Origin of the sequence: Filibacter tadaridae, from assembly GCF_900609045.1 — a bacterium.
GTDB classification, from domain to species: domain Bacteria; phylum Bacillota; class Bacilli; order Bacillales_A; family Planococcaceae; genus Sporosarcina; species Sporosarcina tadaridae.
Map to the genome: position 1 here is coordinate 115,344 of NZ_UXAV01000044.1, position 57,671 is coordinate 173,014.

Consider the following 57,671-nt stretch of genomic DNA (forward strand, 5'->3'; position numbering starts at 1 on the left):
CTCTTTATAATTCCCACATTGTTATTTTTTATTAAACTACATGTCGTATGTTTTGTAATTAAGGTAAAAAGTTAGACGATGTTCCAATTTACTATGCGATAAATGGACATCTCTTCATCCGTCCCATTACAACTCTTCCAAAGTAATCTAAAATATAGTTATTCATTTCGTATTACTATTTTTGAAAAAAACGGCGTATAAAAGTTAACCATAAACCTTATTCCACTTTCCAATAATCAAATTTACAGAAATCATTGATTTTATTGAATTTAACCCGTAAGATTTAATTTATAGACATAATTCAACCTCAATACGGTTGTTTTTTAAAATCTTTTTGGTATTTATTATGAATTCATAAAGGACGGTAATTTTAGGGGGAGGAGCTTTAAGCAAGTCTACTAAATCGTCTATTTTCAATACTTTGTCACTGTTTTACAGTGTATCCTGATTGTCTTCTGTACTAAATCACGGACGGGAATATCATCTATTAGAATCCTTTCCAAGAAAGGTGTTTTTGTAGAAATCTTCTACTCAACTGTTTTGATGAGTATCCAAAACATGTTTAGGATATTCTGTGAGTCTATGAATAAGTGAAATCCATAGTTCTTTTCATCCATGCTTAAACATAATAAAACCTTCAAACCTTATCTGTCATTTCCAATTTACAGCTTTTCAGTTTCGGTTTGGAGACAATTAAGTCGATTTTGGTTTTCCGGGTGTGAATTATCGGTATTTTTCATTTTACTTGGAAGCGCTTTCACAAATAACGACAGGGGGAATATGAATGGAACAACGGGAACAGTTAAAGAGGACGTTAAAACCACATTGGGTTTGGGCAATTGCTTTCGGTTCGGCGGTTGGATGGGGTGCGTTTGTTTTACCAGTTGATTGGATGGGAATGGCGGGACCACTCGGGGTTATTATTGGTTTCTTAATTGGAGCGCTTTTAATGATAATCATCGGGATTAGCTACGGTTTCCTAGTTGAAAAGTTACCCATTTCTGGAGGTGAGTTTACCTATGCATATTACGGCTTAGGTAGATATCATGCGTTTATATGCGGGTGGTTTTTAACGCTTGGCTATATGTCAATTGTAGCTTTAAATGCATCTGCTGTAGCACTTCTAGGGCGATTTGTCTTACCATCAATTTTCGAACAAGGTTATATGTATAACATTGCCGGCTGGGAGGTTTATGCAGGTGAGGTTGCCATTGCCTGTATCGCATTAGTGGTTTTTGCTTTCTTAAATATACGAGGAGCGGACTTATCCGGATTTTCTCAATTTATATTCTGTATCGCATTAATTGCTGGCCTATCTTTACTAACGATTGGTATGGTTCTACACCCAAGCAGCTCTTTTTCGAACATGCAACCCCTATTTAACCCCGGGGTAGGTGCCATGTCATCAATTATCGCCATTGTAGCCATTGCGCCTTGGGCATATGTTGGTTTTAGTAATATACCCCAGGCAGCTGAAGAATTTGACTTTTCTCCTAAAAAGTCATTTAAATTAATTGTTATCGCTTTACTTTGTGCGGGCTTTGCCTATAGTTTAGCCATCATAGCTACTGGTATAGGACAACCTTGGACAAACGCTGTTGAAACTGGATCTATTTGGGGAACAGGAACTATTGTTGAAAACGCATATGGGACATGGGGTGTTATTTTACTATCCTTTGCCCTCATGATGGGAATCTTCACCGGACTTAATGGTTTTTACGCATCAACTAGTCGATTGCTGTTTGCCATGGGAAGGGCTAAAGTACTTCCAGCGGCTTTCGGTAAATTACATCCTAAATATAAAACGCCACATATTGGTATTTTATTCACTCTGGCTGTAACCGTTTTTGCTCCATTGTTTGGACGACAAGCATTATTATGGGTAGTTGATATGTCGGCTCTTGGAGTAACAATCGCCTACTTCTATACTTGTTTTATAGCTTACCGTTTACTTAAATGGTCAGAAGCTTCCTCGAAGAATCCTAGAGAGATTTCCATTGTTGCACCAGTACGTAAGTTTTTGTCTTTGCTAGGTGTTATCAGTAGTGTAGGGTTTTTCCTTTTACTTGTCGTACCAGGTTCACCCGGATTCCTTGGTGGACCATCATGGATCGCATTATCTGTTTGGATAGGACTTGGAGGCATCTTCTTTATTGCCAGATTTAAAAAGTATAGTGCTATTCCAAAAAATACAATGGATCATTATGTTTTAGGGGATTATGTTGATAAAAAAGTAGAAGATGTACCAGCTGTCTCACCTCCTGTGGCAGGTACAGATATTGAAGATCCAAAAGATGAAATGGATCATAACGTTTTAGGAGATTATGTTGATGAAAAGGCAGAGGAAGAACCAGCTGCCTTAACTACTGCTGGTGCGAGTGCAAGTAACATAGAAATCAAATAATCATCTCTGATATACACTAAAAAGGTACGGACGACTCTGTCCGTACCTTTTACTTTGGCGCCTGTTTTGAGTTTTGAGGATTTGGATACCTGTATCGGTTCCTCCAAAAGCGGTTTCTCTTATAAACCTCAGTTAGCCCTACTTACACACACTTTGGCCAATCAGAAGAAGATGCTGGACGTTTGAATACTCTTCCAATGTAAAAAATCTAATTTACGATTGGCTAATAAAGCGAAACTTCAATCAGTGGGGGTTTTTCGACGCACAGGACGTGCTAGTGCAGACGTTGCGACAGGACGTCGCGCATTTAGTCTGCCTCATCCCCCACTGATTGTTAGTTGAGCCATTCGGGCTTTTACGGGCAGTTGATCCCCCACTTATTCTTCTTGCTTCCGCGAAGACTTGAAGTTGGGGGGTCTTACTGCCCGTTAATGCGGGATAAATTTCAATGCCAACCTTACGATATATTGACTCCACGTACGACCTTCGTCTTCATGCCTCACATAATGACGCTAAATCCATTTACTCTCGTGAGTAGGAAGATTCTAATACCAGTGGTTAACTCTTTTACGTGTGTTGCGGTGAGCTTGAGACTATTCACTTTACTGAATACACAATGACTATTTTGAATTTATAGCCCCCCTGTTGGCAAAAGACTCCCTTTGTATAGACGAACAAACTCTTAATTCTTCCACAATAACCGTTACTTTATTCTGATCCAGTCCGATAATTAAGCCTCGCTCAGCCATTTTATTCTGTATTATCCCGATTAATAGAGGGGGCAGGCAGTAACCCCCACTGATTTAGTTTAACTTTCTATCATTGCTGAAAGTTTATTTCTTATGCCTGAATGTTGAGTGCATTATTGATATACCCTTTCTTGTTCTTGCAAAAAAAACATCTCCGTACTAGCCCTGGGCCAGTACGGAGATGTTTGTGATTGCTTACCTATTTATTTTTATTTTTTCCATTCATCATGATCTAAGTGTTTATACTTTTCTAAAAACCGTGTCGGCATTTTTAATGCGTCTTTTCTAAATGGTGGTGCTAGCTGCGTACCATCAACGAAAATGTTTAGGACTGCCGGCTTTCGTTTCTCCAAAACCTCTTTGACTACCTTTGCAATATCTTCTGGTTTATCAATCGTATAGCCAAGTGCTCCCATTGATATAGCTACTTCAGCAAAATCTGGCGCATCAATATCGGCACCGACGAAGCGGTTATCATAAAAATCGATTTGATTCTTTTTCTCTGCCGCCCATGATTTGTTGTTAAACACACAAGCGATAACAGGAAGATTTTGTTCAACAGCCGTACTTACCTCATGCAAACTCATTCCCCATGCACCATCACCAATGATAGCTACCACTGGTGAATCAGGCTCAGCCAACTGTGCCCCAAGTGCTGCTGGATAGGCAAAACCAGTATTACCAAATGTTAATGCTGCGATATGACGTCTAGTTTGATTGAACTTCAGGTAAGCATTAGCAGTCGATGATACGTTTCCAATATCAGACGAGATAATCGTGTTTTCAGGTAATGCTTTTGTTAATTCTAATAATGCACGACGTGGGTTAATTGGACTACCTTCTTCCATTGCCAAGTCGATTAGTTCTTGTTCCCATTCTTCCTTTACTTTACTTAGCTCTTCCAAACGATCCTGTTTTTTCACTGAGGATGGTGAGGCAGATAGTAATTGTTTATAAATTTCGTCGCTCGCTGCTTTTGCATCGCCGATAATTCCAACCTCTACTGGATGTGTTCGCGCGATTTGTCGTGGATTAATATCGACTTGAATTATTTTAGCGTTTTTCGGGAAATAATCAATATCGTAACAAGGTAATGTTCCGAATACCGATAGACGTGTTCCAATTGCGAGAACGACATCCGCTTTCTTTAGCGTATGCATTGCAGCTTTTGATCCCATATAACCAATCGGTCCAACCGCAAGTGGATGATCTGCCGGGAATGCATCATTGTGCATATATGTTACTGCAACAGGTGCTGTTAAATGCTCTGCTATTTGGGCAACTGCATCTACTCCATCTGCATCTACCGCGCCGCGTCCCGAAATAATAACAGGGTATTTTGCATCTTTTAATAGTTCCACAGCTTTCTTAATCGACGCTGGATCACCACTACCTCTGGAGTCAACACGATACTGATGCGGCTGAAGAATTTGTTCTTCCAGTTCTCCATAAAATAGATCACGAGGAATATCGAACAATACCGGTCCACGCTCAGCATACGCAATTCGGAAAGCAGTACGCAAACAATCAGCTACACGGCTCGTATGTGTTACGCGTACTGTTTCTTTCGTAATGTCTTTAAAAATTGATACCTGGTCAGCTTCTTGGAATCCATCCCAACCAATTGTAGGCGTCCCTGCTGAAGGGGAGATAATAACCATTGGCGTATGTGCTTGGTTCGCGGCCGCAACCGATGTTACCATATTGGTAATCCCTGGTCCATTCTGCCCAACAATAACCCCTGCCACACCAGTAACACGTGTATACGCATCTGCCATATGCCCAGCACTTTGTTCATGACGAACCGGTAAGAAACGTATACCAGCTGCCGGGAATAAATCTAGCATATCCATAAAGGCCGAGCCTACAATACCGTAAATTTCTTTAACACCTTCCGCTACAAGTGTTTCGACGATTGCCTCACTTGGCGTCATTTTAACCTTTTGATTCGTTGCTGTTTTCACCTTTGTTTGTTGTTGTACCATTTTTAAATTCCTCCTCCAAGTATAATTACTTTCTTTCTATTAATCTAAGTCCTTTAGCCATTGCTTGTTTGTAGGTGGATTAGAGTACCTACCTCTTTTTCTTGGTTGCGATTTCGCAAATCATTCAAAAATAATTCAGTTGATGATTTTAAAACACTATCTTTACGAAATGCGATGTAAAAGTAACGATAAAAAGATATATTTTTTATTGAATATGTTTTTAACAGTTTTAACTTTAATTCTTTCTTTATCGCACTTTTTGAAATAAACGACACGCCTAAGCCAGATTCAACAGCCGTTTTTATCGCCTCAGTACTTCCTAATTCCATAACAATAGTTAAGTCATTTACTGAGAGTCCGGCTTTTTTTAAATAATTATCCATGACAGCACGTGTACCAGATCCTTTTTCCCTAACAATAAGTGGCGTCTCTTTTAATTGGTTCAATGAAACTTTTGGCTCATTGGTAGAAAAATAGTCTGGTGCAGCTATCAAAATAAGTTCATCTTCAAAGATTGGTTCCAGAATAATTTGCGGATCTTCTATTAATGTTTCAATGATTCCAACATCAATTAATTGATCCTTAAGATTTTCCACGATGGCATTTGAATTTGCAATCTTAACACTCATCTGAATAAGCGGGTACGAATCTATAAAGCGTTTTAAAAACGTTGGAAGTATATACTCACCTATCGTAAGACTACATCCCACACTTAAATCACCATTTATAGTATTCTCCATTTGCAAGATTTCCTTTTTAGCTGAATCACTTAAACGGACAATCTCCTTGGCATAGTTCAATAAAACATGTGCGGATTGGGTCATCGCTACTTTTTTCGTTGTTCGCTCAAATAGTTTTGTATTTAGTTCTTCCTCCAACGCCTTCACTTGCGATGTAATTGTTGGTTGAGTAACATATAATATTTTTGCTGCTTCAGAAAAGCTTTTCTTCTCAGCTACCGCGATAAACGTTTTTAATCTTTCGTAATTCATCTATATTACCTTCCCATCCGCCCCCACTTTACCTCTAATTAGCAATATGTGAGTCAGGTTTTATCTAGAGACTACGAATAACGGAATTTACTGTTTCAATGATGAAATCCAAATCCTCTTCCGTACTTGATAATGGTGGTGCAATGATGATGACATTATTTTGGCCTGGGACTGTGTCACCATTTTTGCCAATAATCAATCCCTTTTGTTTGCACTTGCCAACGATTTCGCCCATTTTTGAATCGTCAAGAGGAGTTTTTGATTGTTTATCGGTTACCATTTCTAACCCAAGTAGAAAGCCAACCCGTCTAACTTCCCCGACATTTTTATGATCGATTAGTTGATCAAGTTTACCTAACTTTGTTTCACCTAATTCATGTACACGATCTACGATTTTTTCATTCTCAATAATTTCAATATTTTTAAGTGCAACCGCACATGCAGCTGGATGACCACCATAAGTGGAGACATGTCGGAAATGATTATCTTTTCCTTCTTGATTAAACACATCATAGATCTCCGATTTAACAGCTGTAGCTCCAAGCGGTAAATAACCACTTGTTAAACCTTTTGCCATTGTCACAATGTCAGGTTGAACGCCTTCCGCATGCATGAAGCCGAACATTTTGCCCGTTCGACCATAACCGGAAACAACTTCATCCATAATCAGTAATACATTATACTTCTTACAAATTTCTGAAACACGTTGAATATATTTATTGGACGGAATAATGACGCCTCCACCGGAAATGAATGGTTCCATAATGAAAGCTGCTACAGTCTCTTCTCCCTCCCAGATGATCATTTCTTCAAGCATTTGGGCAGCCTTTAAATCAGACTCTTCGGGATCCTCACCAAAAATTGAACGATAACTATAAGGTGGATATACATGTAAAAACCCTGGTACACCTGGATCGTATTTGACACGGCGGTTTGCTTGTGCGGTTGCACTTAGTGCTCCTAGTGTCGATCCATGGTAAGCGCGATAACGCGAAATGAATTTATATTTACCCGGATTTCCTGTTTGATTGTGGTATTGGCGCACTATTTTAAAAGCTGTTTCATTTGCCTCAGAACCGCTATTAGAAAAGAAGGTTTGATAACTGGCGCCCAACAATTCACTAATTTTCCCCGCCAACTCGACTGCAGGTTGGTGATTCATTGTTAAAGGAAAATAAGATAGCTTTTTCATTTGTTCCGCGGCTGCATCCGCTATTTCCTGACGCCCATAACCAAGATTCAAACACCACAACCCTGATACACCATCAAGATATTTATTTCCTTCTTCATCTGTGAACCATGATCCTTCACCTGACACTGCCACCGTTGGCTGTGCGTCTGGATTGTAGCGGTGCATTGCATTCCATAAACGGGAAGTTGTTTTTTCTACCACTTTACTCTTTTCGATTGCTGTCCCCATTAGTCTTTCCCCCATTCCATTATAGTTTTCACTTTGCAGTTAGGCTTAATAAGAAGAAACTGGATCATTCGCTAGAATAGTAGACAATGATTTATAAGGCATGTTGTGTGTTTTGGCAACACTTTCGTATGTTACAAATCCATCATGTGTATTAACACCTTTGGCGAATGCCTCGTTTGTTTCTACCGCATTCTTTAATCCCTTGTTAGCGAGTAAAACACCATACTGACTAGTATTGTTCGTCAACGATAATGTTGATGTTCTCGCTACGGCACCAGGCATGTTTGCTACTGCATAATGCAAAACGCCATGTTTCAGATAAATCGGGTCATCATGTGTTGTAATACGGTCAATTGTTTCAATCGATCCGCCTTGGTCAACTGCAACATCAACAATGACAGATCCTTTGGACATTTGTTTTACCATATCTTCAGAAACTAATTGTGGAGCTTTGGCACCCGGTATCAGTACTGCGCCAATTAATAGATCTGCATGCTTGACTGCCTCTTGAATGTTTAGTGGATTTGACATTAAGGTTGTGATCGTTCCACCAAACATATCATCCAATTCACGGAGACGATTTGCACTGATATCAACAATTGTCACATTAGCTCTTAGACCAATTGCCATTTTCGCTGCATTTGTTCCAACTGCGCCCCCACCAATGATGACAACGTTAGCAGGTTTAACTCCTGGTACACCGCCAAGCAGAATACCCTTTCCGCCCTTAGACTTTTCAAGAAACTGTGCCCCAATTTGTACCGACATCCGCCCAGCGACCTCACTCATTGGAGCTAAAAGTGGTAAAGAACCATTACTATTCTGTATTGTTTCATAGGCGATAGCAGTTACCTTTTTCTCAACAAGTTGCTTGGTTAGACTTTCCTCAGCAGCTAAGTGTAGGTACGTAAATAGAATTAGGCCTTCCCTTAAATATGAATATTCTTCTGGTTGCGGCTCTTTGACCTTCATCACCATCTCTGCAGCCCAAGCCTCGCCCGCTGTAGCTACAATTTCAGCACCTGTTGCCTTATATTCTTCATCCAGGAAACCGCTTTCATAACCTGACATACTTTCCACCAACACACGATGTCCTGCATGTACAAAGGCCGTAACACCAGATGGAGTAAGTGCAACTCGATTTTCATTGTTCTTAACTTCACGTGGAACCCCAATAATCATAAAACCACCCCGTTCCTTCTAAGAATAACCAGCACAACATTTATATGATAGGTCGTGACGTCCGTACCAGTTGTAGTAGGTTTAAATATAGTATAAGCCAGAACGGTACCAATTTTCAATGTTTTTATTCAATTCAAACATTTAAAAATCTAATAGGTGTTATTACAAAACAGAATAAATGAGTAAAACATTCAAACTACCCAAACTTTCTCGATAAATTAATTTTAAAAGAGTATAAATCACCCCGATAAAATGCCTCTTCAAATTCAACAATAGTATCAGTTTGATCTTTTATAATACGCTCTGCAATTAGAACATTTGTATCATCTGGAATATCCAGATACCCCTTATCCTCCTCCAATAAATGCCCACTTGAAATCGTTTGATCAGCTTCTGCAAACTGTATACCCAGTTCGTTTTCCACTAAATCGTAAAGTGTAGCATTGTCTAAATCATATTTAATTAATTCTTCCCCTATTTCGATTGGATAATAATGTCGTTCCACGCCAATCGGAATATCATCTGCATAACGCACTCTTTTTATAAAGTAGGCTTCCGAAAACCCGGTTCGCTCCTGAATATAAGTCGATGGTGTAGTTTTGTAATGCGTGATTAGTTTTGCTCCGGGCTTCATTTTCATGTTACGGATGGTTTCCGTCGTACTACTTAAATTCCCGAGCCAATCATGAATTGGTTTTAACGAAATAAATGTACCTTTTCCATGCCTTTTTTCAAGAATCCCTTCTCGTACTAAAAGATTGATAGCTTCACGCACAGTACTGCGGCTGATGTTATATTCCTCCATTAACTGTCTTTCACTCGTAATTTGATCAGAAAGAATTCCTTCTGCTACTTGTTTTTCAATGATATTTTTTAATTGAATATGTAATGGCATCCAACTAGTTTGATCAAGTTTCATTTCGGATTCCCCCTTTTCTTATTGTTTATTACAGGATAGCAAAAATCGATGGAATGTAAAGATGGGGCATGTTTTTTCAACGTGGCTCGGGATAGTATGATTTTGGTCACAGTTGGATCAACTTAAGCTATACTCATAATATTTTGGTATCTTTATAAAGTAGTGAACATTTTATTCGACCGCGGTAGATCAATAAAAACTTCCAAAAGGGCTTTGAGTAAATGGCTAGTACTTTCTCAATGGGAATCCCACCCGTTATATAGTACGACCTTGGCTTGGTCTCTCTGATAGGAACCTAAAACAAGCTGCTAGATTAGTAGCAATAATTCCCGCACTAACTCTAACAGCCTTGATAACTTCAACACATTATTCAAACAAAGTGCTAAAAAATGAGAATATAGTAAGGGCCAGGATAAAAGGCTAAGACGTCACAAGTGTTTGTTGTCCATACACAGGCTTACCATTAATAAATGTAGCATTTATCGATATATCCTTAATTTCCATTGGGTTAACCGTTGTAGGGTCTGTTTCTAGCACTGTGAAATCTGCTTGTTTTCCCACCTCGATACTTCCTGAGCAATCTTCATCAAAATTTAGTTTTGCTCCGTAAATTGTCATAGATTTAAGAGCGGTTTCCACGTCAATACACTGCTCAGCACCCAGAATACGACCTTCTCTTGTTATGCGATTAACAGCAGCCCACACAGAAAATAATGGTGAAATCGGTGTAACAGGACAGTCGGAATGTAAGGTAAACAATAAATTGTGTTGAACAGCTTCAGCTAGCGGACTAATGCGTCTAGCCCGTTCCGGCCCCAAAAATATGCGTTCATGTCTGTCTCCCCAATAGTAAACATGATTAATAAAAAAGGAGCCGGCCACACCTAGTTTCTCCATTCTTGTCAAGTCCTCTGGAATAGCGGTTTGAACATGTTCAATTCGATGTCGATGATTAATACGCGGACTTTTTTCCAAGGCATAGTTGTATGCATCCAGTATGGATCCTATGGCGCGATCACCATTTCCATGGGTCGTTATGCGAAACCCTCGTTTATGCAAATCCAAAACCTCATTTTGAAATGATTCCTGTTCGTGAATTAAACCTCCATAAACGTCTGAGTTATTATAATATGGTTCCCTTAAAGCTCCAGTTAAACCTTGAATGGATCCATCCTGGAACATCTTGGCGCTATCCAGTTTAGCAAGTCCATTCGATCGTTCCCTTATTTCCTTGTCTAACATAGCGGGGGAATATCCACTGAAAATCTCGCCATTCCGCAATAGATGATGCATAATCATTAACTGCGTACGCATTGGGTTTATTTTTTTCTCGGCTGCTTTGAGATGGACTTCCAATTCTTCTGGACCCGAAAACATACCTACCGCAGCATCTGTGTTGGTAGTAATACCTTGTGCTACATATTCTTTAGCTGCTTCGCCTAATGCTTGAATCATTTCCCCTACTGTTTGCTTGGGGAGTTGATCGAGTACCGATCGCATAGCGGCTGGTTCATATATAACGCCGTTAAGATGCCCCTTGTTATCTCTACCAAAATGCCCGCCTTGAGGGTCAGAAACATCATCATCAAGCCCAGCATAACGTAATGCAAGGGAGTTGACTGTTAACAAATGCCCCGAGATGTGTCTAATAACAACGGGATTGTTGGGTGATACCTGATCTAGATCACTCCGTGTCGGATGGCGTTTTTCGTACAATAGGGTGTCGTCGTATCCATACCCCTGTACCCACTCCCCATCCGGGACTTCTTTTGCTTTTAAACCGATAGACTCTATGATGTCTACGATTGTTTGATTTGGAGGTGTGCTACAATTTACTTGATTACGCATTTGGGCATACATTAATATATGATTGTGTGTATCAATAAATCCTGGTAACAATGTAGCACCTTGCAAATCGACTACATTTGTTTGTTCTGTAACAGAAATGACATCCTTTGGTGGTTCAGGTGTTTTCCAGATACCTGTTATCTTGCCATTTGAAACAGCTACAGAACCCCCACGACTGTTTTTACTATCCAATGTCAATACATTAGCATTTTTCAGTAACAGGTCAACCTTAATCATAACAAAACCCCTTTTCATCGATTGATTTTACAACAGCGTATTTAAGTCTATTCATCCGTTTTATCTATTTGGCCCTCCGTTAGAATTTGAGCAGGATCTTTAACCTTTTTCATGGCATAATAATAATTTATAACCTCTTCATCTGGTGAATGTTCTGTAAATAAGCTCACTATTACAAGTAGAATGAAAGATACAGCAAGACCTGGTATAATCTCATGTAGACCGAATGGATTTCCTACAAAGTTCCAAACCAAAGCGGCAATCAACGACCCTATGATACTTACAATAACGCCTAATTTAGTAGCCCTTTTCCAGAACATTGCGGCCATCACCGGCATTACCATGGTTACCGCTGAAAGTGACAGTGCATAAGTGTATATGACAATGATGTCTTTTATAAGCAAAGCTACTCCTAACCCTAATAATGCCATGCCGGCAACTGACAGTCGCGAGACATTTAATACTTGCTTGTCACTTGCGTTCGGTGCTATCCACCCCTGATAGATGTCCTTTGAAATATTAGTCGCTCCACTCAGCAAAAATGATGTGGCTCCTGTTAATACAGCCGCAAAAAGTGAAACCATAAACAACCCACCAATAGCAGGATGAAATACCGCTGTCAAAAATTCAGTATAAACTAGATCGGGATCCGTCCCCATCGGTAATACTTGGCGTGCAATAATCCCAATACCAACCGCGAAAAAACCAACCAAACCTGTAATAATATATCCAGTAGTAACTGCCCTCACGGCAATCTTTTCAGTCTTCGCTGCAGCGATTCTTTGCCACGTGGTTTGCCAGACCAAATAAAAAGGTCCGAAAATTATCATATAGTTAATCATTTCTGTCGAACCTATTCCAAAAAAGTTAAGTAAATCTTTCGGTGTATTGTCTATGACTACATCCATTCCGCCAACATAATTGAGTCCTACGATAAACATAATTACAAGCCCCACAAGAATTAAAACTGCTTGTACAGCATCGGTCCAAGCAACACTTGACAATCCACCCATCAAGGTGAATGCTACACATACAATAAATCCGAGCAGCATTGCCCAAATAAAGGATATATCAATAATTGTAGTTAGAACCGAACCCATTGCAACAATCTGCATACCAAATGTCGGAGTCATATAAAGGATGCCGATAACCAGGGCGGGTATGAGACCTGCAGCTTTACCGAACCGACGTACAAACAGGTGGGGAATCGTATATAATTTAAGTTTACGTATCGTTGCACCTAAGACTAAAGTTAACAATACAGAAAAAACAATTACCGGAGAAGTTGCAATAACCCATGACATACCCATTGTAAAACCTTTACCCGAGGCGCCAATTACGGCAGCAGCCCCTAATGCAGTTGCAATAATACTTCCGCAAATGGGGAAAAACCCTAAGGAAAAATTCGCCATTACGAAGTCGTCGGCTGTCTTTATTTTTTGTGAGTAGTACAGTCCGACTCCCAATAATGAGAATATAAATACTACTAACCAAACAATGTACCAGACCATAATTCGCACTCCCATCTCTTTGTGGAAATATACTAACCTTCATCTATTAATGATGATTGATAGCAGTTGTCCAGTTGAAAAAAAGATAACGAAACGACATCATCTTCCTATATGAAATGCCTTATTAAATGGTGCTCTCAAATCCCCCTTTCCCAGAAGAGTTTTTACACTTTTTAACTTTATATGGTGTTTCATTAAACATCACCTATTAATCGTAAGAATTGCTAATTCAAAAGTGATAGATCTCCATTTCATACTTTTTATTAAATCAGTTTGCTAGGTAGTAGTCTATGGTATTTTGAGTATTTATAACAATCAAAAAGGTTAATCACCTTTATTATAAGTCTCAATGAATGTTCCTTTCATTACGGAAAAATGACAAAACCTACACTTAAGATTAGGTTCCATAGGCTTTTCAGCAAAATGACCTTATATAAGCGCTTCTTCCAATGACTCAGATTTGGGTGCCTGTGTTAAGATAGTATTCGGGAAGCGCAATACAATTACATAAATATACAATGTGGGTCGGGCATTCTTGATGCGGAAAATTTTATACGAAAGCTAAGGGCGAAGGAAAATGCACTGTTTCCCCTCGCTTATTTCTTTTTTTCTGATGTTAGGTAGATCTATAGAATATCTCCAGAACAGGCCACACTGCTGTGTAAAAGCAACGCCCGCGGAAAGGAGCTTTCTGGTGCCTTTCAACTTTTCGGACACACCCTGTTCTACCCTACTCCACATAAGTTCTCGTTGAATATTCAATGCCTTCCTCGCTTACGAATTTCCTAGGTGCCACTTTATTCAAGGTAAACGTGAACCCATGCGGTAAATCCTCTTTTCTCCAATTCCTTTTTAAATGCAGCCAGTGCCCGCGACAGATTCATTTTCACCTTCCCTTCTGAACAATGTAAGAATTAACCTAACTTCATCTTAATACCCCCCTTATATATGGAGAACTTTTTGCGTTTTATATCCATTTCATTACACCCCTTCTACTGAATCCAATTTAGCAGACCTAATTTCCGTGGAAAAATGCAAAAATTGAATGTACTTCAACCTTCATTTTCTGCAAGTCACCTCCAGATTGTCGCCAGTCACTGGAATGGCGAAGACAGCAAGGTCCATCCGACGTACACTTTGGATACAAAGAACTTTCAGACGGAGGGATTGCAATGAACATTATCGACGTTAACAACCTTACAAAAGCTTACGGAACAAACGCTGTTTTAAAAGGAATAGATTTTCAAGCACAGGAAGGAGAAATAATTGGGGTCATCGGGAAAAATGGCGCAGGAAAATCAACGTTTCTTGAAATACTTATGACGATAAAGCAATACGATACAGGGACTGTTTTCGTTTTCGATGAAGATCTTAACTCGCTCCCTATGAATCGGTTGGAGAAAATCCGGAGACAAATTTCCGTCGTCCTGCAACCTACACAATTTTATCAGACACTAAAGGTAGAAGAGTTACTTCGATTATTTAAAGCCTATTACAAATCACCAATAGACATCAAAACAATCATCACCGATTTCAAATTGCAACCATATCGCAAAAAATACTTCGATAAACTTTCTGGTGGTTGGAAGCAAATCGTAAGTTTGGCGATCGCCTTTTTATCACAACCGAAACTTCTTATCCTAGACGAACCGACAACTGGCCTCGATCCGCATATGCGCAATATACTTTGGACGTACATTACGGATTACAATGAAAAAACAGGCGGTACTGTCATTCTGACGACACATAATATGGATGAAATTGAACTGTACTGCGACAAAGTGCTGCTTATAAATAATGGTGTGAATGAAATCTTCGATTCAACGGAAGGCATTTTGGCATCTGGCTATACATCCATCAATGCATTTTATCTTGAGAAAGTATCCATTTAAGGGGGAGAAAATATGTTAGCAACACAGTTAAAATACGACTTACTTATGTTTTCAAGGGAATTGTTTTACCTAGTTTTCACGATTATCGTACCACCAGTGACGTACATTTTCATGGGGCAATTGTTCGGGGATCAGACTTACGCGGGTAATTTAAGTTATGCACAAACGTATACGCCTTCGTATATTTTACTTATCACATTCACCACTGTATTTTTCGCGTTTGGATTCGACCAAGTGACACATCGTACTACGGGTGTCGAGAAGAGGATCAAACTTTCACCTGTTTCCAAAAACACACTACTGCTTTCAAGTATTATCCGCTCAGTCATCATAACAAGTTTCGGTTACATGTTCGTTTATGCGATTGGCATGGTTATGTATGATTTGCAGTTTCATGTACTGAACTTTATGATTTCCTATGGTTTTTTCATCCTGCTTAATGCAGTCCTGCTTGTCATCGCTTCTGCTATCTACTCATTTTTCAATGAGATGAAAAGTGCATTGGTGTTCTCTATTGTCATTTTTCAAGTCGTTATCTTTACAGGCGGTTTTGCATTCCCTATTAGTATGATGCCGAAATTCATACAAGTCATTGCCAACTTCAATCCACTTTTTCATATGAACAATTTGTTCATTTTCGTTTGGAACGACCAGCTTGTATTTGATAAGAGCATATTCATTTCCATTGGTTATATTTCTTGTTTAGTGATTGCAGCATTCCTCATTCTTCATTTTTCAAATAAAAGACGCATTTAATAAACTACTTGCAGACAATGTTAGCCTAAACGTTTAAACTTATTGTCGAGAGGGGTGTCTTGAAGTGAAAGTATCGCTAACCATTGATGATGATTACCTAGAAACAAAGGTGACGATTGAAAGCCCGGAATTGGACGATTCTGTACAAGGAATCCTTGATTTCATCAAAGGACAGGATACAGAGTTCCTTGTCGGAAAAGACGACGATATGCAACATATTTTAAAGCCGGTGGATATCCACTACTTTCATACAGAAAAAGATGGCGTTGTCGCCGTGACTGCTTCCGGTTCATTTAAGCTAAAAGAGAAGTTATACGAACTTGAGGGAATTCTTCCCTCGAATAAATTCATCCGGCTTTCCAAATCCGTAATCGCTAATCTGCATGAAATGAGTCGCTTTGAAGCATCATTTAACGGGACACTTTGTGTGTATTTCAAATCGGGCGCAAAGGAATATGTCTCCCGCACATACGTCAATTCGATTAAGGAATCTTTGAAAATGAACAGGAGGAAAAGTGAATGAAAACCTTATTATATAGAAGTTTCATCGGTATTTTCTTTGGTGCATTTATCGCCGTAATCCTGACAAATTCCGTCGTACTATTTAGCGGTAGAGAAATGCTGGACGGACAGCTATTCCTGAAAAACTCCCTCGGATCCATCTTCTGCGGCTGGTTTTTCACAGTCACACCACTCTTTTTTGAAAATGTGAATTTGCGGTTATCCCAACAGACCGCGTTGCACTTCTTTACAGTGGTGATCCTTTATTTCATTTTAGCGTTCGGAATCGGATGGGTTCCGTTTACAGTGAAAAGTTTTTTACTTACATTAGGATTATTCATTGTTTCCTATTCTGTGTTTTGGACTTCTTTCTACTTTTATTTCAAAAAGCAGGCGGAGAGGTTGAATGCAGAACTTCAAGGGCTTTGAAATGTGTCCCTGCATAATAAACAATCATGATTGTTTAAACTTTCACGATAGTTTCCTTCCTGGTACCCTCCACTAAAATAGAAGTTTATTAAAAAAGCGTATTGGCTCCCCAATACGCTTTAACGGGCTATATTCTTTTTTCCATTCGTAGAATCCAGCTCGACAATAGCGGAAAATACGACTTTATATTCGAATGTATTTTAATCGCTACTTCTTCGTTATATGTGTGTACAGTTAGATTCCTGTCGTTTACCATTTGCAGTGCAAGAATGGTTTCATTATCCTCAAATATATTTGTTTCTCGGCAACTTCTAATGACGCCTTTTGGTGAACCAATATCTATTCCTTCTATCTCATACAAATACTGTTTAGCAGCTTTCCAGCATGCCTCAAATGTAAATTCAAACCGTTGAATTGATGCATCTCGTTCCACATCGTTTGGTTGGTCAATAACAACAAGTTGCTGCAAGGATGCTAATGCTTTTTTTGCAGATGTTATTCGTTCTTGGAGTCTATCCATATTACTCCCTCCCTTTTCACATTTTGAATTAAGGCAGAGCTTGCATTTTCTAAATTCACTATATCTACATTGTATGGAATGATTGACTCCTCAATATTTTCATGTAACTCAAGCCACTTCGAAGGGGGAAGTTGACTACAGGATTCCACTGCAATATCGATATCTGAGCTTTGTTTCTCCTCATTTCGTGCCCATGAACCGAATAAGTATACTTTTACATCTAAATCGGAAAGCGTTGTATTTATAATACTTCTTAACTCGCTCAAAATCTGCTCACGTAACTCTGTATGAGTAGTCATTCTTTTCCCTCCCCTTTCATTTATCATATCATAGCATTCCTTTAGAACAGTCAGAACGCAGTTAAAAGTCAGAAATCCATTGCACTATATACCTAGCACCGAAAAGAAACGACCCTAATAAGCAATTGAAAAAAAGTGAAGTTGAGTCTTCTTTTTTTGGGAAGCACATCCTCTTTTTTTTTCGGAGAAACGCAAATATAACAGTATTGAACTTATTGTTCATATTGGATTCTACAAACTCTAGTGGCTATCGTTCACGGGTTCCTACTAGTGTTGCATGTATCCGTATAACTATGCAACACAAACAACGTAGTCAGTAAAGACTTAGGCTAGTCAATCAAATATTTTAATACTTTGTGTATGAAAGTGTTCAGTAGATACACTACAGTTGCATGAGTATTCAAGGAATGACTTTCTTACTGAACTAACTTAGTTTGTATATACATTCTGAGCCCATCCACATGATCAATTTCGCGCTTTGGCAAAATATAGGCACTCACCGAGCTATTGTATAAATAGAAATAGCTGTCGTCTTCTTTGAATCTGGTTATCCCAGACCAAGACACTTTTGTTTCTTTATGCGAAGACGTATCGACTAATCCTTCTTCCGTTATTTTCAGGTGATGATTGCCCAATAACCCGTCATTCTTCCCTTCTTTTATCATTTTCTTCGTATTACGGGCAATAAGGCTGTAAAAATACTTCGGATAAAAAAGAATCCATAGAATGCTCATGACTAAAAAAGTGATAAACAGCGGAAGAAAAGGAATACCACTCATTATGGAGTAGATATAGGCAATGACGATAAAAAATAGGGGCGATAAAAACCTTTGCAATTTCAAAGCCCGATTCCCCGTCTTCGAATTTTTGACGTGGTACAAATTAAAATTTATATAATCTTCTTCCGTTAAATTATAGTATACTTCCATTTCAATCACCCCTTTACAATTCATCTTTGATATTGATGTTACGCCTTCTATCTTAAACAGTTATTTTTTTAAAAAAATACTTTTCATTTCATCCCATCGCATCCTTGGCTTCATTTTATTATACCCTTTTATGTTTTCTAGACTTAATTTTGTATGGCAGGCTGGCTACAGGTATTTTCTTCGTACGAAGGAATAAGTGAAAATAAGTAATCCAGTGATTATCCCCAATCCCATGATCACTAAGGAAACAAATCCGTATGCCATTCCAGCCCAACGACCAATGAAGAAAATACTAATAACCAAAAGCGTAATGCCGAGTTGAAAGATAAGATACGGAACAAAATATCGTTTATCCCGCATTAACGGGCAGTAAGACCCCCAACTTCAAGTAGTCGAGAAAACAAGAAGAATAAGTGGGGGATCAACTGCCCGTAAAAGCCCGAATGGCTCAACTAACAATCAGTGGGGGATGAGGAACCCCCCCACTGATTGAAGTTTCGCTTTACGTTTCACATAAAAGGATCTAAAATAAGCCCATCCGAAAATACACAAAGCGATACTGCCAATCCAAATGACATACTCCAGCCCCATGTTAATTCCCCCTTTATAAGAATCGTCAAAATCACCTGTACAGTTACCTTAATTGGACATTCCGGTCCAATTATAATATAAAAATTGTAATTCCCTGTTGCATATGGAAAACACTTCATCAGATGTGCCTACATGTTCAAAATCATTTTTCAATAAGACCCTTTGGGATGCAATGTTATTGCTTGTTGTTTTTGCTTTAATTTGTTTAATTCTTCCTTCGTCTTTAACTTTTACTACTAATAGATTCAATGCTCTATTTGCAATTCCTTTTCCAGTATGTATTTGCCCCACTCGGTAACCAAGATGACCAATACCATGAATTTCATCAATATCTACTAAATTCATTCTACCGAGAATTAAGGAATTCTTATCCTTAATTAAATAGAAACGGGAACTTCCTTTGGCTTGTTCATTAAGTAAGGATTCATGTCTTCGTTGAAAAGTTTCAAAGTTATAGTATTCATCTCCTCTAGTAGGTACCATTTCTTCAAAAAAAGTTCTGTTGTTACGTTCAAAGGTAAACAATTCTTCAGCATCTGCACTATGCAATTTTTCGAGATAGATGTCCATAGCAATCTACCACCTCCTATTTTACAAAGTCGACTCGACAAAGACTTTAAATTTTTCTTCTTCTTCAACAAAAGGATTATGATTGCTCATTTCAAAAGTTGTCAGAGTCGCGTTGGGTATTAAATCCGCAATCTCAACACCAAATTTGTAGGGACACTGTGCATCATGTTTACCTGCGTAAATAAAGCTTGGAACGGTAACATGTGTTAAAGCTTCTCTTAAGTCATATGTTTTGCACTCAATTTTTCTGAAGTAGTCCAAACGGTCGCCCACTGTTTTTCCGCTGTTCGGAATTTCCAAAGCTTTTTCCAGTTGTTCTTCAGAATAATAGGACATCAAAGCCCATTCGCGCCCCAATTGACGACGTGTCTTCAAAGGTGTCGATGCATCATTCAGCCGATCCATAATATCAATAATACGATTGAAATTGGCATTCTCCGGACAATAAATACTGTCGGGATCAGCACCATATTCTGTGCCTGCAGCTGCCCCTCCCGCAACGATTTTCGCAAGTGAAGCTGGCGCTTGTATAGCATATGCAAGTGCTAGCATGCCGCCTGTAGAATGCCCCGCAAAACCCCACTTCTCAATGCCAAGCGCTAGACGAACGGCTTCCAAGTCTTTTACGGATTCGGTCATACTATATTGAGATTCTTCTTCAGCCCCAACAGAATTCCCACAACCGCGCAAGTTAATTAAATATACGTGATGAGCTTCTGTAAAAGGATTTGCAAATGTATTTCCACGATCATCATAAGCACTATACAAATGTGTGACGCACAGCGGCTCCCCTTTACCCTTTTCAAACAGTTCGAATTTCCCTCTACTTGTGTCAATCAATTTTTTCTGCCACATGCATTTGTCCCCCAGTTATTTTTGCAAAATAAAAACATTTCCCGTACGGATACCTGCATAATCAAAGTATACCTTTTTGAACATACTAAAGAAACTGTATAAACGATTAACAAGGTTTGGTAGAATACATATAACTTCTGCTTTCGAGTATTCTGCCATCCGCTAGACGCATCCTAATCATATTTAGGTAATAAGAGCAACGTTCTAAGGAGAAAGCAGTAAGTTGAGGAAATTGGGTAGTAAGGCTACCGAACACTGAAACTTATCACATAGAAAGAACTAAACTGAGATTGCCAAAAACAGATCCTCGAAGACAATATACAACTAAGATAGGAACATTTCATTTGTTGAAGTTTTTCAACTATCGCGAATTAATGAGGAGAATGATGTATTGAATAGTAAATTCACTTTTGCTCTTTTAGTCATTATTACGACGAGTCTGATGGGATCTTCCTTTGCCGTCGGTAAGTTCGGTTTATCATATATTTCACCGCTGCTGTTAGTTGGTTTGCGTTTTACCCTTGCTGGCATTTTGATGATGACTTTTGTCTTGTTATTTAAAAGATCACATCCTAATAGGGTATCAGATTGGGCTCGCATTTTATTGATAGGGTTCTTCCAGACGGCCGGGGTAATGGGTTCCATCTTTTTAAGTTTGCGCACGATATCCGCTGGAGAATCAGCTATTTTAACATTTATGAATCCTCTACTTGTCGTCATTTTCGGCACCCTCACAATGGGTATCAACTACCGTTTAATTCAGTGGGGAGGAGTTTTTCTTGGATTTATAGGGGTATTTGTTACTATTGGCGGTCAGCTACAATTGGAAATTGGCACTCTTTTAGGATTCGCCAGTGCAATATCTTGGGCTATTGCCACGCTATTGATAAAAAAGTGGGGACAACAATTTGATACCTGGGTATTGACAGCTTATCAAATGTTATTTGGGGGATTGCTTTTACTATTGGGAAGTGCACTGTTGGAGAATGCACGGCTGGTTATCAACCCGACATCAGTATTCATTATTTTATGGCTTGCCATCCCGGCTTCCATCATCCAATTTTCCATCTGGTTTTTTCTGTTGCAGAAAGGGCATCCCGGGAAAGTGAGTGCGTTCCTGTTTCTCGCACCATTCTTTGGCGTCATTTCCGGCTGGTTGTTGCTCGATGAAAAAATTGGATTGTCACTTCTTATAGGAGGAGCCATGATATTTGTGGGAATCTTCCTTGTGAACTGGCCTGATAAAGTGAAACTCAATCAGTTTTAAAAAAAGGTCCTCACGATTAGGTACCCGCGTACGGATTTATTCGGAAAATACACTACAATTACATGAACCGTGCCTATGGATTTAGACCTTACCCACCAATATCAGTAACGCCTAGCGATTTAACTCCCTCTGTTTTAAATAGCAAGTCATAGGGCAAATTAACTTCATATAGCAAGCATCAATCGTAACTTCAACAGAAGGTATTTCATAAAACTTTAAGTATTCGTCACCACTCATTTTTTTCATTTAGCTCCGAGGTATTTAATCCATTGAAACAGCCAACTAGAAATAGATGACTGATGACGACTAGGAACTTTTACGATAACCCTTATTAGCCAAATGCCAATGAAATATATTGTAGAAAAGCGAGATGTTTTGTAAGTGCAATCAAAATTAAAAACTTCACTTGTGATTCCCGTCCTTCTAATAACCTTCATCGGATTTGGTCTACTTGCTTTCCTGGTCAGTGGAAACCAAATTGTTCAATTCGACAAGGTGATCATCTCTTTTATTCAAGGCTTAGAGTCTGAACCTTTGACAACAACAATGAATTTTTTCTCTTTTATAGGGTCGGGTTCGTCAATTAAAGTATTAGGACTGATTACAGTGATTTGCCTTTTCTTCTTATTAAAACATCGATCGGATCTCATATTATTTATTGTAGTTTTAATTGGTTCTCACTATGTTTTTCGAACGTTAAAACAACTATTTCATAGGGCTCGTCCGGATTTACATCGTCTTATTGAAATTGGAGGATACAGTTTTCCAAGTGGACATGCGACAAATGCCATAACTTTCTATGGCATACTTTCATTCCTTCTATGGCGTCACATTCCCACTTATTGGGGCCGCACGTTCTTAGTCATTTTTAGTACAATTATGATTCTAATGATTGGAATTAGCCGTATTTATTTAGGCGTTCATTATCCTAGTGATGTAATTGCAGGCTATTTTGCGGGAACTTTTTGGCTGTTTATCGCAATTTGGTGTTATCAATTCATTAAGGAAAAGGTTTACGAGCGAACAAACAGAATATAGCGCATGCTTAAGCTGTCTTTTATCCTGGAAATGTAGGTGGATCGTGTTGTCAACAGTACCGGTCACCCACGTTTTCTAACTACTTAAAGGTTCACCTTTGCATGAATGACAGACACCGTACAAACGGTAAAAACGACCCCATCCGAAGATAAAGCCGTTCATTCCCCTATAACATCGTCATAAAAGCGTATAGACAAGTACCCCTACTACTACTAGGAAGATCACGATAATCATCCACTTCAGACGTTTCTCTACCACTTTACGATTCGAATAATTACCGCCTACTCCGCGTACAGGAGACATTCTAACCGCACGTTCTGCCGGTAAAATGGTCCCTATAATGCCGATAATGATTGGAATGAAACCCGTAGCGAGGATAAATCCTAGTTCTTCTACTGGCATTTGGCGATACAATCCCCACATGATTCCGAACGCTAACGCAAGCCCAATAATTGCAGCAAATAGCCCGCTGAACATGCCTTCTATTAAAATAAGCAAACGTACATGGCGGTCTTTCCACCCAACGGCCTTTAAGAGTGCGATCTCCCCTTGTCGTTCAGCAATATTTTGCCACATAATTTCGGCCGTTGTTAAAATGGCTATGTTTAAGGCGACAGCCATCGCTGTATAATGAACAGGTCCAACTTCCAATGCTACATACTGTCCGAGCCACGTGGTATACATAATTCCTTGTAGACGAACGGTAACGTAGAGAAATAAGGCCAGTAAACTCGTTGGTAAAGCAATGGCAACAATTGATAGCAAGCTCCTTTTCCACTTTCCAGTGAAATGATTAAACGCCATCGACAATAACCCTCTCGTTCGCACCATGCGTCCACTCGCTTTGGAAATCTCACCTGTTTGCATGGCTTCATACGGCGAAATCTGACGCACTAGCAATCCGGGGATGACCGCTCCAAGTACATAGACGACAAATCCAAATAACCCGGTCAATAAAAATCGTATCGGTAAAACAGTCGCCCCTTCCGTTATCGAGACAAACCCTAACATCATCCATGAAATAAGCGCTACAAAAGCTCCAAGTATGGCAGACTCCATGAATAACAATTTACTCAATTGGGTAGGACGCCAGCCAACAGCTAACAACACCGCAAACTCCTTTCTTCTCGCTAATAAAGATACAAGACTCGATGCCCACACGTAAATCACGGCAACAGCCATCGTGCTAATAATCAAGCCAGAAAAACCAATTTTTGCTTCTCTAAATAGCGTAATGGATGAGCCAATGCTTACCCACGGTTGCTGAAACCAGCCCAATTCTTCTGTATCATTGATAGCTGGGACATGGACAAGCGTTGGTTGGGGGGAAGAACCTAGTGTAATATCGGTCAGTAAACCTGTTTGCTCTTCAATCTCCCGGGCAACCTTTTCCACAATTTGTTGGCTGTCATCCGACAAATCAGCAACGCCCGCAACTCTTATGCGAATGGCAGATATCGGCTTATCCCCCATAATACGTTCCGCTGCCTCAATCGTTGTCAACATACTCGGTGGCGTCGATAAAAAATCCATCGCAAAACCCGCAGGCTTTAACACTTTAGGTGGATTAATCGGATTATCACTTGCATCCACGACCAATTCAGCCGATGCCGGTCTATACGTTTCCATCGGTAATTCATTGGTCGGATCCTTTGAAATCGCTAATTGATTCGCATCATAAAAGCCAATCCACTCGGGTTGGACACGTGGATACCCACCACCATTACTAAAACCATACGAATTATATACACGAAAACTTTTATCTTGCGGAAAATCTGGGATTTCAAAGGTTTGTAATTCATAGGCATAAGGCCATCTTTCAGAAAAAGGACTCAACACATCCTCATATTGTAACGGACTTGGACGGGAAGAAAGATGTGCAAAACGATCATACAGGTAATCCTCCAAAAAAGGTTCTCCTGTTCCCGTATCACTACCGGAAATACTATTCACCATTCGAGAATAGATTTCTTGATCTGTATAAGTATAGTTTTGCTGATCCACCGCTTCGAGTGTATCCAAATAGGTCTGCCCACCATTGTCTTCTAACATCTTCAAGGTTTCACTAGCTACTTCTCCATCAAAAGGAAGGTCCAATCGTTCAATTGTATAGTTGATGGCTATGTCGGTAAATGATTGATTGTTAATGATGACAGGGATATGTGACATATTTAGATCTGTTTCTTCATCTAAAACCTCATTCATACTCACATCTTCACCGGTGAAATATCGACCGGGTCCATTATCAACAATCGCCTGATCGAGCCCTACCAGCTTGGCTTCCTGTTCTGGATCTATACCAGCCAGTAACATTTCTCTAGAGGTGATTAAGTGATGATCTGGGTATCCAAAAGGAGTTCTCAGGAAATAGTCAGGTCCTTGCTCTTGGAATTTTTTGACTATCATATCATAATTCCCAACGGCAAAGTAATGGCTTGCGGCTGTGCTTTCTTTACTAATTCCATCATTTGAAACTTCCTCGGTCGTCATCCGATAGATTCCTTCTGGTAAGTCTAATTGAGTAAGCTTAGTCGTATAAAGAACAGGACTTATCATCGCGATGGGGGCTGCTACTTCGACATCTCGGATTGTTTTGATTTGTTCATATTGTGCTCGACTAATGCCACCGTCCAACCCACTTAAATAATTGGGGTCTAGTAGTCCCTTCTCTTCTGTCACACTTCGACTACCCGCAGGGCGCACAACAATATCATAGGAGGAAGACCATCTTTGTTGTAATTCATCTACAATTGTTCCTTTATTGGCATCGGAAATACCGACTAAATACGTCAATCCGATACTAATAATCAGCGCACCGACAATGAGCAAAATCAGTCTTTCTTTCCTCCGCCACCAATTCTGCCAAATAAAGCGAATCATATTGTTTCCCCTCGTTCATCCGAGATAACGAGTCCGTCTTTCATCGTAATCACCCTGTCTGCTTTGGCGGCAAGCAACGGATCATGCGTCACAAACAAAATTCCGCATCCCTCTTGTTTGTTGAGACTTTGCAACAGTTCAAAAATTAGCTGCCCTGTTTCAGTGTCTAAATTTCCCGTCGGCTCATCCGCCAGCAGCCAACTCGGTTTATGTACAATCGCGCGTGCAATGGCAACTCTTTGCTGCTGTCCACCTGATAACTGAGAAGGAAGGGAATTCATTTTATCGAGTAAGCCCACTTGTTCTAGCACTTCTTTAGCACGCTGCTCCTTTTTATAGGCAACTTTCCGTGCAAATAAAGGCGAAAGGATATTTTCGAGCGCCGTTAACGTAGGCAACAAGTGAAACTGTTGAAAAATAAAACCGATTTCTTCAAAGCGAAAGTCAGCTATTCTATTTTTACTTCTCTTGAACACGTCTTCTCCATCATAGTGCAGCTTGCCAGCCGTTGGATGATCGAGCGTTCCGAGCAAGCTAAGCAACGTCGATTTTCCCGAACCCGAAGGCCCAATAATCGCCGTAAATTCACCTTTTGCAAACGTTAGATTGATATTTTGCACAGCCTTCGTCGTCACACCATCGCCTAGATAGCTTTTTTCTAGTTCTTTACATGTAATTGTGGTTACCATGGAATCCCCCTTTTCATCTGTGTTATGTATATTTTAAGAACTATAAATTAACTATCTATAAGAAAACCTCTGAACTACTAATATAGTCAGAGGTTTTTATGAGACAACATTTATTCACTGGTATTTACTCGTGCTTGGCAAGTACCTTCACAATAAAGTGAAACTTCAATCAGAGGGGGTTTTTCCCATCCCCCTCTGATTGTTAGTTGAACCATTCGGGCTTTTACGGGCAGTTGATCCCCCACTTATTCTTCTTGTTTCCTCGAAGACTTGAAGTGGCGGTCTTACTGCCCGTTAATGCGGGATAAACTGTCCCAGAGTATTGTGCTACAGTTCTATTCTAATTACTACTCAGATAAATCAGAAATCCAATAGTTTCCGACTTATGAATTCTCCTCCGTTAATGGGCTTTACTTCAGCATTTTTTTCCCGCTTTCCTTCGGTTCAATTGCCAGTGAAGGCAACAAAGAAGAACCTATAAATAATTGCGAAATCCCCGGCGCTTAGCATTTTGATTTATCTATTGGATATTCACTTCATAAAAGTTCTTATACATTTCCTCTAGATTCTTTTTACTTATATTGACTGATTTGATTTGTACTCCATTCTTTATCAACCACTCAAGATATTTCTCTACTTCATATGTCGGATCAGTAAGTATACGATTTTCTATAACTTGGAATGGCAAATGACTATCCGTCATCAGTTGTTCTACTGTTTTTTCATAATGACCTGAAACTTCAATTTGATAGGGATCATTCACATCGAGTAGAATTTCGTTTTTGAACAACTGACCGTCTTTAATGAACCAGATGGTATTCGTTAAATCCTCCAGTATATCCAAATTATGTGTTGATATGAGGATGCCAATTCCCTGGGCATGTAAGGTCCGAATTAATTGCTTTAATTCGATTATACTCGTTGGATCTAATCCATTAAAGGGTTCATCCATTAAGATGACAAGTGGTTTTGTCAGTATACTTAATGCGATTAATAGGTGTTGTCTCATCCCGTACGAGTAGGATTTAACAGCCTGGTTGACATACGTTCGAATGCCAATTAAGTCAATGACTTCATCGATTTCACTTTTTTCTAAATCATAAATGTTCGCTACAAATGATATATGGTCATATCCTGTTAATTGTGTATATAAGTAGTTATCGCTAGGTAAAAAAGATACGTATTTAAAAAATTCGGGGTTCCTATTTGAAATGTTTTGAACTGTAACTAAGCCACTTTTCAGATCCTCCAATGCGAGCATGGAACGCATTAAGGTGGATTTTCCTGCTCCATTTGGTCCGACCAGACCGATTAAATCGCCTTCATTGATTTCAAATGAAATATCCCGTAAGACACTTTTATTCCCATAGTTCTTGTTAAGCTGATTGACTTTTAATACTGACATGATTACACCCTCTTCCTTCCTGATAGTAACCCCATGAAGAATAGCAGGAATCCACTGACAAGTAGAATGATACATCCATTAATGAAGTTCACTTTTGACGAGTTCGCAGCAATCGACTTCCAACCATCTACAATGTTCCATGTATCAAAGTAAACAAAAGGATTCAAAAACATATTATTCACCGAAATATACTGGTTTGCTAAAAAATAGCCTGCAAACCCTACCAGTAATGTAACGATAACTGTGGCATAGTGATTTTTCAACCATCTGCCGATCAAGCTGAATAGGCTATTTAGAAAGAAGATTTGAGCCATGATGAGCGCTCCACACTTCAGAATAAGCACTAGCAAACTTTCAAAGAAGAAATAAGCATTTTCTACACCCGAGTAGAAAAGGTCATCCTTAGTATTCTCTGCAGCATAAACCAAGATCGGATATTGGGGCTCTCCAAAACCACCAATGAGTAAACTGAGAAGGAATACGGTGCCCCCACTGAGTAGGAGTAAACCATAAGCGATCATTCCATTATACGCCCATTTACTTACATAAATTGACCTAAGAGAAATCGGTTTCGTCGTCAGAAAGTTCATCGATGAATTTGGTCGTTGTTCTTCGGAGATACTCGTCCATAATAGAAGAACGAAAACTCCTAATACGAGCAACATCATATTCCAATTAAAATATTTATAAACGGAGAACAAACCACTCTTGCCGTATTTCGTATTTCGTTCTTGGGATGCCTTTAATAAATTGTAATGCTCATTATCAATTGCAGTACTTGGAACATTATAATTGGAAATCCACTGATTCCCAATTGGCCATGGTGTAATATCTTTCTCATCCATAATACGTTGCTGTTCTGCCGTAGCTAAGTCTGTTACATTCCATCGTGAAGGGGGTAAATCATCACTTGAATGTAATGTATTCATTGCTTCCCGAAACTTTCCAGGAAAATGTCGTGAACCAACCTCTTTCTTTAATCCCTCTAACGCGGTATAGCCTTGTTCCAAGTTCTCAATCCTAACAGTATAAGGATTCTCTACAGGAATGAACTCTGTCATTTCCTCATCTGACTCTTCTTGACTAGTGGACAACATAATTTCAGTTTCAATATCAAACTCAAGTTCAACCACTTTCCAATGTCGTAATTGTTCAATGATGATATTTTGTAGGTCTTCAATCACTTTCAAAGACGTCTTAGGGAGATTTTGATATTGCTGATTCACAAATGTATACGTACCGCCAATAATGCCAAATAACAAGATGAGCGTGAAAAGCACATGACTTTTGCGCTTCTTTTTTACATGCTCAAATTGAAGCAACTTCCACTTACTTTTAGGGTGATACTGTTTTCTAGTTGAATTTAAAACAGGAGCTTTAAACGCCGACCCTTTCGAATTGAATACCGGATAGGAAGCCGCTAAAAAAATGATGAGTACGATGAACATCCATAACTGATAGATCATAAAACGATGCGTAGGTAATAGATGCGTTTCGTATGAGACAATTAAATGGATAGGGTTTACCATATAAAAACCGAATTGAGTTGAAATGATATAGCCGATCACGAGCGGTATAGCAACCATTGATAATAGAACGCCAAAAGAAATTCTCTGTTTGAATAAACAAATTGAAAGCACTAATAGCAATGAAACAAAAATACCCCAACCGATCGGAAGGAAGAGTAACCATTTCCATACGGGTACCATCATCGTTTCTGATTGAACTGCCATTTCAATTGGATAATGGATTGTATTCAAATTTCCGGTCACCAATGTAGGCAACAATGAAAAGAAACTTGCTATGAATATGTAAACGAGTACTAACAGTAAAAATGGAATCAAATAGCCATAGTAGATTGCCGTATTCGATAGAGAGTTCACTTTAAAGAAATCAAATGTCCGATTCTCCCTATCAGATAAATATTTATAACTAAAAATGAGTAAAAATAAAAAAGCTGTAATCGGACTAAAAAATAGTTGAAACAACTGCTTAGTAAACAGCGCCGTCTTATAAGGAGTTTGTTGTTCTGTGTAAGATAAGTTGTGTTTAGCTAACGTTTCTACTTTTTGTTGTTCAATATTTAAAATATCTTTATTATTATACGGAATGGAAATATATTCTTCATACGCTTCATATTCTTTTATATACTCTATATTTTCGAAAGAAATGTCTAAAACACCTTCATCCAACTTACTTGAAATCTGTTTTAAATATTCTTCCTGTGATAGCAAACTATCTAATCCTTGTTGTGCATCTTCGGAAAGACCGATATTCCTCTTCTTATTTAATATTTTACTAATTAAAAGGTTAACGGTTTCTTTTCGATCATTGAAAGTGTCCTGTAACTCTTTTTGAGTCGTTCCTGTTTGAGTGCTATTGATCATCATCATTGACGCAATAAGAAGAATTATAGCAAGTGGTGCCAAAAGAATGTATTTATTTTTTATAATCCCCTTCACGACAAAGTCAATAACTTCCTTCATCGGTTCCCCCCCATTTTTTTAACCATATTAAAATCCCCTTTAAGTAGAGCTACCTACAATATTGTTGTTTTTATAACAATATCTACTTAAAGGGGTAATAATAGTGATAGTTCATAATTCTATGAGTTAATTATTTTTTAGTATAAACGGGTCTACATAAGGACCCGCTTTCAGATTCCCTGTAAAAAGAACAGTCCTTCCATCACCATCCGCAAATCCTCTATTATAGAGATACCCCGAGTAAGTCTTCCCATTTCTAGTTTCGGTGACCCACATAGATTGTCGTGTTGTATAAGGAACTATTCTTGAAACAAAAATTTGATCTGCTGCTTGAGTAATTAGTGGTACAGCGTTTTCAGAGGCTTGGACATTCGACACAGCTACTGATAGCCCTAAACTTAAAACAGCGATAAAACTCAAACCGATCATTTTAAATTTCTTCAAAAAGTTTCTCCTCCATCCCAGTGATTCTTAGTTTGTTAAAACAGTAAAATTATAAACCTATTACGAAGTATATCGGCAGATAGTAACAACAAATCAATCCTTTCATACCCTACCAGTTTTGCCCACCTCTATTTTTAGGAAATCAGTATAAAAAGGATACTCTGATTTAGCAGGTTTTGATTTCAGGTTTCTGCGCATAGAGTTATTCAGAAAATACACTGCAATTAAATAAGCATACAGTGAAGTTTGAAAGTTTTCATGTAATTCTACTCTTTACTGCATACCTTCAGAGTTGAGTGAATAATTAATCTCGACTTCTTACATAGGTACCCCAAAGTTATAGAATGCTGGTACTTGACACTATATCCCCTATCTCCTTAGAAGTATTTCCGGCCGGAACCTTCATACCTAATTATTATTCAGATAAGTCAGAAAGTCAACGGTTCACGACTTGGGAAATCGCACCCGGAAATCGGCATTATTTCAGCATTTTCTTTCCTACTTTCCCATTCACTTATAGTTATAGATTTTTTTCGTTTTTGTGGTACAGTCACAATATAAGTAAATCAATTTACCAATATATAGGGAGATGTGGGGTACAATGAAAATTGGACAACTGATTAAAGTGGAGCGGCAAAAGATTAATATAAGACAGGATGAACTAGCCCAAGGTATTTGTTCCCCCTCCTATTTAAGTAAAATTGAAAATGGTACTGCCATTCCTGGGGATGAGGTTCAACATATGCTTCTTCAAAGATTGAATATCTCGCCGTAAAGCGTATTTATACATTCGTCTCCCGAGCTGTTTACGCAGTTTAAGAAACGTTTCAAAGAAGTCATCGATCAGCGTGACAAACTTGCCGCGGATTTACTTTGCCAAGAAATCCATTCCTTCTTAGCAGAAAATCCACTGTATCCATATAAGGTTAGCCTGCTACTTATGGAAACCCGGTTGCTGTTAATGACGTCATTCGATGTTAAGAAGAACATTGCCATAGTAGTACCTATGCAAAGTGATATGTCACATACCCAGCTATTCCATCTATACATCATCCAAGGGATTATCGCATATACCGAAAACCGATTTTCCAATGCAGTGCACATCTTCACTAATGCATACGAGTTAGCGACGAAATATCGGATGGAAGACTGGGAAATGGCGGAACTACACTACGTTTCAAGCCTTGCAGCTTCGTCCGATTACCGGTATATTTTAGTTATTGATCATCTTCAAGAAGCTTTGAACTATTTTAACGCAAAAATGCTAGCTACACGTTCCATTGAATGTTTAATCATTCTTGGAAATGCTCAAAAGCATACCAGGAATTTGAAAAACGCCCTCATGTCTTTTGAAAACGCGAAGGAAATTATGACTACTAATGGTTTAGCTAACTATCTTGGAATGATTGAGCATAACCTCGGGGCTTGTTATTCACTTCTAAAGGATAATGAACGTGCGCTGCGTCATTTCAACCAAAGTCTCCTTGTGAAAGAAAATCCAAATGACCAAATTGTCACGATTTTATCGCTTGTGAAAGAGTATAAAAAAACAGGGGATAAAGAAAGCTCCAAAGCCTTAGTAAACAAAGGAATCTTTTTACTTAACCTGCTAACTGAGCAAAATAAAAATCCCTACAGCCATCATTTTGCAATCTATAAAGCGCTCTTGTATGATGAAAATGATCTTATCTCTACTTTTGAATCAGCCCTCCATTATTTTGAAGTTAAACAAAATTATTACCACTGTTTCGTTTACTGCAACGTCCTGGCTGATAAATTAACGGACAACAATCAGTTCAAATTAGCGACAACTTTTTATCAAAAGGCGTTTTACTATCATTTAAAACATCATAATGTACAACACTGGGAGGAATTAACATGAAGCGTTTTCTATTAGCTTTTGTATGCTTGTTAGGATTTTTCGTATCGAACGCTTTTTCAGTGCAAGATGTAGCGGTAGATGATTTACCGCCAATCACAATGCCTATTTCAACCGGCGATTTCATCTAATTTATTAGTTAACCCCCGTAATCTCGTTTGAAGAGACTACGGGGGTTTTTGGCGTTCTTTTTATGCTAATTTGCTGGCACGTACTAATCCGTTTTGATGGCCTGAAAACGCACGAAACCTTTTTTATACTTTTCACTTTTTATGATTCTTATTCCTATAAAGCATTCCACTAGTTACATACGTTTTTTCGCAATTTGGTCACTAGCTCTTCATATTTTACATAAAAATCGTTAATTGGCACGACAGCGAAATAAGAAGTTATCTCCATATTACCTAATGGGCATTTATCATAAACTAAGCTGATATTTAATTCTTTTTTGGGTGTAATCCCTCTTTGAATGAGTGTACACGCCAATTCTCTGTATAAATTCTCAATTACATCCCCAATGGATCTTTCTACTGAAAAATGCCCTGCAAAGCTACCCCACCATACTTTAAATGATTGATAAATTTCATCGTAGTCTTTCATACTATCGTTACTATCCATGAACAGTCTTTTAAAGAATAAATCTTTTTCACCATTGAAAATTTTCCCGTCTTCGAAAGGATTTTCAGCTATTCTTTGTCTAACTTCATCCCATAATTCTTTATAGCGAAATTCAAACCCTTCCTCAAATGTTATGTGCATTGATGGGATATAAGGAAATTTGCGCTCTTGTTCACTACTACGCTGGTTAAGGAATATATTTTGAATATAGATCAAAAAGTTCAAGGTATAGGATGCATCATCCCGTATTACAAAGGTATTTTCCACTTAATTTCTCCCCTTACTTTTGCTCGCCGCAATACAGACTTATCCGAACGGGAAAGCCCATTCCTTTAGTGAATACAAATCATTTCCATACGGAGTAATACTTCTTCCGGTATTTACCATACTCTTCAGTCTCAATCAATTCCAATGCTGTTTGCTTGAGTGTTTCATCTTTTAGTTCGTCGTATAAGTTTTTAATACACTGGATCATATCAAAACGGATCAACGTATAATGTTTCTCATCCGCTCCGTTTTGAAAGCGATCGACTAAATGACGCATCACCATTTCTTTTTGTTCATCACCGGCCAGTCCCACTTTCCAAATCGATTGCAGGCTATGTCTGGCCGTAACAAATCTCGGATCCTTTGTCACTTCCCATAATGCTGGAAAGTCGTCCAGTATCCGTTTTTCAGGGTCACTGATAGCAAGACCACAAAGGAACTGGGCAGCCCTCGATCTTCGGTGGTTGTCGGTATCCGTCAGCCAGTCCCTTAATTGATCCCAAACTTCATAAGCCCAGTCCACTTCTTCTTTTATGGCAGCAGTAATATTTTTGAAAGCCTCAAATTGGATTTCTTTGTCCTCAGCTTCTAAGTCATCAAAGTAAGATTGCGTTACATTATCCACTTTCTTCATCTTCTTTCTCAATTAAGATTCTTGCGAACACAATTTGATTCGAGTTCTTTGCTTTAATGAAGCTTCCATATTTTAGAGATGAGTCTAGATAAAAGGGGTGAAGCATTTCTGCTTCTCCCCTTTTATCGGCATTATTTTGTTGACTACCCCATCATTGTAGTGAATCTGTCCGCAGAAACACTTCTCTATCAAGGGCATGAATTTTATGGGTAACATATTTCAGTTCCTTTTTCACATCATCCTGTAGCTGAATAGTGTTTTTTGATAGTTCTTCAAAGTGTTCACCCACACCGTATATCTTTGCATCAACAGCGTCGAACCGTTCATTCATTTCGGTTTTCATATCTTTCACTTCAGTTTTCATATCTTTCATTTCGGATCTTATATCTTTCATTCCCGAGTGAACCTCAGTCAGCCGCTCCATCATTTCGCCCATCATTTCCAGTAGTTTCTTGTCCATTCCGTATCACCTCTGTTCGTTTAAGTATACCTGTTTTCGAAACACTTGACCACATTTTATATGTTTTTCAGGGTAATGATTTATAGACAGCTATTTCTAAACTGAGTTTTTTCTCCAGCGATTGCCTGCATTACTTTTTCACCCATTCCCCATCCTTAACCAAGCAATCTACCCATGAATATAATCACAATTAATACCGCCGATAACCCAATTGTTAAAGTGATAGTAAATATGCTTCTCGCCATCGCTTTCCATTCCCTTACATCCTTCAACCCAAGTAAACCAAGAAAAAAGGTTATAACCGTTATGCTTAAGACAATTTTCAATGGGTAAGCCCCTATGTTATTGGTGAAAACACCTAGAAAATCCCGAGGAAAGAGTGCAATGAAAAATACAGGGATGCAAATTAAAGATAGTATAAAGGATCCTAAATTGAGATTAATTTTCATGCACGTCCCTCCCCTGGAATCCAGTATTTCAATCCATGCCTTTTCTAAAAATCCGGTCTGACTAACTGTCCGTTGGCTGAATAAAAATCCTATAATTCTATTGTAAGTTAAATCTGAAAGCTTTCAACTGTGCATTTTCGTTACAATTCCTTCTTCCATTGAATTAACGTAGTTACCAGTAGATACACCTTGCACAATCATGGCGTTATCTCTTTGATTCCTTAACTCTTTCCCAACCCCCTACAACGCACGTATACGTCCACTTGCCTGAGCCAATGTATTTGCCTAGGCGAAGGACTGGACCCAACCAAAAGAACGGTAAGGCAGCGACAGCTAGATAGCTGTACGCCTCCAAGGAATGAGGTATCTCAAAAGTTTATATTTCTTACAAGGACGCAAAAAAACCAATCAGGATACAGCTGACTGATTGGTTATATATGCTTGGATTGGACTCTAAATCAAAGGTTTTAGCAAAAATAAGTTTTCTCACCCAAAAAAACTGATTCAAAAGGGGTTCAATTCGATTTCTATGCTGGTGAACTATATATGTTGAACGAATGATTCTATATAATCTCCAGCGAAGGCGCCTCACTGGGGTAGCCGAAGCAATAAGACTGACAGCGGTCTTCTGACTGGCTTATTGCGGGAGGCATCCCCAAGCGCCGAGCGTTGTTGAGTGGATTCTTTATGTCAACATATATAGATTGTCACACAAACCGAACTTCAATATACATTTTGGGTTTAGTCTGATAGCACGGTAGCTGTCGCTTTTGCTATGACTGCCACTGTACGATTCAGCTGATCTTCGGTATTTCCATATCCGCCGAGTTCAAGGACAAGGAGAGAGGGATGTAGGTCTTGATTATACTTCCCGTCTACTCCTTTTCCCCCCTTCATTATTAGATTGCGTGTAATACCAGGAACTAGGCGCTCCATTTCATCTTTTATCAATTTGGCTTGTGCACGGTTCTTTTTATAATTAGGGTGTTCCACCCCGATGACAAAGGCCACTTTAGCGTATTTTTCTCCTTCATTCACAATCGTCGTTTTGTCCGGTCCAAGTGCATCCCGATGAACATCGACAATCAAATCATATTGTTGTTCCTGAATACGTTTTTTGACAGCCGGGCGGATTGCATTATAAGCACGATAGTGGGGAATCCCTTTCTTGCTCATTTCTTTTGCATTATCAATAGGTAGGATATCTGTTTGGACTCCATTAAAAATAAGTTGCTTCTTTAACTTTTCTCCGAACTTTGTAATGTTTTCAGATTGATGTGAGACGGTTACTTTGCCGTCATGTGCTTTCGTTACTGGTTCATATGCTTCATGAGAGTGAGTAAAATAGAGCAACGCTTTCTTTCCAATCTCTTTTGGTAATTCCTCTTCACTAATATTCGAGGCATAGACAATGACAGGCGACTCCATTACAATTTCTGTCGATTTTGCTTTGGCTCCACCAGGAATATTAGTGATTATGACAGGAAATAGGAAGAGAATTAGGATTAGCGTGCCCCAAATTTGCAAGGTCTTTTTCAAGTGGCATCCCTCCGTCTACCAACTATATGCAGAAGGAAATGCGTCAATGACTAGTTTTTTACGTTTGAAATCCATTGCGCCAACGAATCCGATAATGTATCAGCATAGAGCGTCACCCATGAGTCGATTTCCTTAGGCGAGACAAACGTGCTGAGTTCACGATTCGTCAAAACTTCTTCGAATAGCTGGATTCTGTCTTCGTGTGGCCACGATGCCCAATCGCCAAAAATCGGAAGTAGTTTGGAGCGATCCGCATCTTTGTTTTCATTGTGTAGCCACGGCGATACAGACAATCGTGATGATGGACTATCTTGTTCATCGATTTTTGAAGCAATATAGCCGAACATCGAATCTATAGCATCTGCAATTAATACTGGCCCATCCACAACGGTCGGTATACCGATAGCTATAACCGGTATACCAAACACTTCCTTCGAAATCTCTTTCCGGCTATTACCCACACCAGAACCTGGATGGATGCCTGTGTCTGTCAATTGGATTGTACGGCATAACCTTGAACTATCCCTTGCAGCCAATGCATCAATGATAATTAATAAATCGGGTTTAATTTCCTTTGCGACTGCATTTACGAAATCTGATGTTTCTAGCCCGGTTTGGATTGTCACGCCAGGTGCATAGACAAATACCTCACTGCCTTCATCAGAATAATAGTCAGGAACGATATTACGTAGTCGATCCATTGTGAGCGGTCCAACGGCATCGGGAGTGACATCTCGATTGCCAAGCCCGATTAGCAGGATCTTTCCATTTTTAAGCATCCGTAACTCTTTAAGCATTTTCCCCAATTGTTCAACTAAAGCATCTGATAACTCGGCCATACCTTCCAAATCTCCTGCGTGAAGTGTCGGCATCGTTAAAGTCAAATACGTTCCTTCCTTCTTTCCAATCCTTTCAGCACCTTTGGCATCCACTTTTACTGAGGTTAAAATAACCCGTCCTGTTCTGGATTCCCCAAATTGAATGCCGTCTTCTTCTTTTAACTTATTTTTTTCCGGATCTGTTCTGTGTTGAACCATTTCATCGATTTCATCTACTAAATCTGTCCGATAAAAATTATGCTTTTCCATTTCATCACCTCATCCTCAAGCTTGTGCGTTGTGTCAAGGAAATATTCTTTGCGTTTTATTATTGCATTCTCTCCTTCTATTTGATAAAATTATGCTTGTTGTGAAAGTGATATCCGAAATTACGTGGAAACACTCTTGCCTTACCTGAAATTGGAGGTGAATGAATTGCCAAACATCAAATCTGCGATCAAACGCGTAAAACAAAGTACAGCTGCAAACGTACAGAACTCACATACAAAAGCAGCAATGCGTACTGCTGTCCGTAAAGCTGAAATCGCTCTTGACTCAAAAGAAGAGAATGCTTCTGTTCTTCTTAAAGATGCAATCAAAAAAATGGACACTGCTGCACGTAAAGGTCTTATCCATAAAAATACTGCATCACGTCAAAAAGCTCGTCTTACGAAAAAAGCTTTGTAATTCCAAGGAATGCATTTTGCAGACCTAAAAAGACCGCCCATATATTATGGACGGTCTTTCTTGTGTGCTTTTTCTTATTTTCTAAAGGGCTCCATAAAGAATAATTCTAGTAGTCGTTCTCGCTTTCCGCTTGTGGATTTCAGTTTATAATCAATTCCCGCCAAATTGTTAAGAATGATTAACAAGCGATCTTCACTTGGTGCATTTCGATTTTCCATCATCAATTTGACCCGGTACGGATGGACGCCAAGTGTTTTTGCAATCTGGCTTTGCTGATAGCCTTTTTTCCGCAAAGAACCTACGTGAATCATGAGTCTGATTTGACTTGCGATAAGAGCAGTCAACATAATCGGCTCTTGCCCATTTCGTAACAAATCATGGTAAATGGATACTGCATCCGATACCCTGCCTGAAGCATACGCTTCGGTTAATTTGAAAACATCCATTTCAGGTGTCCGCGGAACAAGATTCATGATCGTCTCAGGTGTTATATCACTTTCACCTGCCGTATAGGTGGCCATTTTACCAATTTCAGATGAAAGGGTCAAAAGACTTTCCCCCGCCATTTTCACTAATAGATCCGCTGCATCAGATGATATCGCAGATCCATTTGCCTTAGCTTCTTGTTGAATCCATATAGTAAGATCCTTCCCTTGCAGATGTGCCGCCTCAATTACTGTCGCTCGCTCTCTCATGAGTTTAGTAATTCGTTTTCGCGCATCTAACTTTTCATAAGGGGCAATGAAAACAACTACAGCTGTAGGTGAAGGATTTGCCAGCCAGTTTTCAAGCATTGCTAAGTTATGTACGACTTTTTCCTTACTTTTGTCTGCTGCTTTCAAAAAAGAAGCATTTCCCGCGATGATTAATTTACGTTCTTCAAGGAAGGGTAATGTATCCGCTTCTTCGATAACCATTTCAACAGGTGTTTCTTCCAAATCAAAGCGGATGATTGACGCATCATCAATATCGGGTAACGCCTTTTTTAGACGTGTAATCGTTGCATCGAAAAAGTGATGCTCCAATCCGGTCAGTAAGTAAACCGGGTCAATTTCACCGCCAGCTATTTTTTTCCAAATTGCAGTTGCCATCATTTCACCTCTTCTATAGCTATAATCCAATTATACAATATACATGACTCACTGTTTGAACAAATTGTGTCAGTTACGGTCCACCATTCACAATTAGTCGATAGCTATGGATTTTTTGTCTGTTATCATCTATACTATAATGGAATCAGGAGGTGTAGCAATGAATGAGTTCGAACATGACGTACAGTCTAAACGCAATGATCTTATCGATTCCGGCATTGGTTTTATAGTAGCTTTCGGAGCTTTCTCCGCAATCTTTATAATTGCTACTATAATCGACATCGCTGCTCGCTAATAAGCAGGAAAAAGATGGACAAGGCATCTCTTAGATGGGATACCTTGTCTTTTTTTCACCAATTATTCATGGAATCATCGCCGAGATTTCATAGTCTTTTTTCCGTACAGTTACCGTTATTGAGCCGGATTCTGCGGTAGACATTGTTGAGAGCCCATATGATGCATACGTTTCAACTACTTCGGGATGTGGGTGACCGTATCGGTTATTGCGGCCCGCGGAAAAAATCGTTAATTCAGGACGCAACGCCTTTACAAACGGTTCCGTACTGGATGTTCGACTGCCATGATGACCCGCCTTTAAAATAAGTTGTCCAAAATTGGCTTGCCCATAATCACGTAAAAACTGCTTTTCCCCGTCTTCTTCTAAATCTCCTGTAAATAAAAACGAAGGCCCCGTCGTTTGCATATACAAAACGAGTGAACTGTTATTCCCCTTATACTTTTCTTCAGCCGGTGCCACGTAATGAAAAGAGGTTGTCCCTTTTGTCCAGGAAATACCTTGTTTCATCGGAATCAGTGGCACGTTCTTCACGCTAGCTATCTGCATGACTTCTGCCATCGCTAACTCCTTTTCACTTCCGGGAGAAACATGGATTTCTTTAACCCGCACTTCATTCAGGACTTCATCTGCCCCTTCCACATGATCAGCATCTGCATGTGTAATCATCAGTTTATCGATCGTCGTAATACCGTTTCCTTTTAAAAAAGGGACCACAATTTTCTTCCCTATTTCAAATTGTTTTTCCGGCGTCTTCCAATTTGGCTCCCCGAATGTCACTGTCCCGCCAGTATCGATGACATAAACCGCTTGTCGATACGGTAATTCAATCACAATACTGTCCCCCTGCCCGACATCAAGAAAGGTCACGCGCAGTGAACTATCCATATAGGGAATCAGATGTAAAATAATTGCAGGAATAAGTACAAACGGCAAACAATAACGCACCAAACTGCCAGCTTCGTACCGGATAAAAAATAGCAAGACACCTGCAACAGCAAAAACCAGCCAAATACCATCAGGTTTCCCCGGAGTCCATAACTGAAAAGGTAAAGAGGCCAGCCAATCCGTTATAAAACGAACAAACTCTCTAAATGGTACGTAAATCATAAACAGTACGTCAGCCAATACAGGAATAAATGATGTTGTCGCAAGAAAAATGAGATTCGCGGGTAAAATAACAACTGAATACAAAGGAACATACAACAGGTTAACGACAAATGACGATAACGATATTTCATAAAAATGAAACAGTAATACAGGATACAATGCTAATTGACTAATCGATGTCACGAGAAATGAAATTTTGAAAACCGATTGAGTCCTTGCAAGTAATACTGATGAATAGACGAGTGAAAACGCAGCTAAATAAGACAATTGAAAACCCGCTTGAAACACAACAAAAGGTTCGTAAAGTATAAAACAAACAGCACATAATGCAAGGGCGTTGTCAAGCCTCGCCTGCACGCCCCCTCTTGCTGAGAGAAGGACAAGTACTGTTACTAACACCGCGCGCCAAACGGACGGTGCACCGCCTGCTATAACCGCGTACAAAGGTAATAGGATAATCAGCACGATATCTACCGTTTCTTTTCGCAACAATAACCTCATGAGAACTTCGCGCAATAGAAATGCAAGCAATCCAACATGGAGTCCTGAGATTGCGAATAAATGCGTGATTCCAAGCGTTCGATAATTCGCCGCCTGTTCTTCATCCATCCCACTGCGATCTCCAATCAGCAGCGCCTCCGCTTCCGTTTGAAGTGAATCCGGAAAAGTTGCAGCGATATGATTTTTCACTTTGCGTCTTTGCTCAGATAGTCGTGTTCGTAAACCGGTTCTTTTTTCAGTCCGCAAAATTGATTCACTTTCAAAAACGCCAATCGCCCCATACATTTTCATATACGTAGACATATCAAATGAATATTCATGCGAAGGATTAGCTGGTTCACTAAAAGTACCTGTCATCGTAAGCGTAAAAGATGCAGGATTTAACTGTATGAAATACTCCTTTTCTTGCTCATTCTTAAATGTATAAATAGCATATACTGTTTCTTTTGTTGTTGTTTTAGCAAAGCCTTTCATCTTAGCGCCGTCAATCTTCACGTTATCAGCAAATGTCAGTGAAAGCGTAGCAGGGTTGGGTTTTGCGATTATTGGCAACGTGGCTGAAATATAATAATAAGAAAGAAATGCGGCCATAACTGAGAGGATGGGTGTGAGGAAATCTTCTTTTCTTCGTAAGAAGATGGGGATAAGAAACAGATTACAAAATAAAAGAGTAACCGGGCCATATGCAGCAAATGCTGATACAGCGACCGGTATTGCAATGTATATAATTCGTATGCGCGAAATCAGATCTCGAATAGCTCATTCACCCTTTTCATATAAGGGGCAAGTTCTTCATCTTCAGCTCCAAGTGCCTGCATTTTTTCAATCATCTCATTTAACAATGCTAATTTGCGTTCGCTTGAAAAATCAACATTTTTTTCGTTAAACGGGATATGTTGTAGGGTAATTCCGGATTGTTCGAACAAACGAATCGCATAGTCATCATTTTTATAATCCTTTGCGTAAATCACATGCCGAATTCCCGCTTGAATAATTGCTTTAGAACATTGCAGGCAAGGGAAATGAGTGACATATAATGTCGATTCTCCAACAGGTATCCCATACTTCGAACATTGAAGTAAAGCGTTCATTTCCGCATGGATTGTTCGAACACAATGACCGCCAACGACATAACAGCCATGGTCAATGCAATGATCTCCGCCAGAAATCGAACCATTATACCCGCCGGCAATAATTCGGTTATCCCGCACAATCGTCGCACCGACAGCGAGCCTTGTACACGTACTCCGTACCGCTAACAGGTGGCACTGGGCCATGAAGAACTGGTCCCATGAAATTCGCTCCATATGAATGCCTCCTTCATTTGATTTTATCTACGAAATGTATGCAAGGATACATACTCGTCCATTTAGTTCACTTTAATGGAAGATTCAAGTTTCTCAAACGTCTTTTGTCCAATCCCTGAAACGTCCATCAACGATTCCGGCGTTTTGAAAAGACCGTTATCTGTACGATACTGGATAATTGCGGCAGCCTTGGATGGGCCGATGCCCGGTATCGTCATCAGCTCTTGTTCATCTGCCGTATTAATATCAATCGTTCCGTCATCTGGCTGCGCAGGAACAATCGCCATTGGGCTTGTCCCAGTCTCCAACGGTTCTTCGCCTTCCAGTGGAACGTAAATGACAAACTCATCTACCAGTTTCATCGCGTGATTCAACATACGTGAATCGGCGTTGGGCACATAACCGCCTGCCTCCGTGATCGCATCGATGACTCGATCTCCTTCTTTCATCGAATAGACACCAGGATGCCTAACTGCACCTTTGACATCCACAACGATGCTTTGAGGCACGTCTTGCTCGATTTCCGCGACTTCCTCGTTACTTTCTTCTTCAATCAGTTCAGGGAATGGGGTTTGTTCGCTCATGACAAACTCATTGTTGTCAACCTGTCCTCGGGGAAAGAACAGAAAAGCGGATACAACAGCGATTGCTGCAATGGGGGTGATAAACTTACGCCATTTTCTGGATATACCTGAAAGAAACAGTCGATTCACCCTTTCTTAGGCGGCATCCATATGGAGTCTATTCAACTATATATGAAATACCGGCTAAAGAAAAGAGTTATTTTCGTACTTGAAAGAAAATTCGTTCACTTTCTTCGTGTGGCGCTTCATCTTCCCAATCTGCGAAAATCCGTTCAATTGAAAAGCCCGCTTCCCTTAGCAACTCAACATAAGAATTGACTTCAAACGTCCGTTGCGTATGAATTTCATCGAAACGGCGATATAATCCACTCTCTTCTCTTACAAAAAAAGCTAGCTCGGAATAGACGGAATGGGGAACATCTCCCTCATCCGTTTCCCATATGTACGCAATACGGTTGTTATCGAAAGTGAAAGGCCCTTCCATGAAGATTTCGTCTATTTTAAATAAAGAATGGACATCGAAAACGAGCGAACCACCTACTGATAGTGCCTTATGTACATGCTTGAAAGTTGCCAACACGTCAGCACGATCAAGTACATAGTTTAACGAATCGATTGCAATCACTGCGACATCAAAGCCTGAGAATCCTTCCAATTCCTGCATGGGTTGTTGAACGAACTGAATGGGCAAAGAAAGAGACGTTGCTCTTTCCCTTGCCACAGCCAACATATCGGTAGAAAGATCTATACCGGTGACATCTGCACCCCGTTTTGCAAGTTTTACAGATAGCAATCCCGTACCGCAACCGATATCCAAAATTCGTTTCCCTTCAATCCCTGCTGCCGCCCCGTCAAGTATATCGACGTAGGCTTCATAAGGGATATCCGTCATCAGCTCATCATAAACACTGGCGAACTGCGAATAGGACTGATTCATCTTTCGTCTGCCATATCAAGCATAGGTGCGTCTCCCCATAGCTTTTCAAGATTGTAAAATCCGCGTTCGTCACGATGGAAAACATGAACGACAACATCGCCTATGTCAACAAGAACCCATTTCCCTGCATCCATACCTTCAATCCGTTTCACTTGGTACCCTTCTTCAGATGCCTTGTCAGAAACTTCTTTTGCAATCGCTTGGACTTGTCTTTCTGAATTGGCATGACAGATGATGAATTGATCCGCCATAAGCGAAACACCTTCCATGTTTAGTACCACGATATCTTCGGCCTTTTTGTCGTCGACTGCTTTATAAGCTGTTGCAAGTAGTGTTGTAGTCATTTATTTCACTTTTCCTCTCGTTTTGGCTAATCTGTACTACTTATTTCTTCATAAGGTATTCGTTGTAGCAGTCAATGGAATCTGGAAATACCGGAACTTTTTTCAATACAAGAAACTGTACTGAATGATAAATACAAGCTTCCATTGCTGAATCCAAACTCTTTTCTGTCGTTCTTCGTAATTCTTCAACACCCGGAAAATTTCGTCCGGGCTCAATCATGTCCGCCACGTAGATTAGCTTTTCAAGAAAGGTCATATTTGCTCTTCCCGTTGTATGATAGCGGATTGCATTCAAAATATCCGTATCTTCTATGGCAAACTCATCCCGCGCGATTGTTGCTCCTACAGGACCGTGCCATAATTCATGATGAAAAGATAAAAGCCTTGGATCTTCTTTTTCTTTAACAAGAACTTGCCTCAGTTCATCACTATCCGTGAATTTGGCAATATCATGGAAAAGGGCTGCCTGTTCTGCTTTCACAATGGATACGCCATACCGTTCAGCAAGCATTTTAGCTGTTTCTGTTACTCTCAATACGTGTTGAAAACGCGCTAGCGGCAATCGTTGTTTGAGTTGTTGTGTAACAAATTCAACATCCATACAATCCCTCCTTGCGAACAAATACTTCTACAACTTTCGGAATGAGCATCTCTACAGTACCCTTTCCAGCAAAGCGTTCCCGTATCACTGTTGACGACAAATCGATTTGAGGGATATCGACAAACGTAACGGGTAACTCTGTTTTGCCTGTGGTTCCAGGGCGGTTGACTCCAACAAATTCAACAATCTTCACGAGCTCCTCAATCCGGTACCACTTTGGCAGCATATCAATCATATCGCCACCAATTATAAAATGAAACGCAGAATCGGGTTCGAGCTCCGTCAATTTTTTCATCGTATCATATGTGTAAGACACACCACCGCAATCCACTTCGAATGAAGATGCGTTAAGCCCTTCAACGCCAGCTACAGCGAGTTCCACCATTTTCAACCGCTGTAGGGCTGTCGCGTCACCTGGAGCCGACTTATGCGGTGGCTTTGCAGTGGGCATCAATCGCACTTCATCCAGCCCAAGTGTATGCAGAACCTCATTCGCGACAATCAAGTGACCCACATGAGGTGGATTGAACGTCCCCCCAAGTATGCCTACTTTTCTCATAGCCCACTCCTTATGGTAATTCGATACGTTTTTTCTCTTTTGATTCTTTATATAACACAATTGTATTACCGATCACTTGGACAACTTCAATTCCTTCGATACCGTCCAATTTTGCAGCAATCTCAGTTTTATCTTCATCACAGTTTTGTAGAATACTTACTTTGATTAATTCCTTCGCTTCAAGCGCTTCGTCGAATTGTTTGATAACTGACTCAGTCAATCCACTTTTCCCTACTTGAAATAATGGTTGAAGACGATTTGCTTGGCTCCGAAGAAACCCTTTTTGTTTACCTGTTAACATTGTTGACCTCCAAGAATTGTTGTTATTTTTTCAATCATTTTTTTTGTATTCGGATAGGTGCCTGTCCAAGTCTCAAAAGCAAGTGCTCCTTGATGGACGAACATGCCTATCCCATTCATTGTTTCTGCTCCGTTCGCACGGGCGTTTTCCAGGAATTCCGTTTCAAGGGGATTGTAGATAATATCTGCAACAATCGCTTCCTCAGCTAGACGGTTAGGGTTGAAAGGCATTCCATGTTGTGCAAAATGCATGCCTACGGTCGTCGTTTGTACGATTAATTTAAAATTCGACAGGGATGATTCAGCTTCTGTAATCGTCAAACTAGAAGCATTCGGTAGACCCACAGCTATACTTCGGGCTTTTTCTAGTGTCCTGTTCGTAATCGAGAGAGGACCATAACCGGCAGCATGCAGTGCAAAAGCGATACCTCGCGCTGCACCACCCGCCCCAACAAGTAACACTTTACCTTCTCCTGGGTGTTTTCCACAACTCTCTTCAAGCGCGCGGACAAATCCTCGACCATCGGTATTGAAGCCGACAAGAGACCCATCAGCCTCTACACGTACTGTATTCACAGCGTTCATCAATTCGGCCGAGGCGTCCAATCGGTCGAGGAAAGGAATTATCGCTTGTTTATGTGGAACGGTTACATTCCAACCGCTACAGCCGAGTGTTCGTAGACTACCGACTGCCTCTTCAAGTCTTTCAGCTGTTACATGAATTGGAATATAGGAAGCGTCCATTTCATTCGCCGCAAACCATTCATCGTGCATCGCTGGAGACATGGATTGGGCGATCGGGTCACCGATAACTGCGTACCATTTTTTCACGACCAGTTTCCCCCCTTTAGATGAGTGAAGGTCTTAAAACAACGTCAACGCCACGTGGAGCATGAACCGCGACGACTACATTCGGATGTTGAATTGTTACCCAGCCAAGTCCTGAAATGACAATATCCGTTTTCGCTTTTTTAATGGAGAATTCATGACGGACAAACGGTGGCATCTTGTCGATTGACTCACCTGATGGCGGTGAAAGCATTTCGCCAAGATGATTCTCATACAACGTATCCGCATTTGAAAGCTTCGTACGATGAATGGTTAAACCATTTGAGATATGAATCGTAAAGGACGACCGCTCACCAGAAATGAAATCAAAACGAGCCAATCCGCCGATGAACAATGTCTGCTCGGCATTAAGCTGGAATACTTTCGGTTTCAGCTCATTTTTAGGGGTAATTGCTTTCAAATCGTTTTCGTCTAAATGATGAGCAATCTGATGATCGTTAATAATCCCTGGTGTATCATAAATGGCTTTCCCATCATCAAGTGGGATTTCAACTAAATCCAACGTCGTTCCTGGGAAGTGGGATGTCGTAATGACTTCTCCAATCCCTGTAGCCCGTTTGATGATTCGATTGATAAACGTCGATTTCCCAACGTTTGTACATCCAACAACGTACACGTCTTTGCCTTTACGGATTGTATCGATAGCAGTAAGTGCTTCTTCCATGCCTTTTCCTTTATAGGCGGAGACAAGAAGTACATCAACCGGCTTCAAGCCCAATTTTACCGCTTCTGCTTTCATCCAATTGGTTAAACGGTTGGGGTTTATCGACTTGGGAAGAATATCTGATTTATTACCAATCAATAATATGTCCTTATTTCCGACGAAGCGATGTAAGCCGTTGATCCAACTTCCGTTGAAATCGAAAATATCGACGATTAGTACAACCATTCCCTCTTTCGTTCCAATACCATTTAAAATTTTCAAAAAGTCATCACTGGACAATGATACGGGCTGTAATTCATTGTAATTCCGTAAGCGGAAACAGCGTTTACAAACGACTTCTTCTTTTTCCAACGATGCGGGTGGTGTATAGCCTTCTTTTTTCGGGTTGTCAGTCTGAATCGTTATACCGCAACCTATACATTTCATTTCTTCCACAATTAGTCCTCCCACGTTATCAGGCCGCGACGTTTCATGCGTGCCATAATCCTTCTTTCAATCATCCTATTGAACTTCGTGAAAAATCCATCTGAACTTGCGACAGGTACGACAAGTATCGTATGTAGACCCTTTCTGTTACCGCCCAATATATCAGTCATCAGTTGGTCACCGATAACAACCGTTTCCTCTTTTTTCGTACCCATTGCAGCACATGCTTTTTTAAAAGACTTCGTCATCGGTTTACGGGCATCACATATGAAAGGTGTGCCGAGTGGGTCACAGAAAGTTTTCACGCGCATTTCATTATTATTTGAAACGACTGTAACGAGAATCCCAGCATTGTTCATACCTTTCATCCATTCAATGATTTCAGGCGTAGCCGCTGGATTATCCCACGCAACAAGCGTATTGTCCAAATCCGTTATAACCCCTTTAATTCCCTTTGCTCTAAGGTACTCTGGCGTAACTTGAAAAACAGTTTTCACAAATTCATTTGGCAAAAAATAGTTGAACACATTATCCACTCCGATTTACAACTCATTCTGAAATAATTATAACATAAACGAAAAGCGAGAGCGCCTGTTTAGGAGCGACAGGCAACATGGAAACCCTAATACGACACAAACAGTAAGGACATCCCATACCGCCTGTCCGACTTAAAAACCGGTGATATGGCATGACACGACTGCATAGACTGTCATACAACGACACAGGAGGTGACCCGATGAGCGGGTTTGTCATGGCAATTGTTCAGCTATGGCTCGAAATTCCTGCCGTGATCGGTTATATTCGGGGGCAGGCATTCCAACGTCCACTAACGAAAGAAGAAGAAGCCGCTTGTCTACTACGACTTGCAGAAGGCGACGAAGATGCACGAGATGAACTCATTGAACGCAACATGCGACTCGTTGCACATATCGTAAAAAAGTTTCACCCAAAACATGAACTATTGGACGATTATATTTCGATTGGAACGATTGGACTCATGAAAGCTGTAAACAGTTTTACACCAGATCGTAAAACAAAACTTTCCACTTACGCTGCACGCTGTATTGAAAACGAAATTCTCATGTATCTTCGCACTCAGAAAAAAGTACAAAAAGACGTATCAATGTTCGATCCGATAGGAATGGACAAAGATGGTCAGTCACTCCAAATCGCAGATCTTTTACAAACCGATGATGAAACGCCGATTGAAACGGTTGAACAGAAAGAACGCAAAGAAAGACTGTACAAACATTTAGGAAAACTCAACGGTCGTGAGTTGGAAATTATCCAAAGGCGCTATGGTTTACTCGATGACAAGCCGATGACCCAAAAGGAGATAGCAGCACAGCTTGACATCTCCAGAAGTTACGTTTCAAGAATTGAAAAAAGAGCAATTGTCAAGCTATATCAGTTATTTAAACGCGAATACAATGATTGATCTGCACCGCAACTAACAAAAAAAGGCGTTTCAATGCGGGAGTGATCCCATCATTGGAAACGCCTCTTTTTATACTCCTCAGTCAGCACTGACCTCACGTGAGATGATGACTGCGATAATCGTTGTAACAAAGAATGTGCCTGCCATTAAATATAACATTGCGGATTCCCTCCTTGAGATTACTTGTGAATAAAAAACTCTTACAGCTATCTTACCACAAAATCGTTATAGTTTCGAGATAGCACGCAAAACAATATCCGTTGAATGACGTGCCGCAATCGGAAGAAACTCATCAAAACTAATTGATGATTCCTTGCCCGCTATGTCAGAAAGTGCTCTGATCACTACGAAAGGCGTTCCAAACTGATGGCAAACCTGTGCAACAGCCGCCGCTTCCATTTCTGCTGCTATCATCAAAGGAAATTGTGTTCTCACCCTATCAACCAAAGCAGCATCGCTCATGAATGTGTCGCCAGAAGCAATTAATCCTGTCGCATATTCGTGTTCACCGATTTCTTCAACAGCATTACAAGCAATTGTCACAAGTTTCGGATCCGCTACAAAGGCGGCGGGCTGTCCTGGAACTTGGCCGTGTTCGTAACCAAACGCTGTCACATCGACGTCATGATGCCTGACTTCATTGGAAATAACGATTGTGCCGACTTCAAGTGATTCTTGAAATCCACCTGCCGATCCTGTATTGAGCACATAATCCGGTTTGAAATTGGTAAGAAGAACCGTTGTGGCGATTGCCGCGTTCACTTTACCAATTCCACTTTTCACAAGAACAACTTCATGATTACCAATTTCACCTTCTATAAATTCACAATCTGCAATCGTCGTAACAGTTGAGGATTGAATTGTTTCTCTTAAAAGTTCAACTTCTTCTTCCATAGCTCCTATTACTGCTATTTTCATTTCTCTCCCACTCTCTCTTATAAATATATATGTTGACATAAAGAATCATCTTAACAACGCTCGGGGATGCCTCCCGCAGTGAGGCGCCTTCGCTAGAGTTTATGTAGAATCAGTAGTTCAACATAAATAAGACCGATTAGTAATCAAAATCCAATGTAGAAAGCTTATCCATCTTCACTGGTTTCCATCCTTGACCTTCAATCCATTCCAAATGGACACGGTACTTTTCAGAACTATCTTTAGTTGAAACAATTCCAATCGACTTTTGTGGCCCTCCACCGTTTTTAATCTTCCAAAATATCATGGAATCTTCTGAGAGGCCTGTCGCATAGGCTAACGCTTTCTTTTTTTCCTGCCAATCGACAGATTCACCGTCATATTTAGATACATGTTCACCAGTCTGTGTTGTCCCCACCGGTTGCCATGCTGAATTTACAACTGTTTCAGTAACAAACTCTTCATCCGATGGAGTAGACGTGACTGTATCCGATTCGTCATCACCAGCTGCTTCATCAGTTGTTTCTTCATTGTCAGAAGAACTAGCTGATTCATCCGCATCCGCGTTGTCTGAAGAACTATTCCCATCGTCCGCTTCAGCTGAATCTTCGTTTGTTTCGCCGTCGTCTTCAACAGTCGAATCATTTGATGAGAAATCGCTTTGGTCGTCCATCTCTTTTGCATTATTATCTGTTGTTTGCGCTTCTTTTCCTCCTGCTTGTCCATCATCATTGTCGCCTATGAAAATTGTTGACGCCGTGATAATAATAGCTACTATGACGACACCAATGAGTATGTTCAATATAGTAGATGATCGATTGCGCTTTTTTCGCGCTGTCCTTGAAAAGTCAGGTTCCCGTTCTGTCATAACTTATACAACCCCATTTCCCTTTTTGGATATCCGCTATGTAGACGATTCAACCACAAACAAGTTTCTATCAGAAAAGCGAGAGACGCCTGTCGCCCCCAGGCGTTGGAGCTGGACATTAAGAAAAACGACAGCTCCTAGGCACTGTACTCAACAGGACCAAAAACCGTCCTTGCAAAAGGACGGCCACTGGTAAATCATTTAATATCGATAATGGTAACCGACATTTCTCCGCCTGGTGTTGCAATTTTCACTTCATCACCTTTTGAACGGCCGATAAGACCTTTTGCAATTGGTGAATCATTTGAAATCAGACCTTCAATCGGATTCGCTTCTGCAGATCCAACAATCGTATAGGATTCTTCATCTCCATCAGGTAATTCTTTGAATGTAACCGTTTTACCAAGACGCACTTCGTCTGTATTCAACTCATCTTCAGCAATGATCATCGCATTACGAATCATGGATTCCAATGTTGAAATCTTACCTTCAACAAATGCCTGATCTTCCTTAGCAGAATCATATTCCGAGTTCTCGGAAAGGTCGCCATAACTCCGTGCAATTTTTATACGTTCTACGACTTCTTTTCGTTTAACCATTTTTAGAAATTCAAGTTCATCTTCTAGTTTTTGTTTTCCTGCCGCTGTCATTGGGAATTTTTTTTCAGTAACCATTTCTCATCACTCCTCATGTCTTTGTTCATAAAAATACTATGTTACGCCTTATACAGGTATGCAACATAGCAATTATCTGTATAGAATTATGTCATCATCATATTATAGTTTTGTTTCAGTTTCAAGAATTGTTTTTATTTTTGTAACCATTAGGTCAATTGCAACCTCGTTATGACCGCCTTCGGGAATGATTATATCTGCATATCTTTTTGTTGGTTCAATGAATTGATTGTGCATTGGGCGAACCACTGTCAAATACTGTTCGATGACCGAATCAATCGTCCGACCTCTTTCATTGATATCACGCATAATTCTTCGAATAATACGTAAATCTGCATCCGTATCGACGAATAACTTAATGTCCATCAGTTTTCTAAGCTCCACATCTTCAAGAACTAGTATCCCTTCAAGAATGATGACATCTTTTGGCTCAATGATGACCGTCTTATCCGACCTAGTATGGTATGCGTAATCATACACCGGCTTTTCAATCTGTTGACGCTCAAGTAGCATACGCACATGTTGGATAAGCAATTCTGTGTCGAATGCAAGCGGATGATCATAATTTGTTTCCAGACGCTCTTCAAACAGTAGATGCGACTGATCTTTATAATAGTAATCCTGTTCAATCACTACGACAGAATGTTCCTTAAATACGTCATAAATCGAGTTTGTTACACTCGTCTTACCTGAACCTGATCCACCTGCTATTCCAATGACGAGAGGTTTTCTGGTATTCATCTTCATACTCCCCTAACTCATGAGTACATCTCGTTAAAAACGGGACATTTACATATTTTGTTTTATTTCTTTGTTGCGATTAACAGCCCATCACCAACTGGAAGTAAGGTTGTTTCGTAATCTGGATGAGTCATAATCCATTGCGTGAATTCCTTCAATTTACGAATCATTGTGCGACTGCGTTTCGGGATTTCTTCATCTCCGAGCAGCACCATACCATGCATGAACATATTATCGCAATAAATAACACCTCGCGCGGATACAGTAGAGGAATACTTTTCAAAAAATCGTTTATATTGCCCTTTAGCAGCATCAATAAAAAGTGCATCGTATGTTTTATCAAAGATTGCATCTGCCTCTGTAAGTAACGCATCGGTTTCGATGATTTGAATTCGTTCTTCCAAATTACTTTTATTGAGGTATTCAATTGCTTTCTTATATCTATCCTCGTCCCGCTCAATTGTCACGATGGAAACGTTAGGAAGCGCTTCAGCAATCCGAATAGCTGAATAACCGATTGCGCTTCCGATTTCCAAAATACGTTCCGGTTGTTGGATACGCAAAAGCCCAATCAGTAGTTCGATGCCGCCTCTTTCCATAATCGGCACGTGATGAGCTTTTGCATAATCCTCCATTTCAAGAATAAAGGGACTTACTTCGTTTTCAAAACCTTGAATATACGACTCCACTGTTTCGATACCATTCAACTCCCATCAATTTGATGGATTCGCCATCAGACCATCATTTAATGTATTTTGCTTTATTTTCCAAATGCACTTCATAGGAAGTTGCAAAATGGTTTATCCCTTTTGAGTCTGCCAAGAAGAATAAGTAGTCGGTTTTTGCAGGATCGATGACCGCTTCAATTGATGATGCGCCCGCAGATGCAATAGGTCCTGGTGGCAACCCCTTATTTTTATACGTATTATAAGGATCTTCGACTTCTAAATCTTTCAATAAGGTTTTCTCCTTATGTCCACCCAACGCATATAAAACAGTTGGATCCGTTTGGAGCGGCATATCTTTTTTCATTCGATTATAAAATACACTTGCAATAGATTGCCTGTCTGATTGTGCAGTTGCTTCCTCCTCCAAGAGAGAAGCGAACGTTAGCAACCAATGGACAGACTTTTCCTCTTTCTGGAGGTAATCCAGATACGGTGTTACGTTTGATGCAGTTGCTTTAACCATTTCATCTACTACTGTACCAAGCGTCGGTTTCTCTTCGTAAAATGGATATGTAGCCGGGAACAAATACCCTTCCAGTGGGTGCTTGATTGTTTCCGCCTTAATTTCTTCTGTGAAAATTTGTGGGTATTTTCCGATAAGCAAATCAATAGTCGCCTCATCATTTACATATGCTATGAAGTCGGCAGCCGGAATTCCTGTTTTCTTGTCAACTATGTTTGCAATTTGCTCGATTTTTAAACCTTCAGGTATTGTCATAGTAAATACAGGCGTCCTATAAACTTTCCCAGTTTTCAAACTCTCAATCAATTCATCCGGCGTCATCGCCTTCGTTAACCCGTACGAACCAGCCTGGAATTGTGATTCATTATTAAATTTCGCATAGTATTTAAAGATACGGGCATCTTTGATGATTCCTTTTTCTTCAAGTTTACCTGCGATTAAATTAAGACCCGAGCCAATGGGAATCTCTACTTGAATAACTTTTTCAGACTCCGGATCAATTGGTTGCAGCGCACCTGTTATGTATTTGTAAACAAAAAAACCTACACCGATACCAATAAGTAGCATAACGAGTGCGATGATGAGAACAATTTTCCTGACGATTTTCACTTCTTTCTTCTTTTCGCGCATTCGTTCGAACATGACCTCTTTTTTCGAACCATTTCCCATGCAGAATCCACCTCTTTCAATCGGCAACGTTTACATACAATGAAAAAACGGAACGGTCTGCACCGTCCCGTCCGTGCACATATAGATTACTCTTCGTCTTCGTCGTCTTCTTCAATGAAAGTGTTTAGCATTTCTTCAATCATTTCCCACTCTTTATCATCTTCGATAGGCAATAGTTCGCCATCTTCGTTGTCTTCAGATGGGATGAAAGCAGATGCATGGATTTCAACTTCTTCGTCTTCATCGACATCATCTTCACCTAAAATGTGATAAAGGACGTAAGACTTTCCAAATTCTTCTGATTCAAATGTGAAAATTACTTCACATACATGTTCTACACCATTTTCATCTACGATTGTCATTGTTTCTTGTCCGTGTTCCATTCCAATCACCTCATTAGTTTTTTGAATCAAGATACCCTTGTAGTATCATGACTGCTGCCATCTTATCGATTACAGTCTTTCGTTTTTTTCGGCTTACATCTGCTGCGATCAGCATCTTTTCAGCTGCCATCGTCGTTAGTCTTTCATCCCACAAGGTTACCGGGAAACCGAATGTTTTTTCTAGAAGTTCGGCATACTTTTCGGATGCCTCTCCTCTTGGACCAATTGAATTATTCATGTTTTTAGGATAGCCTACGACGAAACCGTTGACATTGTATTCAGAAACCAGTTCCTGAATTCTTTTAATACCAAATTGACCGGCACCTTCGTCGACCTTTACAGTTTCAATGCCTTGGGCTGTCCAACCAAATGCATCACTAATCGCAACGCCAACCGTTTTGGTTCCGACATCCAACCCCATCGTTCTCAACTCGGACTCCCTCCGTTTTCACGGACGTAGAACTTTACAAGTTCCTCCAATATCTCATCCCGCTCCAACTTCCGGATCATATTACGTGCATCCTCATGACGAGGGATATACGCAGGATCACCTGAAAGCAGATAACCGACAATCTGGTTAATAGGATTATATCCTTTTTCATCAAGAGCTTTGTGCACTTGGAGCATGACCTGCTTCACTTCCTGCTCCATCGATTCTTCAGGAAAGTTGAATTTCATCGTCTTGTCGTATGAATCCATGATCGACACCCCGCTTTCAGATCATTCATTTTGCCAATCGTACACAGTACCGCTTATCATTATACCCTATATATGTGCCACTTTAAACGGATTTGACATAATCATACACGGATTGGAGCGCGCCATCAAGTTTTGACTCATCTTTTGCACCTGCCATTGCCATATCAGGACGACCTCCACCTTTACCATCGCATTGCGAAGCCACATGATTGACGATTTTACCAGCATGATAGCCTGTCGATTTCAAGTCTTCCGTCACACCCGAAATAATCATTACTTTCCCATCGGCAGAAGCACCAAGGACGATGATTCCTTTTGATAATTTCTGTTTCAATTCATCCATCATTTGACGAAGCCCATTATTGTCTTTCACATCAACGCGAGCCGCGACGACTGTTACATCATCAATCTGTTGTGCTGATTCCAAGACATCTGTCAGTTGACTGTTCCCCAGTTTTGCGGATAATGAATCGTTTTCCCGTTGAAGTTCTTTCATATCTGCCAAAACGGATGTCACTTTAGTTTCTACTTCTTTCGGACTCGACTTTAACAGCCCTGCAACCGTGGAAAGGACTTGCTCTTCTTCTTTAAATGAACGATAGGCTTGTTGGCCAGTCAATGCTTCAATACGACGTGTACCCGCCCCAATACCACTTTCCGATACAAGTTTAAATAATCCAATGAATGAGGTTGCAGGTACATGGCAGCCCCCGCATAACTCAAGTGAATAATCGCCTACTGAAACAACACGTACAACATCCCCGTATTTTTCACCGAAGAGTGCCATTGCTCCCATTTTTTTCGCCTCGTCAATTGGTTTTTCAGCGATGGCGACAGGAATGTCTTCCCAAATTTTTTCGTTGACAATTTGTTCAATTCGTTCAAGTTCCTCTTTCGTAACTTGTCCAAAATGGGAAAAGTCGAAGCGTAAACGATCAGGACCCACGTATGAGCCTGCCTGATTAACATGTTCACCAAGCACTTCTTTCAATGCTTTGTGCAGAAGATGCGTGGCTGTATGATTTCGTATCGTCAGTTTCCTTGCTTGTACGTCCACTTGTGCATGTACGGATGTTCCACTTGTCATTTCTCCCGAGCGGATGACTGCGGTATGCAGATTTTGTCCGTTTGGCGCTTTCTGGACATCCCTTACATCAGCAATGAAGGCTTCCCCACTAATTGTCCCTTTGTCCGCTACTTGACCACCGCTTTCTGCATAAAACGGTGTCTGATTCAACATGAACTGGACGACTTCCCCTTCTGATGCATGATTGATCAAGTTGCCTTCTCGCATAAGTGCGACAATCGTTGCTTCACATTGTAAGTTACCGTATCCGATAAACGTACTTTTTTCGTGGATCTCACCAAGTACACCCGACTGTACATGCATCGAATCGACATCTTGACGAGCTGCACGTGCCCGATTACGCTGGTTTTCCATTTCTACATCGAAACCATTGCGGTCAACAGTCACACCCATTTCATCTGCCAGTTCTTCTGTCAGTTCATAGGGAAAACCAAATGTATCATAAAGGCGGAATGCATCTGACCCCGATACAGTTGACGTTCCTGACGCTTTCGACTTATCGATGATACTTGTCAAGATTGTCATTCCTTCGTTCAATGTTTCATGGAAACGTTCTTCTTCATTTTTAACAACTTTCATGATGAATTCTTTTTTATCATCTACCTCTGGATAGAAGTCTTTCATGGCACTACCCACAACAGGGACAAGCGTATACATGAATGGTTTGTCAATACCTAATTGTTTGGCGAACCGAACAGCTCTACGCAGTAATCTTCGAAGAACATAACCACGGCCCTCATTTGATGGCAACGCACCATCCCCGATTGCAAACGCGACTGTTCGAATATGATCGGCTATTACTTTGAAAGCAATATCCTTTTCGACATCCGCTCCGTATTTTTCACCGGATACATCTTCAATTGCATGCATGATCGGCATGAATAAATCGGTATCGTAATTCGTTGCAACGTTTTGAATGACAGATGCCATTCGTTCAAGCCCCATACCTGTGTCGATATTCTTCTTCGGCAGCGGTGTATAGGTATTATCCGGATTATGATTGAATTCAGAGAACACCAAATTCCAGATTTCGAGATAACGTTCATTTTCACCGCCCGGGTATAATTCGGGATCGGAAAAGTCGTTGCCGTATTCAGGACCGCGATCGTAGAAGATTTCAGAGTTTGGACCGCTTGGGCCTTCTCCTATATCCCAGAAGTTTCCTTCCAAACGAATGATCCGTTCTTCTGGAATACCAATTTTATCTTTCCAAATTGAATACGCTTCTTCATCTTCAGGATGAATTGTAATCGAAAGAAGAGCAGGGTCAAAGCCAATCCATTTTTCAT

The 57,671-nt window shown here is 40.0% G+C and carries 59 protein-coding genes (1 of these 59 only partly in view); 13 read left to right on the forward strand and 46 right to left on the reverse strand.

Annotation, left to right across the window (positions count from 1 at the left end):
- The first annotated feature begins 784 nt into the window (after window positions 1–784).
- Window positions 785–2,404: an APC family permease gene (locus tag FILTAD_RS13620; protein ID WP_124071521.1), complete on the forward strand. Its 1,620-nt coding sequence runs from the start codon at window positions 785–787 to the stop codon at window positions 2,402–2,404.
- A gap of 958 nt (window positions 2,405–3,362) precedes the next feature.
- On the opposite strand, the gene xsc is transcribed toward FILTAD_RS13620, so the two are convergent.
- From xsc to FILTAD_RS13660, 7 genes are all read right to left on the reverse strand, one after another.
- Window positions 3,363–5,138 carry a sulfoacetaldehyde acetyltransferase gene (gene xsc / locus FILTAD_RS13630; protein ID WP_124071523.1) on the reverse strand — a complete coding sequence of 592 codons (1,776 nt, stop codon included), beginning with the start codon at window positions 5,136–5,138 and terminating at the stop codon, window positions 3,363–3,365.
- A gap of 53 nt (window positions 5,139–5,191) precedes the next feature.
- A complete protein-coding gene (locus FILTAD_RS13635) occupies window positions 5,192–6,130 on the reverse strand; it encodes a selenium metabolism-associated LysR family transcriptional regulator (protein ID WP_124071524.1) in 939 nt (312 codons plus the stop codon).
- A gap of 64 nt (window positions 6,131–6,194) precedes the next feature.
- Window positions 6,195–7,550 carry an aminotransferase gene (locus FILTAD_RS13640; RefSeq protein ID WP_124071525.1) on the reverse strand — a complete coding sequence of 452 codons (1,356 nt, stop codon included), beginning with the start codon at window positions 7,548–7,550 and terminating at the stop codon, window positions 6,195–6,197.
- A gap of 45 nt (window positions 7,551–7,595) precedes the next feature.
- On the reverse strand, window positions 7,596–8,732 hold the full coding sequence (gene ald / locus FILTAD_RS13645; RefSeq protein ID WP_124071526.1) for an alanine dehydrogenase: 1,137 nt from the start codon (window positions 8,730–8,732) through the stop codon (window positions 7,596–7,598).
- Window positions 8,733–8,928: 196 nt separating this feature from the next.
- Window positions 8,929–9,651 (reverse strand): GntR family transcriptional regulator, encoded by a 723-nt coding sequence (locus FILTAD_RS13650; protein ID WP_124071527.1) that lies wholly within the window; start codon window positions 9,649–9,651, stop codon window positions 8,929–8,931.
- A gap of 420 nt (window positions 9,652–10,071) precedes the next feature.
- Complete coding sequence (locus FILTAD_RS13655; RefSeq protein WP_124071528.1) at window positions 10,072–11,736, reverse strand: amidohydrolase; 1,665 nt, start codon at window positions 11,734–11,736, stop codon at window positions 10,072–10,074.
- A 47-nt stretch (window positions 11,737–11,783) separates the two neighbouring features.
- Window positions 11,784–13,247, reverse strand: a complete 1,464-nt coding sequence (locus FILTAD_RS13660; protein ID WP_124071529.1) for a sodium:solute symporter family protein — start codon at window positions 13,245–13,247, stop codon at window positions 11,784–11,786.
- Window positions 13,248–14,419: 1,172 nt separating this feature from the next.
- Between FILTAD_RS13660 and FILTAD_RS13665 the strand changes: the two genes are divergently transcribed.
- From FILTAD_RS13665 to FILTAD_RS13680, 4 genes are all read left to right on the forward strand, one after another.
- Window positions 14,420–15,139 carry an ABC transporter ATP-binding protein gene (locus tag FILTAD_RS13665; protein ID WP_124071530.1) on the forward strand — a complete coding sequence of 240 codons (720 nt, stop codon included), beginning with the start codon at window positions 14,420–14,422 and terminating at the stop codon, window positions 15,137–15,139.
- A gap of 12 nt (window positions 15,140–15,151) precedes the next feature.
- Window positions 15,152–15,895 carry an ABC transporter permease gene (locus tag FILTAD_RS13670; protein WP_124071531.1) on the forward strand — a complete coding sequence of 248 codons (744 nt, stop codon included), beginning with the start codon at window positions 15,152–15,154 and terminating at the stop codon, window positions 15,893–15,895.
- 64 nt (window positions 15,896–15,959) lie between these two features.
- The gene (locus tag FILTAD_RS13675; protein ID WP_124071532.1) at window positions 15,960–16,418 is read left to right on the forward strand and encodes a LytTR family DNA-binding domain-containing protein; all 459 of its coding nucleotides are present in this window, start codon (window positions 15,960–15,962) and stop codon (window positions 16,416–16,418) included.
- Window positions 16,415–16,825, forward strand: a complete 411-nt coding sequence (locus FILTAD_RS13680; RefSeq protein ID WP_124071533.1) for a DUF3021 domain-containing protein — start codon at window positions 16,415–16,417, stop codon at window positions 16,823–16,825. The genes FILTAD_RS13675 and FILTAD_RS13680 overlap by 4 nt, the downstream gene beginning before the upstream one ends.
- A 127-nt stretch (window positions 16,826–16,952) precedes the next feature.
- Here FILTAD_RS13680 and FILTAD_RS13685 read toward each other — a convergent pair whose 3' ends face one another.
- From FILTAD_RS13685 to FILTAD_RS13710, 6 genes are all read right to left on the reverse strand, one after another.
- On the reverse strand, window positions 16,953–17,345 hold the full coding sequence (locus FILTAD_RS13685; protein ID WP_124071534.1) for an HI0074 family nucleotidyltransferase substrate-binding subunit: 393 nt from the start codon (window positions 17,343–17,345) through the stop codon (window positions 16,953–16,955).
- Window positions 17,321–17,644, reverse strand: a complete 324-nt coding sequence (locus FILTAD_RS13690) for a nucleotidyltransferase family protein (RefSeq protein ID WP_160117614.1) — start codon at window positions 17,642–17,644, stop codon at window positions 17,321–17,323. The genes FILTAD_RS13685 and FILTAD_RS13690 overlap by 25 nt, the downstream gene beginning before the upstream one ends.
- Window positions 17,645–18,060: 416 nt before the next feature.
- Window positions 18,061–18,573 carry a YcxB family protein gene (locus tag FILTAD_RS13695; protein WP_124071536.1) on the reverse strand — a complete coding sequence of 171 codons (513 nt, stop codon included), beginning with the start codon at window positions 18,571–18,573 and terminating at the stop codon, window positions 18,061–18,063.
- Window positions 18,574–18,738: 165 nt separating this feature from the next.
- Complete coding sequence (locus FILTAD_RS16300; RefSeq protein WP_124071537.1) at window positions 18,739–18,933, reverse strand: YesK family protein; 195 nt, start codon at window positions 18,931–18,933, stop codon at window positions 18,739–18,741.
- Between the two features lie 279 nt (window positions 18,934–19,212).
- Window positions 19,213–19,734: a GNAT family N-acetyltransferase gene (locus FILTAD_RS13705; protein ID WP_124071538.1), complete on the reverse strand. Its 522-nt coding sequence runs from the start codon at window positions 19,732–19,734 to the stop codon at window positions 19,213–19,215.
- Between the two features lie 21 nt (window positions 19,735–19,755).
- Window positions 19,756–20,589, reverse strand: a complete 834-nt coding sequence (locus FILTAD_RS13710; protein ID WP_124071539.1) for an alpha/beta fold hydrolase — start codon at window positions 20,587–20,589, stop codon at window positions 19,756–19,758.
- Between the two features lie 391 nt (window positions 20,590–20,980).
- On the opposite strand from FILTAD_RS13710, the gene FILTAD_RS13715 reads away from it, so the two are divergent.
- Both FILTAD_RS13715 and FILTAD_RS13720 read left to right on the forward strand, forming a co-directional pair.
- Window positions 20,981–21,856, forward strand: coding sequence for a DMT family transporter (locus FILTAD_RS13715; RefSeq protein ID WP_282432590.1), 876 nt, complete (start codon window positions 20,981–20,983; stop codon window positions 21,854–21,856).
- A 381-nt stretch (window positions 21,857–22,237) separates the two neighbouring features.
- Window positions 22,238–22,894: a phosphatase PAP2 family protein gene (locus FILTAD_RS13720; RefSeq protein ID WP_124071540.1), complete on the forward strand. Its 657-nt coding sequence runs from the start codon at window positions 22,238–22,240 to the stop codon at window positions 22,892–22,894.
- Window positions 22,895–23,071: 177 nt separating this feature from the next.
- Here the strand turns inward: FILTAD_RS13720 and FILTAD_RS13725 are convergent, their stop codons facing one another.
- The 5 genes from FILTAD_RS13725 to FILTAD_RS13745 all read right to left on the reverse strand — a co-directional run bounded on the left by FILTAD_RS13725 (window position 23,072) and on the right by FILTAD_RS13745 (window position 30,798).
- On the reverse strand, window positions 23,072–25,774 hold the full coding sequence (locus FILTAD_RS13725) for an ABC transporter permease (RefSeq protein WP_124071541.1): 2,703 nt from the start codon (window positions 25,772–25,774) through the stop codon (window positions 23,072–23,074).
- Complete coding sequence (locus FILTAD_RS13730) at window positions 25,771–26,463, reverse strand: ABC transporter ATP-binding protein (protein WP_124071542.1); 693 nt, start codon at window positions 26,461–26,463, stop codon at window positions 25,771–25,773. The genes FILTAD_RS13725 and FILTAD_RS13730 overlap by 4 nt, the downstream gene beginning before the upstream one ends.
- A 520-nt stretch (window positions 26,464–26,983) precedes the next feature.
- Window positions 26,984–27,868, reverse strand: coding sequence for an ABC transporter ATP-binding protein (locus FILTAD_RS13735; protein WP_160117615.1), 885 nt, complete (start codon window positions 27,866–27,868; stop codon window positions 26,984–26,986).
- Between the two features lie 2 nt (window positions 27,869–27,870).
- Window positions 27,871–30,354, reverse strand: a complete 2,484-nt coding sequence (locus tag FILTAD_RS13740; protein ID WP_124071544.1) for a hypothetical protein — start codon at window positions 30,352–30,354, stop codon at window positions 27,871–27,873.
- Between the two features lie 126 nt (window positions 30,355–30,480).
- Window positions 30,481–30,798: a hypothetical protein gene (locus FILTAD_RS13745; protein ID WP_124071545.1), complete on the reverse strand. Its 318-nt coding sequence runs from the start codon at window positions 30,796–30,798 to the stop codon at window positions 30,481–30,483.
- A gap of 601 nt (window positions 30,799–31,399) precedes the next feature.
- On the opposite strand from FILTAD_RS13745, the gene FILTAD_RS13750 reads away from it, so the two are divergent.
- From FILTAD_RS13750 to FILTAD_RS16220, 3 genes are all read left to right on the forward strand, one after another.
- On the forward strand, window positions 31,400–31,573 hold the full coding sequence (locus FILTAD_RS13750; protein WP_160117616.1) for a helix-turn-helix domain-containing protein: 174 nt from the start codon (window positions 31,400–31,402) through the stop codon (window positions 31,571–31,573).
- 186 nt (window positions 31,574–31,759) lie between these two features.
- A complete protein-coding gene (locus FILTAD_RS13755) occupies window positions 31,760–32,680 on the forward strand; it encodes a tetratricopeptide repeat protein (RefSeq protein ID WP_124071547.1) in 921 nt (306 codons plus the stop codon).
- A complete protein-coding gene (locus FILTAD_RS16220) occupies window positions 32,677–32,808 on the forward strand; it encodes a hypothetical protein (RefSeq protein WP_282432591.1) in 132 nt (43 codons plus the stop codon). Before FILTAD_RS13755 ends, FILTAD_RS16220 begins: the two co-directional genes overlap by 4 nt.
- A 169-nt stretch (window positions 32,809–32,977) precedes the next feature.
- On the opposite strand, the gene FILTAD_RS13760 is transcribed toward FILTAD_RS16220, so the two are convergent.
- The 6 genes from FILTAD_RS13760 to gpr all read right to left on the reverse strand — a co-directional run bounded on the left by FILTAD_RS13760 (window position 32,978) and on the right by gpr (window position 37,732).
- Window positions 32,978–33,562 carry a hypothetical protein gene (locus FILTAD_RS13760; RefSeq protein ID WP_124071548.1) on the reverse strand — a complete coding sequence of 195 codons (585 nt, stop codon included), beginning with the start codon at window positions 33,560–33,562 and terminating at the stop codon, window positions 32,978–32,980.
- A 79-nt stretch (window positions 33,563–33,641) separates the two neighbouring features.
- Complete coding sequence (locus FILTAD_RS13765; RefSeq protein WP_415579231.1) at window positions 33,642–34,196, reverse strand: hypothetical protein; 555 nt, start codon at window positions 34,194–34,196, stop codon at window positions 33,642–33,644.
- Between the two features lie 151 nt (window positions 34,197–34,347).
- Window positions 34,348–34,656 (reverse strand): hypothetical protein, encoded by a 309-nt coding sequence (locus FILTAD_RS13770; RefSeq protein ID WP_124071549.1) that lies wholly within the window; start codon window positions 34,654–34,656, stop codon window positions 34,348–34,350.
- Window positions 34,657–34,811: 155 nt separating this feature from the next.
- The gene (locus FILTAD_RS13775; RefSeq protein ID WP_124071550.1) at window positions 34,812–35,105 is read right to left on the reverse strand and encodes a hypothetical protein; all 294 of its coding nucleotides are present in this window, start codon (window positions 35,103–35,105) and stop codon (window positions 34,812–34,814) included.
- 741 nt (window positions 35,106–35,846) lie between these two features.
- Window positions 35,847–36,644, reverse strand: a complete 798-nt coding sequence (gene spoIIP, locus FILTAD_RS13780; RefSeq protein WP_124071551.1) for a stage II sporulation protein P — start codon at window positions 36,642–36,644, stop codon at window positions 35,847–35,849.
- Between the two features lie 50 nt (window positions 36,645–36,694).
- Window positions 36,695–37,732, reverse strand: coding sequence for a GPR endopeptidase (gene gpr, locus FILTAD_RS13785; RefSeq protein ID WP_124071552.1), 1,038 nt, complete (start codon window positions 37,730–37,732; stop codon window positions 36,695–36,697).
- Between the two features lie 165 nt (window positions 37,733–37,897).
- Between gpr and rpsT the strand changes: the two genes are divergently transcribed.
- On the forward strand, window positions 37,898–38,149 hold the full coding sequence (gene rpsT, locus FILTAD_RS13790; RefSeq protein ID WP_124071553.1) for a 30S ribosomal protein S20: 252 nt from the start codon (window positions 37,898–37,900) through the stop codon (window positions 38,147–38,149).
- 74 nt (window positions 38,150–38,223) lie between these two features.
- Here rpsT and holA read toward each other — a convergent pair whose 3' ends face one another.
- On the reverse strand, window positions 38,224–39,240 hold the full coding sequence (holA, locus tag FILTAD_RS13795; RefSeq protein ID WP_124071554.1) for a DNA polymerase III subunit delta: 1,017 nt from the start codon (window positions 39,238–39,240) through the stop codon (window positions 38,224–38,226).
- A gap of 160 nt (window positions 39,241–39,400) precedes the next feature.
- On the opposite strand from holA, the gene FILTAD_RS13800 reads away from it, so the two are divergent.
- The gene (locus tag FILTAD_RS13800; RefSeq protein ID WP_124071555.1) at window positions 39,401–39,535 is read left to right on the forward strand and encodes a YqzM family protein; all 135 of its coding nucleotides are present in this window, start codon (window positions 39,401–39,403) and stop codon (window positions 39,533–39,535) included.
- 66 nt (window positions 39,536–39,601) lie between these two features.
- On the opposite strand, the gene FILTAD_RS13805 is transcribed toward FILTAD_RS13800, so the two are convergent.
- The 11 genes from FILTAD_RS13805 to FILTAD_RS13855 all read right to left on the reverse strand — a co-directional run bounded on the left by FILTAD_RS13805 (window position 39,602) and on the right by FILTAD_RS13855 (window position 48,244).
- Window positions 39,602–41,737: a DNA internalization-related competence protein ComEC/Rec2 gene (locus tag FILTAD_RS13805; protein WP_124071556.1), complete on the reverse strand. Its 2,136-nt coding sequence runs from the start codon at window positions 41,735–41,737 to the stop codon at window positions 39,602–39,604.
- A 152-nt stretch (window positions 41,738–41,889) separates the two neighbouring features.
- The gene (locus FILTAD_RS13810) at window positions 41,890–42,453 is read right to left on the reverse strand and encodes a ComE operon protein 2 (protein ID WP_124071557.1); all 564 of its coding nucleotides are present in this window, start codon (window positions 42,451–42,453) and stop codon (window positions 41,890–41,892) included.
- A 62-nt stretch (window positions 42,454–42,515) separates the two neighbouring features.
- The gene (locus FILTAD_RS13815) at window positions 42,516–43,166 is read right to left on the reverse strand and encodes a helix-hairpin-helix domain-containing protein (RefSeq protein WP_238988255.1); all 651 of its coding nucleotides are present in this window, start codon (window positions 43,164–43,166) and stop codon (window positions 42,516–42,518) included.
- A 67-nt stretch (window positions 43,167–43,233) separates the two neighbouring features.
- A complete protein-coding gene (locus FILTAD_RS13820; protein ID WP_124071558.1) occupies window positions 43,234–43,974 on the reverse strand; it encodes a class I SAM-dependent DNA methyltransferase in 741 nt (246 codons plus the stop codon).
- Window positions 43,971–44,318, reverse strand: a complete 348-nt coding sequence (gene rsfS / locus FILTAD_RS13825) for a ribosome silencing factor (RefSeq protein WP_124071559.1) — start codon at window positions 44,316–44,318, stop codon at window positions 43,971–43,973. The genes FILTAD_RS13820 and rsfS overlap by 4 nt, the downstream gene beginning before the upstream one ends.
- Before the next feature lie 40 nt (window positions 44,319–44,358).
- A complete protein-coding gene (gene yqeK, locus FILTAD_RS13830; RefSeq protein ID WP_124071560.1) occupies window positions 44,359–44,919 on the reverse strand; it encodes a bis(5'-nucleosyl)-tetraphosphatase (symmetrical) YqeK in 561 nt (186 codons plus the stop codon).
- Window positions 44,909–45,478, reverse strand: a complete 570-nt coding sequence (locus tag FILTAD_RS13835) for a nicotinate-nucleotide adenylyltransferase (RefSeq protein ID WP_124071561.1) — start codon at window positions 45,476–45,478, stop codon at window positions 44,909–44,911. The genes yqeK and FILTAD_RS13835 overlap by 11 nt, the downstream gene beginning before the upstream one ends.
- Window positions 45,479–45,488: 10 nt before the next feature.
- Window positions 45,489–45,779 carry a ribosome assembly RNA-binding protein YhbY gene (gene yhbY, locus FILTAD_RS13840; protein WP_124071562.1) on the reverse strand — a complete coding sequence of 97 codons (291 nt, stop codon included), beginning with the start codon at window positions 45,777–45,779 and terminating at the stop codon, window positions 45,489–45,491.
- Complete coding sequence (gene aroE, locus FILTAD_RS13845; RefSeq protein ID WP_124071563.1) at window positions 45,773–46,609, reverse strand: shikimate dehydrogenase; 837 nt, start codon at window positions 46,607–46,609, stop codon at window positions 45,773–45,775. The genes yhbY and aroE overlap by 7 nt, the downstream gene beginning before the upstream one ends.
- A 16-nt stretch (window positions 46,610–46,625) precedes the next feature.
- A complete protein-coding gene (yqeH, locus tag FILTAD_RS13850; RefSeq protein WP_124071699.1) occupies window positions 46,626–47,717 on the reverse strand; it encodes a ribosome biogenesis GTPase YqeH in 1,092 nt (363 codons plus the stop codon).
- Between the two features lie 11 nt (window positions 47,718–47,728).
- The gene (locus FILTAD_RS13855) at window positions 47,729–48,244 is read right to left on the reverse strand and encodes a YqeG family HAD IIIA-type phosphatase (RefSeq protein WP_124071564.1); all 516 of its coding nucleotides are present in this window, start codon (window positions 48,242–48,244) and stop codon (window positions 47,729–47,731) included.
- Window positions 48,245–48,453: 209 nt separating this feature from the next.
- Here FILTAD_RS13855 and sigK point away from each other — a divergent pair, with 209 nt between their 5' ends.
- The gene (sigK, locus tag FILTAD_RS13860; protein ID WP_124071565.1) at window positions 48,454–49,155 is read left to right on the forward strand and encodes an RNA polymerase sporulation sigma factor SigK; all 702 of its coding nucleotides are present in this window, start codon (window positions 48,454–48,456) and stop codon (window positions 49,153–49,155) included.
- Window positions 49,156–49,380: 225 nt separating this feature from the next.
- Here the strand turns inward: sigK and mtnN are convergent, their stop codons facing one another.
- From mtnN to alaS, 10 genes are all read right to left on the reverse strand, one after another.
- A complete protein-coding gene (mtnN, locus tag FILTAD_RS13865; RefSeq protein WP_124071566.1) occupies window positions 49,381–50,073 on the reverse strand; it encodes a 5'-methylthioadenosine/S-adenosylhomocysteine nucleosidase in 693 nt (230 codons plus the stop codon).
- Between the two features lie 136 nt (window positions 50,074–50,209).
- On the reverse strand, window positions 50,210–50,938 hold the full coding sequence (locus FILTAD_RS13870) for a YrrS family protein (protein ID WP_124071567.1): 729 nt from the start codon (window positions 50,936–50,938) through the stop codon (window positions 50,210–50,212).
- 197 nt (window positions 50,939–51,135) lie between these two features.
- Window positions 51,136–51,612: a transcription elongation factor GreA gene (greA, locus tag FILTAD_RS13875; protein WP_124071568.1), complete on the reverse strand. Its 477-nt coding sequence runs from the start codon at window positions 51,610–51,612 to the stop codon at window positions 51,136–51,138.
- 102 nt (window positions 51,613–51,714) lie between these two features.
- The gene (gene udk / locus FILTAD_RS13880; protein WP_124071569.1) at window positions 51,715–52,353 is read right to left on the reverse strand and encodes a uridine kinase; all 639 of its coding nucleotides are present in this window, start codon (window positions 52,351–52,353) and stop codon (window positions 51,715–51,717) included.
- A gap of 62 nt (window positions 52,354–52,415) precedes the next feature.
- On the reverse strand, window positions 52,416–53,060 hold the full coding sequence (locus tag FILTAD_RS13885; protein ID WP_345788908.1) for an O-methyltransferase: 645 nt from the start codon (window positions 53,058–53,060) through the stop codon (window positions 52,416–52,418).
- Window positions 53,061–53,094: 34 nt separating this feature from the next.
- Window positions 53,095–54,213: an endolytic transglycosylase MltG gene (mltG, locus tag FILTAD_RS13890; protein ID WP_124071570.1), complete on the reverse strand. Its 1,119-nt coding sequence runs from the start codon at window positions 54,211–54,213 to the stop codon at window positions 53,095–53,097.
- Between the two features lie 86 nt (window positions 54,214–54,299).
- Entirely contained in the window at window positions 54,300–54,596 is a 297-nt protein-coding gene (locus FILTAD_RS13895) for a DUF1292 domain-containing protein (RefSeq protein ID WP_124071571.1), read from the reverse strand.
- Between the two features lie 13 nt (window positions 54,597–54,609).
- Window positions 54,610–55,026 (reverse strand): Holliday junction resolvase RuvX, encoded by a 417-nt coding sequence (ruvX, locus tag FILTAD_RS13900; protein WP_124071572.1) that lies wholly within the window; start codon window positions 55,024–55,026, stop codon window positions 54,610–54,612.
- Window positions 55,023–55,295 carry an IreB family regulatory phosphoprotein gene (locus FILTAD_RS13905; RefSeq protein WP_124071573.1) on the reverse strand — a complete coding sequence of 91 codons (273 nt, stop codon included), beginning with the start codon at window positions 55,293–55,295 and terminating at the stop codon, window positions 55,023–55,025. Before FILTAD_RS13905 ends, ruvX begins: the two co-directional genes overlap by 4 nt.
- Before the next feature lie 82 nt (window positions 55,296–55,377).
- Window positions 55,378–57,671: the 3' portion of an alanine--tRNA ligase gene (gene alaS / locus FILTAD_RS13910; RefSeq protein WP_124071574.1), read on the reverse strand. Its footprint extends 340 nt past the window's final position; only the last 2,294 of its 2,634 coding nucleotides appear in the window; the start codon falls outside the window, past its right edge; it ends in the stop codon at window positions 55,378–55,380.

Bases quoted from the DNA above. Each gene is read 5' to 3' on its own strand.
- FILTAD_RS13620 (WP_124071521.1), top strand. From the start codon at position 785: ATGGAACAACGGGAACAGTTAAAGAGGACGTTAAAACCACATTGGGTT.
- xsc (WP_124071523.1), bottom strand. From the start codon at position 5,138: ATGGTACAACAACAAACAAAGGTGAAAACAGCAACGAATCAAAAGGTT.
- FILTAD_RS13635 (WP_124071524.1), bottom strand. From the start codon at position 6,130: ATGAATTACGAAAGATTAAAAACGTTTATCGCGGTAGCTGAGAAGAAA.
- FILTAD_RS13640 (WP_124071525.1), bottom strand. From the start codon at position 7,550: ATGGGGACAGCAATCGAAAAGAGTAAAGTGGTAGAAAAAACAACTTCC.
- ald (WP_124071526.1), bottom strand. From the start codon at position 8,732: ATGATTATTGGGGTTCCACGTGAAGTTAAGAACAATGAAAATCGAGTT.
- FILTAD_RS13650 (WP_124071527.1), bottom strand. From the start codon at position 9,651: ATGAAACTTGATCAAACTAGTTGGATGCCATTACATATTCAATTAAAA.
- FILTAD_RS13655 (WP_124071528.1), bottom strand. From the start codon at position 11,736: ATGATTAAGGTTGACCTGTTACTGAAAAATGCTAATGTATTGACATTG.
- FILTAD_RS13660 (WP_124071529.1), bottom strand. From the start codon at position 13,247: ATGGTCTGGTACATTGTTTGGTTAGTAGTATTTATATTCTCATTATTG.
- FILTAD_RS13665 (WP_124071530.1), top strand. From the start codon at position 14,420: ATGAACATTATCGACGTTAACAACCTTACAAAAGCTTACGGAACAAAC.
- FILTAD_RS13670 (WP_124071531.1), top strand. From the start codon at position 15,152: ATGTTAGCAACACAGTTAAAATACGACTTACTTATGTTTTCAAGGGAA.
- FILTAD_RS13680 (WP_124071533.1), top strand. From the start codon at position 16,415: ATGAAAACCTTATTATATAGAAGTTTCATCGGTATTTTCTTTGGTGCA.
- FILTAD_RS13685 (WP_124071534.1), bottom strand. From the start codon at position 17,345: ATGGATAGACTCCAAGAACGAATAACATCTGCAAAAAAAGCATTAGCA.
- FILTAD_RS13690 (WP_160117614.1), bottom strand. From the start codon at position 17,644: ATGACTACTCATACAGAGTTACGTGAGCAGATTTTGAGCGAGTTAAGA.
- FILTAD_RS13695 (WP_124071536.1), bottom strand. From the start codon at position 18,573: ATGGAAGTATACTATAATTTAACGGAAGAAGATTATATAAATTTTAAT.
- FILTAD_RS16300 (WP_124071537.1), bottom strand. From the start codon at position 18,933: ATGCGGGATAAACGATATTTTGTTCCGTATCTTATCTTTCAACTCGGC.
- FILTAD_RS13705 (WP_124071538.1), bottom strand. From the start codon at position 19,734: ATGGACATCTATCTCGAAAAATTGCATAGTGCAGATGCTGAAGAATTG.
- FILTAD_RS13710 (WP_124071539.1), bottom strand. From the start codon at position 20,589: ATGTGGCAGAAAAAATTGATTGACACAAGTAGAGGGAAATTCGAACTG.
- FILTAD_RS13725 (WP_124071541.1), bottom strand. From the start codon at position 25,774: ATGATTCGCTTTATTTGGCAGAATTGGTGGCGGAGGAAAGAAAGACTG.
- FILTAD_RS13730 (WP_124071542.1), bottom strand. From the start codon at position 26,463: ATGGTAACCACAATTACATGTAAAGAACTAGAAAAAAGCTATCTAGGC.
- FILTAD_RS13735 (WP_160117615.1), bottom strand. From the start codon at position 27,868: ATGTCAGTATTAAAAGTCAATCAGCTTAACAAGAACTATGGGAATAAA.
- FILTAD_RS13740 (WP_124071544.1), bottom strand. From the start codon at position 30,354: ATGAAGGAAGTTATTGACTTTGTCGTGAAGGGGATTATAAAAAATAAA.
- FILTAD_RS13750 (WP_160117616.1), top strand. From the start codon at position 31,400: ATGAAAATTGGACAACTGATTAAAGTGGAGCGGCAAAAGATTAATATA.
- FILTAD_RS13755 (WP_124071547.1), top strand. From the start codon at position 31,760: ATGACGTCATTCGATGTTAAGAAGAACATTGCCATAGTAGTACCTATG.
- FILTAD_RS16220 (WP_282432591.1), top strand. From the start codon at position 32,677: ATGAAGCGTTTTCTATTAGCTTTTGTATGCTTGTTAGGATTTTTCGTA.
- FILTAD_RS13765 (WP_415579231.1), bottom strand. From the start codon at position 34,196: ATGAAGAAAGTGGATAATGTAACGCAATCTTACTTTGATGACTTAGAA.
- FILTAD_RS13770 (WP_124071549.1), bottom strand. From the start codon at position 34,656: ATGGACAAGAAACTACTGGAAATGATGGGCGAAATGATGGAGCGGCTG.
- FILTAD_RS13775 (WP_124071550.1), bottom strand. From the start codon at position 35,105: ATGAAAATTAATCTCAATTTAGGATCCTTTATACTATCTTTAATTTGC.
- gpr (WP_124071552.1), bottom strand. From the start codon at position 37,732: ATGGAAAAGCATAATTTTTATCGGACAGATTTAGTAGATGAAATCGAT.
- holA (WP_124071554.1), bottom strand. From the start codon at position 39,240: ATGGCAACTGCAATTTGGAAAAAAATAGCTGGCGGTGAAATTGACCCG.
- FILTAD_RS13800 (WP_124071555.1), top strand. From the start codon at position 39,401: ATGAATGAGTTCGAACATGACGTACAGTCTAAACGCAATGATCTTATC.
- FILTAD_RS13805 (WP_124071556.1), bottom strand. From the start codon at position 41,737: ATGGCCGCATTTCTTTCTTATTATTATATTTCAGCCACGTTGCCAATA.
- FILTAD_RS13810 (WP_124071557.1), bottom strand. From the start codon at position 42,453: ATGGAGCGAATTTCATGGGACCAGTTCTTCATGGCCCAGTGCCACCTG.
- FILTAD_RS13820 (WP_124071558.1), bottom strand. From the start codon at position 43,974: ATGAATCAGTCCTATTCGCAGTTCGCCAGTGTTTATGATGAGCTGATG.
- rsfS (WP_124071559.1), bottom strand. From the start codon at position 44,318: ATGACTACAACACTACTTGCAACAGCTTATAAAGCAGTCGACGACAAA.
- yqeK (WP_124071560.1), bottom strand. From the start codon at position 44,919: ATGGATGTTGAATTTGTTACACAACAACTCAAACAACGATTGCCGCTA.
- FILTAD_RS13835 (WP_124071561.1), bottom strand. From the start codon at position 45,478: ATGAGAAAAGTAGGCATACTTGGGGGGACGTTCAATCCACCTCATGTG.
- yhbY (WP_124071562.1), bottom strand. From the start codon at position 45,779: ATGTTAACAGGTAAACAAAAAGGGTTTCTTCGGAGCCAAGCAAATCGT.
- yqeH (WP_124071699.1), bottom strand. From the start codon at position 47,717: ATGAAATGTATAGGTTGCGGTATAACGATTCAGACTGACAACCCGAAA.
- sigK (WP_124071565.1), top strand. From the start codon at position 48,454: ATGAGCGGGTTTGTCATGGCAATTGTTCAGCTATGGCTCGAAATTCCT.
- mtnN (WP_124071566.1), bottom strand. From the start codon at position 50,073: ATGAAAATAGCAGTAATAGGAGCTATGGAAGAAGAAGTTGAACTTTTA.
- FILTAD_RS13870 (WP_124071567.1), bottom strand. From the start codon at position 50,938: ATGACAGAACGGGAACCTGACTTTTCAAGGACAGCGCGAAAAAAGCGC.
- greA (WP_124071568.1), bottom strand. From the start codon at position 51,612: ATGGTTACTGAAAAAAAATTCCCAATGACAGCGGCAGGAAAACAAAAA.
- udk (WP_124071569.1), bottom strand. From the start codon at position 52,353: ATGAATACCAGAAAACCTCTCGTCATTGGAATAGCAGGTGGATCAGGT.
- mltG (WP_124071570.1), bottom strand. From the start codon at position 54,213: ATGGGAAATGGTTCGAAAAAAGAGGTCATGTTCGAACGAATGCGCGAA.
- FILTAD_RS13895 (WP_124071571.1), bottom strand. From the start codon at position 54,596: ATGGAACACGGACAAGAAACAATGACAATCGTAGATGAAAATGGTGTA.
- FILTAD_RS13905 (WP_124071573.1), bottom strand. From the start codon at position 55,295: ATGGATTCATACGACAAGACGATGAAATTCAACTTTCCTGAAGAATCG.